Here is a 57671-nt window from a genome sequence, read left to right as displayed (position 1 = left end):
CTTTCCTCAGCATTTTTCTCCTTCACCTATTCCCCCGGAACTTCCTATTCTTGGGCGCCCGTAGCCGATGCCTACTCTAGTTTATACAAAAACCCGCACCGAGCCAAGTGGTTTCGCGAAACCTATCCCGATCGCGCCAACAAACCAATCATACCACTGCAAGACACCGACTTTATCAACGAATACTTAATTTCCCCTCGCAACGTCCCCGCCAAAGACATCGACATCCTCGCAGTCGCCCGTATTTCCGAAGAAAAGAACTTGCCGATGATTGCCAAAGCCTTAAAAATTTACCGCCAAAAGTATCCGCAAAAACCTATAAAATTAACAGTTGTCAGCGGTCACGATTTTGATATCAACAACTTGAAAACTCTCGACGAATACGCCTTAAAAGAATGGCACCAAGTAGAGGAGATTTTAGGCAATCCTTCCGACTACATCAACTTACTACCGCGAGTTGACTACTACCAAGAAATCCCCAACTATTATTCGCGGGCGCAAGCATTCGTCCTCGGTTCCCTCCTCGAAGGCAAAAACCGGGGAATTACCGAAGCAATGAGTTGCAATGTACCAGTAATTTGTTTTGAAGAATTCAACCAATACGCCCGAGGAAACTCGCCAGTTTTCCCAGAATGTGCGGGTCTTTACGCCAAATTTGACCCTGAATCTTTAGCTGATACGATTCATACAGTTTTGGAAAATCAAACGGAATTCAAACCGCGATATCAGTATTTAAAGCATTGCGGTCGGAAAAACTTTTTCAACACTTGCCTTGACAGTTTTCCTTACTACCAGCATAACATTCCCGACTACAAACCGGGAGCAGCATTTAAGAATTTGTGGCTGGATTTGGCGGTGCAGCAAAATTATCAAGTTAGTTTGGATAGTTTTTTGTATGGAGGTTCTCACTTGTCTCACATTCGCGGCACAAATGCGATTGGGCAGAATCTCGCCGAATTAACCAAGTTTTTAGGATAGTTGAAAATTAATATGTAGGGTGTGTGAGTTAGTTTTTTTTCAGGTTCGTAGTACGGACTTTAGTCCGAATCCAAGAAGGACTGAAGTCCTCACTACAAACCTGTTTGTATTACGGGTTCGTAGTACGGACTTTAGTCCGAATCAAAGAAGGACTGAAGTCCTCACTACAAACCAGGTTCGTAGTACGGACTTTAGTCCGAATCCAAGAAGGACTGAAGTCCTCACTACAAACCTGGTTCGTAGTACGGACTTTAGTCCGAATCCAAGAAGGACTGAAGTCCTCACTACAAACCTGGTTCGTAGTACCGACTTTAGTCCGAATCCAAGAAGGACTGAAGTCCTCACTACAAACCTGGTTCGTAGTACGGACTTTAGTCCGAATCAAAGAAGGACTGAAGTCCTCACTACAAACCTGGTTCGTAGTACCGACTTTAGTCCGAATCCAAGAAGGACTGAAGTCCTCACTACAAACCTGGTTCGTAGTACGGACTTTAGTCCGAATCAAAGAAGGACTGAAGTCCTCACTACAAACCTGGTTCGTAGTACCGACTTTAGTCCGAATCCAAGAAGGACTGAAGTCCTCACTACAAACCTGGTTCGTAGTACGGACTTTAGTCCGAATCAAAGAAGGACTGAAGTCCTCACTACAAACCTGGTTCGTAGTACGGACTTTAGTCCGAATCCAAGAAGGACTGAAGTCCTCACTACAAACCTGTTTTTATTACTCGTGATTGACGGGCCCCGATATAAATGCAATCTGATGCACCAGACTTCAGATGTAATTCTCGATACTAAAATCTAAAATCTAAAATATAAAATGGTATTAGGATGTCATTTAGCAGGAGAAACACAGAATGCACGACTTAAAAGTTGTCATCATCGGTGCCGGAATTGGCGGGTTAACTGCGGGTATCGCCCTCCAACAAGCAGGTTATGAAGTTGCAATTTACGATCGCGTAAAAGAACTGCGTCCAGCCGGGGCCGGCATCTCCATGTGGTCGAACGGCGTCAAAGTGCTCAACCGCTTGGGTTTAGGCGAAAACATGGCAAAAATTGGCGGCAAAATGGAGCGCATGGAATACCGCACCAAAATCGGTCAACTGCTAAATGACATCGATTTAATGCCACTAATTCAACAAGTCGGTCAGCGTCCTTATCCGGTGGCACGCCGCGATTTACAACAAATGTTATTAGCAGCTTTTAAGGGAGAAGTCAAGCTCGATCGCAAATGTGTTGCTGTAGAAGAAGATGCCACGGGTGTAACTGCAATCTTTGAAAATGGAGACAAAGCGCGGGGCGATTTGCTGGTGGCTGCTGACGGCGTTCGCTCAATTTTGCGTACCTATGTATTGGGCCGCGAAGTAAAGCCGAAATACGGCGGTTATATCAATTGGAACGGGCTAGTACCGGCGGATGAAGCACTAGCGCCAAAAAATACCTGGGCGATTTATGTCGGTGACTGCAAGCGCGCCTCATTAATGCCCGTAGCGGGCGATCGCTTTTACTTTTTCTTCGATGTTCCCTTAACTACCGGAACTCCCGCAAATCCCGACAATTACAAAGCCGAACTTAAAGAACATTTTACAGGTTGGGCCGCACCAGTGCAATTGTTGATAGAAAGATTAGATCCAGCAACAGTCGCCCGCCCCGAAATTCACGACGTAGGGCCGATCGACTCCTACGTTCGCGGTAGAGTTGCTTTGCTAGGAGATTCTGCCCACGCTACCTGCCCAGATTTGGGCCAGGGAGGCTGTCAAGCCATGGAAGACGGACTCGTACTCAGCAACTACCTCTCGACTACGAATTTGGGGGTAGAATACGCGCTCAAACGTTACGAAACTGAGCGCAAGCAGCGGGCGAATGCAGTTGTAGAAAAAGCGCGCCAACGTGCCGAACAAATTCATGGTAAAGATCCGCAGGTGACACAACAGTGGTACGAACAACTAGCTAAGGAACAGCCAACTGATGTGACAGATGCGATCGCCAAAGTTATCATGGCAGGGCCCTTGCATTAGCACAATCTAGCGGGAAAATCAATCAAAAATCAGCATTTAAGATTACAATAATGTCAGGCAAACTTACTACTCACGTTCTCGACACAGCCCGCGGCTGTCCAGCGGCAAATATGTCGATCGCCCTGCAATCAATTGACCCCAACTCCGGCGCCAAAACCCTGCTAAAAACTGTAACAACAAATGCTGACGGCCGCACCGCTGCTCCGCTATTATCAGAAAGCGAGTTCAAACCGGGAATTTACGAATTAGTATTTGCCGTTGGCGAATACTTCGCCCAATTCGCCGAAAATTTACCCGACCCGCCTTTTTTAAACAGCATTCCGATTCAGTTCGGTATCGCCGATCCAACCTCACACTATCACGTACCGCTGTTAGTTTCGCCTTGGTCGTACAGCACCTATCGCGGTAGTTGACAGTTGACAGTTGACAGTTGACAGTTGACAGCTTTATTCAGTTGACAGTTGACAGTTGACAGTTGACAGTTGAAAGTTGAAAGTTGACCAATTACCATCTTTTAATTAAAGAGGGGAGATGTCAAATAATTATTTTTATATCAAAAAAGTACCATGTTAGTCACAAAACAACCTGTTTTCAAACGCTTTTGGTATCCCGTGATTCCCCTCGCCGAGTTGGGCGACGAACCCAAATCTTTTGTATTGTTAGGTCAGCCGATCGCACTTTGGCTCGATTCCGCAGGAAAACCCGCAGCAGTAGAAGACCGTTGCTGTCACCGCACAGCTAAACTTTCCCTGGGAAAAGTTGTCAGCGGCAACATTTCCTGTGCTTATCACGGCTGGACGTTCAACTCGTCAGGAACTTGCGTCCGCGTTCCCCAACAGCCAAACGGCGCGATTTCTCCTAACTACAAGATAAAATCTTATCAGGCTTGCGATCGCTACGGATACGTTTGGGTTTGTTTGGGCGAACCCATCGCAGATATTCCCGATATTCCCGAAGCCGCAGACCCCAACTACCGCCAAATTCACGAATTTTACGAACCTTGGAATTGTGCGGGATTGCGGGTGATGGAAAACGAATTAGATATGGCTCATCCTACTTTTGTACATACCACAACTTTCGGCAGCGAAGAACATCCCACGCCGGATGTGATGGAGTTTACAGAAACAGAATGGGAACTGCATTACCGCAGCGTTTTGGGTGTCGCCAATCCGGCACAGCAACAGCAGAACTTAAAAATAGAGCAGCAAGAAACCGTGCGGACAATAGACGGAACTTGGTTTCTGCCGTTTACTGTCAAGCTGCGGATTGCTTACCCAAACGGACTCGTTCACATCATCGTCAATACCATGACTCCGATTGACGATTATACTTCTCAAATGGTGCAGTTTTGTCTCCGCAACGATACAGAAAATGAGGTAAAAGCCAGGGATATTATTGCTTTCGATCGCGCTGTTACTTTAGAGGACAAGCGGATTTTAGAAACCACCGATTCGGACGTGCCGCTCGACATCGCGCAAGAGCAGCATATGCTGACAGATAAGCCGGGAATTATCATCCGCCGCAAAATTGCTGCACTGTTGAAAGCTCACGGCGAAGTCGAACAAACTAAAGTCAGTTGACAGTTGACAGTTGACAGTTGACAGTTGACAGTGTGTAGCTGTAGGGTGCGTCGCCCTCGAAAATCTTTAAATGCGATCGACAATCTCATAGCGACGCACCACACGAATACTGTTGCTTGAATGTTAATAATTGGCATTAATTAATTTGAGCGATCGAGTAAATCCACCTAATTCAACATAAAATATGAATAGCTCTCAAACTTGCTGTGTATATCTTCTTCTGTCTTCCTTCTTCCTTCTTCCTTCTTCCTTCTTCCTTCTTCTTAGCAATGCAATACTCCCTAGTTGAACTCAACGGAATGAATCAGGAGGCGTTTACAGAAGCCTTGGGCGAGATTTTTGAACATTCGGCCGCGATCGCCCGTCGCACTTGGGACGATCGCCCTTTTGCCTCCACAGCCGACTTGCACGCTAAAATGGTAGCTGCGGTCAATTCCACAACTGGGCAAGAAAAATTAGCTTTAATTCAAGCACACCCCGACTTGGGAAGCAAAGCAAAAATGGCTGTAGCATCGGTTAACGAACAAGCCGGTGCAGGTTTGGATCGGCTATCTGTCGCAGAGTTCGATCGCTTTCAATTTCTCAACCGAGAATACCGCGAAAAGTTTGGTTTCCCCTTCATTGTGGCGGTGAAAAATCACACAAAAACCACCATTCTCGAAGCATTTGAACGCCGCCTCGACAATTCCCCGGAAGCTGAAATGCAGCAGGCTTTAGCAGAAATTTATCAGATTGCGCGGTTTCGTCTGGACTCGGCTATTAAGAAAGAGGACTGAAGTCCTCACTACGAACCTTGTTTCTTGAGTCGGCGTCGGCGGACATCGTTTGTATAAACCTGGTTTCAACCGCCGAGTCAGCTAACAAAAATGAGATATCACCCGATCGACCGATACATTCCGCCCAAATAGTTGTACAATAGTATCATAAGGCACAGAAAAAGATTCGGACATACCCTCGCTCAGCGCTGCTGATGCCAGGGAGAGTGGTGACAGGTTTCGATGTGCCTCCCAGAAACATCAACATCTTGGAGGCAAATTTATGCAATTCTTCAACCGTCAAGCAACCAAAAAATCCCCCGCGCCGACACCCGTAACAGACATCAAACCGGTGCAGCACGAAGAACCTTTAGGCCATATGCACGGTAATTTCCGGCACTGGATTTGGTTGAATCCATCCCATCACCGCGCCCAATAAATCAGGTATTTCTCGGCGGCGGCAAACAAGGCATACAGTACGGTTCCCATCACTGCCAAAACCATCAATCCTGCAAAACCTAAAGGCACGTCAAAATTAGAACTGGCGGTGACAATTAAGTACCCAATGCCTTTGTTAGAGGCTACTGTTTCAGAAATTACAGTACCGACAAAGGCCAGGGAAATTGCCACTTTCAGCGAGGCAAAGACGTATGGTAAGGTGTGGGGGAATCCAACTTTTTGGAAAATTTCGAGCTGCGATGCACCCAACGATCGCATTACATCTTTCATCTCTGGTTCTACTGTATCTAGTCCCAAGGCTACGTTAACTGCGATCGGGAAAAACGCCAGCAAAAAAGCCGTCAAAATTGCCGGCACCGTACCGATGCCAAACCACAGCGCAAATAGTGGCACTAACGCTACTTTCGGAACAGTATTGAATCCCACTAACAACGGGTAAAGAACCACATAGGCAATGCGCGAATATCCAATGACAAACCCCAGCACTACGCCGGCCACAATTGCCAGCATAAAACCCGCTAAGGTTGTAAACAAGGTTTGTCCTGTGTTTTCAATCAGTGCCTTACTTTGGTTGAAACTTGCAGCAATAATCGCTGAAGGTGCGGGCAAGTTGTACGGGGGAATTTTGAACAAAAATACCAGAATTTCCCACAACACGAACAGCAAGATTGTTGCAGCAAGCGGCATCACAATGCTGGCTGTTTTTGACCGAGCAAATCTCTCTAAATTATCCATTGCTTTCTCAAATGTCTGCTCAAATATTTTAGTTTGGGACGCACTCGCTCCCTAAGAAACCGGGTTTTTTAGATATTGAGGGTTTTCAGCACGTATGCGGGTTAAAAACCCGGTTTCTGACCCCCCGTGCATCTGTCACTCAACGATTAATTACGGTGAATGTGGCGCCTCAACTCTGCAACAATGTGGTTGAATTCATCTGAAACTATCATATCTAAAGTGACAGGACGTGGCAGGTTAACTTTGACTTTATAGACGATCGAACTCGGGCGCGGGCCCATCACATAAATTGTATCTGACAAAAATACAGCCTCCCGCAAGTCGTGAGTGATCAGGATACAAACGCACTTCACTCGCATCCACAAATCTTGCAGCATCACCCACATTTCCTCGCGGGTGAAAGCATCTAACGCGCCAAAAGGTTCATCTAGCAGCAGTATTTCCGGTTGGTGAATTAACCCCCGACACAGCGAAGCCCTTTGTCGCATTCCTCCCGAAAGTTGCCACGGAAACTGTTTCTGAAAGTCTTGCAGTCCGACTGTAGTTAGCAATTCTTGTGCCGATCGAATAAACTTTGCCTTGTGCTGCGGATCTTTGAATTCTCGCTTGTAGGGCTGCACTACTTCCAGCGGTAGCAGAACGTTGTCGAGGGTATTGCGCCAAGGCAAAAGCACGGGATTCTGAAAGGCAATTCCGACATTTTTTAGGGGTTTAGTAATCTTTTTTTCCCGCATCCGTATTTCGCCGAGCGGTGCTGGAGCTAGCCCGGAAACCATCCTCAAAATAGATGTTTTACCGCAGCCACTCGGCCCGACAAATGACACAAATTCTCCTTGGGCGATCGACAACGAAATTTCGTCAATGATGCGTCTGGGTTGACCATCTACTCGGTACTCTAAACCCACGCGATCGAATTCCAAAAGCACGGGTTCTTTCGTTTCTATCGCCTCTGTTGACGTTGTATGCTGTACCATAATTAGTCTACCTCTTTTCTTGAGTAAGCGATTAGCATTGTTCTGTATACAGGACGGCTTTAAAAATCGTATATTCCATATATTGTCGATGGTCTTGAATCTTTCTATATCGCCAAATACAAAAAGTTTTCAATCACACCAACTCACCATTAAGTGCTGTAAGTGCTGGGGAAAATATTAATCGATCCTAACCTATTGTTGTTTGACAAAAGAGAAAAAACTGTATATGTGTATACAGTATTCATTATTCATATAATGTATTGTATGCAAGAATCCCTGGCAAAGCTTAACTTTGAGGCAATACCTCCAAAGATTAGTAAGCATATTTGGCGTGTTCAAGGGGTTTTAGCGTTGGTTTGTTGTTCAAATAGTAAGCTTTTTTGTGATGAAAAATAGTTGGTTAGTACGATCGCTCTCCCTAATATTGATTGCAGCCCCAGTCGTCCTGAGTAGCTGTCAATCTCAACAGCCCAACGCCACAACTACTCCAGCAGCGGGAGGATCAACAGCCACAACGGCGGCTGACACCACGCAGAAACGTGCCATCAAAGTCAATCCCTCTTGGCTGCTCCAAGGCGATAATGCACCGCTGACGATCGCCATTGACAAAGGCTATTTCCCCGCAGAAGGATTGGATGTTAAAATCGAGCGGGGCTATGGTTCCTCAGACACCATCACCAAAGTTGCAGCCGGTCAGTTCGAGATCGGATTTGGCGATATTTACTCGATGATGGAGTTCAACGCCAAGAATCCCAACGATCCAGTAGTAGCAGTTGCAGTGCCTTATAATCGATCGGCTTTTGCGATTGTCAGCCTCAAGTCGAGCAACATAGCAGATCCTAAAGGATTGACAGGCAAAAAGCTAGGAGCTCCCGCAGGAGATGCACCGCGTAAACTGTGGCCGGTATTTGCCGAAAAAGTCGGCGTGCAGCCCGACGCCGTAGAGTGGATTACAATGGAACCAAAGCTGCGGGAAACATTATTAATTAAAGGCGATATCGATGCAGTGAGCGGATTTGCCACAACCATCATCCCTGCACTAGAAAAAGCAGGCAAAAAACCAGAAGATATAAATATCTTCTACTATAACGAGAACGGTCTAGATTTGTACGGAAATGCGATCGTCGTAAAAAAAGTGTTTCTCGACAAAAATCCCGAAGTAGTCAAAGGATTTTTGAGAGCGTATTTTAAAGGACTGCAAGACACATTAAAAGATCCAGCAGCCGGATTGGAATCTGTCGCAAAAGCGGGAGATAGCTTAATGGACAAAAACGCCGAGAAACGCCGCCTGCAAATCGCCTTAGAACGGCTCTACATCTCTCCCGAAGTTGAAAAAGTTGGCTTGGGCGGAGTCGATCCAACCCGTCTGGAAGCAACAGCAAAACAAGTAGCAGGAGCCTTAAAAATAGAAGCTCCCCCAGTCAATAAAATATTTGATGAAAGCTACTTACCTCCTCTAGAGCAGCGAGCGTTACCTCCAGCAGCCGATCGCAAACCCTTGACCTAAAAAATGACTGAAGTCATCAAAAGTTCGTAGTGAGGACTTCAGTCCGCAAGTTCGTAAAGTTCGTAAAGTTCGTAGTGAGGAATGAAGTCCTCTCTTAAGAATGACTAAAGTCATTACTACAAACATTTTAATTGCATTCGCTATATACGGTGTGAGGATCATGTCTAAATTTTTAAATTCCCAAATCCTGCTGACAGCAACGCCAGCACTACTTTGGATTAACCTGCTGCATTCTCCAGCCAGCTCTGCTGCGGAAATACCCGCTACAGAAACTCAAGAAATAATAGCCTCGCCAGCAGAACTACCGCTAGTTGAAGCTTTCGAGTCACCAAGTGCGATCGCCAAAATTGAAACAGCGACAAATCCTGCGGTTGCGCCACAAACAACCGCTGATGTCAAACAAGAAAATAAAGAAAATTCCGATAGTATTTCCCTTGCAACAGACAGGGAAAAAACAGCAGAATTTTCTCCCAAAAATGAAGTCATCCAGACGAATATAGAAACAGAAAAATCCGGCACGTTACCAGTTGCGATAGAGCCAAATCCCACACAGGCAAATCCGGGAACGACGCCAGAACTAACCGCCGATATTTCACCCAAATCACCAACAAATAGAGAAGCGGAAGTCGTCGCAGTTCCTCAACTAAATAATCTCCAACCGACAGATACACCCACTCAAAAATCCAGCGAATCAAACCTCTTATCAGAATCAATTCAAACCCCAGAAAAACCAGCACCGACAAGCATCGCCGAAATCTCACAACCAGACAGCCTAGAAGTAACCGATCCTTCCGCTTTACCGGAGATTGAACAGGTTACTTCAGTGTCCCAGCTCAGCGATGTCAAACCCACAGATTGGGCATTTCAAGCACTGCAATCATTAGTTGAACGCTACGGCTGCATAGCTGGATATCCCGACGGCACCTATCGGGGAAATCGAGCGATGACTCGCTACGAATTCGCCGCCGGTTTGAATGCTTGTCTCGATAAAGTTGCTGAGTTAGTAACAGCAGGAACCTCAAATTTAGTTAAAAAAGAGGATGTACAGAAACTCCAGAGACTGCAAGAAGAATTTGCAGCAGAACTAGCAACGCTGCGCGGTAGAATTGATGTCCTAGAAGCTCGGACGGCGAATCTAGAATCGAATCAATTTTCAACTACAACGAAACTTAATGCTACCGTTTGGTTCAATCTAACATCAGCATTTCCGACAGGTGATATTAGGGCAGAACGCAGCAGCACCGCCCCTGGAAGCCCATTTGCTCCGCCAACTCGCGATGCCAACAATCGACCGACTCGCGTCGAGCGCGGGCAGCCTGAAACTACTTTTAGTTACTACGCTTTCCTGACGCTAAATACTTCGTTTACTGGCAAAGATTCGCTGGTGACTCAGTTGGTTTTTGGCAACGGCAACTCGCCTGCAAACGAATTGGTTTCGGCTGGTTTTTACAACTCGTGGGGAACTCCTTTTTTAGATCAAACGGGCGCGCCGACGGCTAATGTTGTGGGAATTCGCGAGATGTCCTACACGTTTCCTGTCGGAGATAAAGTCCAAGTTGCGATCGGGCCGCGATTGAATTATTATCGATATTTCGATGGCAACCGTTTCACGTTTTTTATGAAAGGGGCAACGAGTTTTAACTCGACCGGCAGTACACTGTTGAATGCGGTCGATCGCGGTTCTGGTGCTGTTGTGAGTTGGCAAGTTGCCAAGCCGCTGAAGTTGACGGCTGCTTATATGGCTGAAAATACAGAATTTTTGAATCCTGCCGTATTTAATACTGCTAGCAATCCCAGGGATGGTTTGTTTAACAGTTCCAACACCATGACAGCGCAGTTGGAATACGCCCCTAGCAACTCTTTCAATCTGCGGCTGATTTACGCGCGATCGAGCCTCAAACCTTATAATGGATTTATTGGCGGTGCTGTGGGCGAACCGCTACCTTACGGTTATGCCGATGACGGTTTTGGGGGAAGAGTTAGAGACTCCGGTGCCGATACTTTTGTGGTTAATTTTGATTGGTTGCTGGGCCGGAATTTTGGTTTATTCGGGCGGTATTCCTACGGACAGCTTGAAATAAATCCGGTAAATCGCGATCGCTCTGGCGGAGACATTAAAGTACAATCTTTTCAAGTTGGGATGGGATTTCCCGATCTTGGAAAAAAGGGCGCGCTGGGTGTACTTTCCTTTGTGATTCCCCACAATTATATATCGGGTCGCAGGTTTTTGCTCTCGGGCGGCGGCAACGGAGGTACTCAGTACGAGCTGGAGGGTTCGTATTACTACCCGATTACTAATAATATTGCGATCGTCCCGGCATTCTACGCTATCTTTAATGCTAACAACTTTGATGGCAATCCCACCGTGTTTGTGGGCAATCTGCGGACTCAGTTCAGCTTTTAAGGTGCGGGTAGGGACACGGCGGGGGACATTCGTGTTAACAACTAGGTCAAACGTACTCATAGACTGCTGTTTGGCGGTTTGGCTCTTGACCCCCCCTAACCCCCCCTTGCTAAGGGGGGGGATAAGAATCTTCTCTTTCGTCCCCCTTAATAAGAGAGATGTGCGGGGGTGATAGGCTTGGCTAAAAACGAGATTTCTCATGACTTTTAGGCGATTGTTGACACGACGAAAGGCAGTCCCGTCTACCTACAGGTGTCGCGTACAATCTACCGAAATTTTGTTTGCGATCGCAGCTTCTTGAGGCTGAGGTATGTCAAACAAGCGTCAAGGTGTTGTATGATTGAGCATGAGACAGCCAAAACCTACAGTTATTTTACAGAAAAAATCTTAGAGATGAGGCTGAATCAACAATCTTTAACAATAGTGACTTCACTTTAGTTTTAACTTAAGGATAACTGATTTTGGCTCTTTCATTTCGCGCGATTCGCCGCACTCAATCGCTTCACGAACAAACTTACCAAGCTCTCCGCACTGCTATCCTGTCGGGGGAATTGGCGGCTGGAGAACGCCTGATCGAAACACAACTGGCAGATATGCTCAACGTCAGCCGGACTCCGGTGAGAGAGGCTTTGTGCCAACTGCAACGAGAGAATTTAGTGACCGCAGATCCGCAGAATAATGGATTGCGCGTGGCCACTTTGTCGATCGCAGATGCAGCGGATCTTTATGATTGTCGGATTGCTTTGGAACAGCTATCGGCGGCCGGGGCCTGCCAAAATGCTACACCCGCTCAAGTACAACAATTAGAAGCGATCGTGCTGCAAGCAGAAAATACGGCACCGGAGCGATCGGGCGAATTGACAAATTATCAATTGCTCTATGCTGACTACCAATTTCACCGCTTGGTAGCACAAAGTTCTGGCAATCATTGGTTAGTAACTCTCCTGGATCAAGTGTTTGACAAAATGATTTTAGTACGGCTGCGGACGATGGCATACAATCCCGGCGTCTTGGAAATTCGCAGCGAACACCGCCGCATTTATCAGGCTGTCAGCGAACAGAATGCAGCCGCAGCCCAGGCAGCGATTAAAGACCATTTAATCGCCAGTAAAGCGCGGGTAATTAAAGAAATTGAGGAGATAGAAAAGCAAGATGGTAAACAGTTGACAGTTGACAGTTGACAGTTGAAAATTGACAACTGACAGCACTGTTTAAAAAAATGCCACCGTTAAAAGCCCGGATGCGAGACCCTTATGTAACCGCTGACAGTTGACAGTTGACAGTTGACAGTTGACAGTTGAAAATTGACAACTGACAGCACTGTTTAAAAAAATGCCACCGTTAAAAGCCCGGATGCGAGACCCTTATGTAACCGCTGACAGTTGACAATTGATAGCACTGCTATGTAACTGTCAACTGTCAACTGCCCATTGTCATCCTAGGATTTGAGATTTGAGATTTGAGATTGAAGAATTGGGAATTGGGAATTGGAAATTGGCAAACTGTCAACTGTCAACTGTCAACTATCAACTGTCAACTGTCAACTGTTATATATGCCAGCAAATTATCCCCGAGAATTAGTCGGTTACGGTCAAAATCCCCCCGATCCTCAGTGGCCAGATCGATCGCGCCTAGCACTGCAATTCGTGATCAACTACGAAGAAGGCGGAGAAACCTGCATCCTCCACGGCGACGGATCTTCGGAAACATTTCTGTCAGAAATTGTCGGCGCCGAACCCCTATCGGGACTGCGCCACATGAATATGGAATCCTGTTATGAATACGGCAGTCGGGCGGGTTTGTGGCGGCTGCACAGGATGTTTACTTCTCGGGGGATGCCGGTCACTGTTTATGGCGTGGCGATGGCATTGGAAAGGCATCCCGAAGCAGTTGCAGCGATGTTGGAAGCCCATTGGGAAATTGCCAGTCACGGCTACCGCTGGATTGATTATAAGTATTTTGGGGAAGAGGCGGAACGGGAACATTTGCACAGGGCGATCGCCATTCACACGCAAGTTACCGGTAGCCGTCCCCTCGGCTGGTATACCGGGCGCACGAGTCCCCACACTCGCAAGCTAGTAGTCGAAGAAGGCGGTTTTCTCTACGATGCCGACAGCTACGCGGATGACTTGCCTTACTGGGTGTACGAGTGCGACAGACCCCACTTAGTAGTTCCTTATACCCTCGACAACAACGATATGCGGTTTGCTACGAGTCAGGGGTTTAATTCTGGCGATCAGTTTTTTGCTTACCTGCGCGATGCTTTTGACCTACTCTACGCTGAGGGCGAGACTGCACCGAAGATGATGAGTGTAGGGCTGCACTGCCGCTTGGCGGGGAGGCCGGGGCGGGCGGCGGCTTTGGCGCGTTTTTTGGATTACGTGCAGCAACACGAGAAGGTGTGGATATGCCGTCGCATTGATATTGCCCGACATTGGCATGAGTATCATAAACCGATGGTTTCTCGGGAGGACTAAAGTCCTTACTACGAACCTTTTCGGACTGAAGTCCTTACTACGAACCTTTTTCGGACTAAAGTCCTTACTACGAACCTGGAAGGACTGAAGTCCTTACTACGAACCTTTTTCGGACTAAAGTCCTTACTACGAACCTGGAAGGACTGAAGTCCTTACTACGAACCTTTTTCGGACTAAAGTCCTTACTACGAACCTGGAAGGACTGAAGTCCTTACTACGAACCTTTTCGGACTGAAGTTCTTACTGCGAATTTGCTTTGTAAGCGGCCCACCCACCGCGATCGGAAATATCTTCCCATTGGTATGTCTCTACTAACTCGCGGGGGTAAAGAAAAGCGGTTAAGACTTCCCCATCTTCCAGAATCACATCGGATGGATACATATGTGGAGGTTCCCCGGCTGCAAGCTGTTCAAAGTCTTCTGGAGTTAGTTCGTACACTTCTCCCGGAATTGATACGCCTCGAGCAGGCACTTCGTAAATTGCAGGATGCCAGCCGTTTTCTGCCGAGTGCAAGCGGTAAATCGGACGTGTTTTGGCTTCTCTGATGAACTTGGCTTCTCCGAGGTTGCTGTTGTCCGGCTGACCCCGCAGGGCGGAACCGCAAATGAATACTCGTTTTCCTGCAATTGCTGTTTGACTCATATCACCCGATCGATAAAAATGTACTTTTTTCTACAGTTAAATCGCTGCGATCGCTCTATGCTGCGTGCTGTGTTTGCCTCCAGCAGTTTAAATACTACAGCCGATCGCCTGTTGTAGGCAAGCCTACATTCTTGTACAGATTTAACTGTTCTTGCATACAGTATACAATAATTAGTTAAATAATTAATCATACCGATCGCGATCGCCTCATCAAATTTCCCAAAATTAGGAGAATGTGACATGACACTTAGGCTAGCACTTTCAGTGAACGGTTCGCGCCTCAACCACAGTATTGCCGAACTCGCCGAAATCGGCAAATTGCCGGGAGGAGGCGTAAGTCGGGTAGCTTTTACCAAAGAAGATTTGCTGGCGCGCAAACTTGTTGAATCTTGGATGATAGAAGCAGGGATGACAGTTCGGATTGACGCGGCCGGTAATACAATTGGCAGGTACGCCGGATTGCGCGAAGGCGCCGCACTAGCAACAGGTTCTCACATTGATACCGTTCCCACGGCGGGCCATTACGACGGAGTTTTGGGAGTTTTAGCAGGAATTGAAGTCGTGCGCGTGTTGCACGAAAATGGGGTACGCTTGGAACACGCCATTGAGACGATCGTATTTACCGACGAAGAAAGCACCGTTATCGGCTGCAAAGCAATGGCGGGAAATACAGTCAGCAACCCGGAATATTACCGTCGCAGTGATGGCACTTCGATTCAAACTTGTCTAGCACAAATTGGCGGAGATTGGTCAACAATTGCCGAAGCAAAACGCCACCCCACAGAAATAGCAGCCTTTGTGGAATTACACGTCGAACAAGGAGGCGTATTGGAAAGTACGGGCGACTGCATCGGAGTAGTCAAAGGAATTGTCGGACAGTACCGCCTGGGAGTGACGGTAACGGGCCGCCCCAATCATGCCGGATCGACACCCATGCACGCCAGAAAAGATGCCTTGGTAGCGGCTTCGCAAATGGTATTAGCAGTCAACAAACTGGGAGTAGAAACACCCGGAGAACAAGTCGCAACGGTAGGTTACTTAACTGTTTGGCCGAATGCTACGAATACTGTGCCGGGAAAAGTCGAGTTTAAAATCGATTTGCGCGATTTGTCTCAAACTAATTTGGAACAGTTGTTAACCAAAATGAAATTGGAGTTTCAAGCAATAGCTTCGGCGACCCAAACCGAAATCGAAATCACTCAATTGCTGCACGTAGATCCGACACTAGCAGCACCAAAAATTCAGAATGCAATTGTCGAAGTTTGTCAAGACTTAGGCTTTAGTTACAGGCATTTAATCAGCCGGGCGGGACACGACGCCCAAGAAATCGGACGCTTTACCGATATGGGGATGATTTTCGTGGCTTCTCGGGGCGGCATCAGCCATGCAGAAGATGAGTATACTTCGCCGGAACAGTGTACTCAGGGGGCTAATGCGCTGCTGCAAACCTTCTTAAAGCTCGATCGACTGTATGCTGCTAATGCTGCTGAGGGCGATCGGATTCATGGAGTTGTAGGGCATCATTAAAACGTGATAATAAGTGACTGCTAAGCATCTAAAAAATACGCCAATATTATCCGTTTCGAGATTTCAAGAAGGGTTGGCGATTGCCTCAAAGGAGATCGCCTTTGAGCAGCCGATACCCTAATAGTCAAGCGGGGTGCGATCCTGCAACGAGTGCTTCGCTAACGTAGTTGTTTCTGCACTACATATAGCGGTTCTCAAAAACATGACGTATGCCAAATTCTGCGAGGGTCAGCTTTTCGCACGGCGGCCGTTTTTACCTCCAGAAACCTCAGAAAGCCTATCGGCACTTGCGATTACCAATTACCAATTACCCATTACCAATTACCAATTACCAATTACCCATTACCCATTACCCATTACCCATTACCCATTACCTCACATTTACGAGAAAGGCTATATATTGTGTCTGCGTAAATCCTGTTAGTTGAAAATTTTCCTGAAAAATTACCGAAAGAATAGTAATCTAGACAATAGTCCTGGCTAAATAATTTTTTGTTATGAAATTAAATCGGTCTGGTATTTCTAAATGGCTGACAATCCTATTTACTGGTATTTTAATCACTTTCGCCTTGCCTTTGCTGGCGAGGGAAATTCAATTGCCTGGGAGTCGCTGGGTAGAAGTACGGCAACTGAAGGGAACCGTAACGTATCAAGGAAGACCAGCAAAAGTGGGCGATCGCCTGACAACAGCCGGCCAGCAAATCTCTACAGGCAAAGAATCTAGCGCGGTTTTAGCGGTAGACACTGGCATCGCCACGATTAGTCTAGCAGAATTAAGCACCGTCCAAGTTAAAGGTCTGTCCGTTGCTGTCAATGGAGGTAGAGTTACCCTGCTGTCAGTCCCCGCAGGATTAGCAAGAGTTTCAGCCCGACGCTTGACTAACCCCAATTCGCGCCTAGAAATTAACAACCCAGCCGGAGTTGTGGGCGTCAGGGGGACTGAGTTCTCCGTGGGTGTTGGTCCAGAGGGAAAAGCAGCAACTGCCTTATTTGAGGGGAAGGTTGACGCTAGCGCTCAAGGGCAAACTGTGAAGATAGAAAAGGGCTATGCTTCCGTCACTTTTCCCGGCAATCCTCCCGCTCCACCCCAGCCATTCAAAGAAAATCTGAAGTATGAATTGATCAGTTTATCAGTCATCAGTCCAAACAAAGTTCGATGTATTTGTAATGTCGATCCGCTGAATTTAGTGTATTTAAATGACCAACCCTTAAAGATGGATCGAACAGGTAAAATCGATGAGGTAGTGCCGAAGCCAGCTAACTCTGACTATTGGCTAGTGGTTCGCAGTCCACTGGGAAATGAGGTATCTTATGAACTCGGTGAAAGTTTAATTAAGAAATAGGTAATGACTAAATTAATAATCCCTCGTTTGCGAGTTTTTTTTGCCCGCAGCCAATCCTTAATGCCGGGGGTTGCTGCTGCTATTCTTTCCTTGGGTGCATTGCATTTGGATGCCTGGAAACCGCTGGAACAACTGAGCTCTAACAGCCTGTTTCAACTTCGCGAAAGTGGAATTTTACCCAAACCTATTTGGGATAAACGAGTGGCGGTGATTGCAATAGACGAAGCAACTTTAAGGAAGTTGGGGAGATTTCCGTTTTCGCGCGATCGCTACAGTCAATTATTACAAGCCCTTTCCCCTGCTAAACCCGCAGTCGTTGGTTTCGACATTATTTTTGCCGAACCCAGTCCCAAAGATGACCAATTTGCAGACGCTATGAGTGCAAGAGGTAATGTAGTGTTAGCCCTGGCTGCGGATAACCAAAAAAAACTGCTACCAATTGTACCAACTTTAGAAGCCGTAGCTGCCGAGCGAGGCCATATTTTGCATAACTCAGACACAGATGGGATCGGTCGTCAAGCCATCCTGTGGGTGCGAGATATTCCCTCATTGGGAATGGCCATGCTGCGCGTTTACAACGCCGACAAGCAACCGCAATCTGGAGGGCTAGAAAAGTTTTTATCACCGCCTAATAACGGTAGTCTAGAATTTCAGAGTGCTGGGATAAATTGGCCTGGAAAAGTGCAAAATTTACCGACTTATTCGTTTGCTGATGTTCTGGAAGCTAAAATTACCAAAGATGCTTTTAAAGACAAATTGGTATTAGTAGGTACGACAGCAACAGGTTTAGATCCTTTGCGGACTCCTATCGATCGAATTCCACCAACCAGCGGGATCTACCTTCATGCCGCAGTTATTGATAACTTGCTAAATAACCGACTGCTGCAAGCTTTACCTGACTGGACAAGTTGGCTGATATTACTTTTAATTGGGCCAATTACTAGCGGGATATTATCGAAAATTGGGCCTAGGGGACGAATTGCGATCGCTATCCTTTTCCCTCTAATCTGGTATGCAGTTTCTTTCTTGTTATTTACGTTGAATTCTCTACTAATGCCCATCGCTGCACCGATTGGTACGATCGTCTTAGCTGGAATTGGACTGCAACTGCGAGAACAACAAGAGAAACAACAATTAATGAGCCTGTTTGAAAAATACATGGCAAAAGAAACTGCTGAACTAATTTGGGAGCGAAAGGACGAAATATTTAAAAATGGCGAAATGCAACCGCAAGAAATGGTCGCCACCGTTTTATTTATGGATATTCGAGGGTTTACTAGCATTTCCGAGCAACTATCTCCCGGTGAATTGATGCCTTGGCTGAATCAATATTTAAATGCTATGAGTGAGTGTATTATGGATCACGGAGGCGTTATCGATAAATATATTGGAGATGCAATTATGGCAATATTTGGCATTCCATTTCCTCATACCAAACCTGAAGAAATTAAACAGGATGCTCAAAATTGTATCGCCGCTTGCTTGGATATGTGTGAACGATTGAAACAATTAAATCAACAATTTGAAAAGGAAGGCAAGCCAAAGATTGAATTTGGAATTGGCATTCATACAGGGTCGATTATTGCTGGAACTGTTGGCGGCGGGAAGCGATTAAATTTTTCGGTTTTAGGAGATACTGTGAATATTGCCGCCAGATTGGAAGCCATGAATAAAGATCTTAAAGAAGGCAATCCTTATCGGGTATTAATAACTGGGGAAACATGGGAATGGGTGAGCGATAGCTACGAAGCAAAGCCAGTTAAAAGTATTCAATTAAGAGGCAGAAAACAAGAAACAACTATTTGCGCGATCGTTGGCAAAAAATGAAACAGGGGGCGAATGCGCTGCTGCAAACCTTCCTAAAGCTCGATCGGCTGTATGCTGCTAATGCTGCACAGGGCGATCGATAATCGACTCTCAAACCGATGTATGGTGCGTGACAGTGACTAGATGGCTCTCCCGAATGCTTGGGATAAAATGTAGCAAACGATCCTAAATATGTTGGAAATGAACGCTGAAACCGTTGATGTTACTAAATTATCAGCTTGCGCGACCGCGACAAGTACGGGATAGCAAGGTTGTTAAGAGTTCCTTAAAAAACGTGCAGTGATGCAGTAAAAGTGGAATAGTAAAAAAATATATATTTGTCGTCTAAAAATTAAAAAGCATCTCCAATATCTGTTGCAGTGTTGGTCTATTGGCGATGGCAAATATCTAGAATTATTGGCATTTTGTAGCCATTTCTTTTATTTGATTACGGTAATCTAATCGGGTATTTTCTAGTTAAAATTCTCATCTATTTGTTGATACTTAGTTAAAATGCTTCGATTGGGTGCAGTAAATAACATTATCTACTAATTCCTTCAACTCCAAACTCTTGTAATCTGGTATGCAATGAACTATTTGATATTGGGATTAATCGCCGCTCCTCTTTTTTCCAGTTCGGCGATCGCACAACCCATCACCCATCCCGCTGCTGTTCCAGTGCAGGTTGCAGTTAGCCAAGCTCCCGAAAAGGCGATCGATGAATTAACAGACTTTATTTTCTACAACCTCTACCCAGGACTGAACCGCCGCAAAATCCGCTCAGATGAAAGGCAATACATCAAGGAATGGGCGGCTATCAAAAAAGTAGTGAGCCAGGATAGTTTGGTGTACCAAGATGTCTGTGGTAGAAACTCGACTAATTACGAGTGGCTGCTGTCTAAGTACGATGGTCAAGGCCCCGGAAGAGATGCGTCGGCTTTATCCAGTCCCGTGCTCGACAAAGTAGCAGATGCAATCTTCTACACCCGCCATCCAGAATTGGTCTACCGCAGAATACAGCCCTCTGAAATGAGGCTAGCGTCGGAATGGTCGGGGATTCGGCGGGCTATCAGTTCGTTGCATCCTTGCTACTGACACGGAATATTGCCTGCCATTTCAATTCTAATAATTCTGTGAGTTTGATATTTTCAGGAGCTGAACCCTCCTCAACTCACAGCGATCGACATAACCCAGCAAGCGATCGCCCGGATTAGCCCTGACTTAGCTACTTTATGTAAACTTTTGTAACAATACTCGATGTTTTGCATAAAAGTAGCGGGCTGTGGCTGATAGGTAGGTGGAGGGTTCAGGGTGTTGCAGCAGTTGCGGTGCAGTAGCGCTGAGAGTTCGTCTAGTAGGGTATTTAAGTAAACAGAGAGGAAAAAGTGTGAAAAGGCGATCGATTTTTGGTGTAGCGGTGGGTTTGACTGTGTTGAGCGTTACTTCAGTATCAGTTTTGGCGCAAGGGCGATCGCCCAGGGCGAACCCACAGATATTGGAAGGGCGATCGTTTCATCAGATTGCTGAACAACCAAAACCTCAGCTTATAACAGTGATCGCACAACCCATCACCCATCCTGCTGCTGTTCCTGTGAAAATTGCAGTTAGCCAAGCTCCCGAAAAGGCGATCGATGAATTGACAGACTTTATTTTCTATAACCTATACCCACGACTGAACCGTCGTAAAATCCGCTCTGACGAAACCCAGTACATCAAGGAATGGGCGGCTATCAAAAAAGTGGTGAGCCAGGATAGCTTGATGTACGAGATGGACTGCGGTAGAAACCTGAATAATAATTATGAGTGGCGGCTTTCTTCCTATGACAGTTCGGGTTTGGCAAGGAATGCGTCTCCTTTATCCAGCCCCGTATTGAATAAAGTAGCAGATGCCGTATTCTACACCCGCCATCCAGAATTGGTCTACCGCAGAATACAACCCTCAGAAACGAGACTAGCGTCAGAGTGGTTGCAAATTCGGAAAGCTGTCAGTTCGTTGCACCCTTGCTACTGACGCAGAATATTGCCTGCCACTTCAACTCTAATAATTCAGTGAGTTTGATATTTTCAGAAGCTGAACCCTCCTCAACTCACAGCAGCTTTAGCTACTTTATGTAAACTTTTGTAACAATACTCGATATTTTGCATAAAAGTAGCGGGTCAAGGCAGATAGATACATAGAGCGTTCTGGGTGTTGCAGCAGTTGCGGTGCAGCAAAGCCCAGAGTTCGCCTAGTAGGGCATTTGAATAAACAAAGAGGAAAAAGTATGAAAGGGCGATCGATTTTTAGTGTAGCGGCGAGTTTGACTGTGTTGAGCATTACTTCAGTATCAGTTTTGGCGATCGGGCGATCGCCCAGGGCGAACCCACAGATATTGGAGGGGCGATCGTTTTATCAGATTGCTCAACAACCAAAACCTCAGCTTATAACTTGGAAACAATTTATAGAACAAGGTGGTCAACGTTTCGTCCAAGTTGATTATGACCTACCTAGTGAGTTTAGAAATGGATATATTTATATCAATGCAGGGGGCGACAATACTATGGGTTATATTCTCAAGCAAGGCTTATCTAACTATCCACCTAGAAGGGTTAATACAGTGTCAGAAATTGATTCCGCTCTGGCAGAGAGGTATGTAAAATCTGGCAAAGCAGTTAGGTTTAACTGGGGAGGTGGTGCCAGTTCTTATCAAACTTATGGAAAAGATACTGAAGTTAGATTTTTGCGAACCCCTGGTTGGGGATGCTTAAGACTTACTTGTTTAGAAGCTCCTTCTATGACCAACGAGCAAATCAGTCGCATTCTGCATTCAGAAAAACGGATTGGAACAACAAAATAAGGCAAGTATGAAAGTAATTGCCATAGATTAAGTTTACTGAACAAATCAGAAGAAACTGAGGGAAGAGTTTTATGAAAACACAATTAATTTTTAATGTAGCGGTTAGTTTAGCAGCTTTTGCTATTGCTTCAGCCTCAGTCTTTGCCCAGGAGAGTTCGCAAAAGCTAACTAAATGTGTGAGTTTTGGTGGCAATGGTTTTTCCCCCATTTACACCGACAAAACATTAAAGCAAGCATTTTTTTCGATGACCTATCAAGATACAGCTTTTGTCGATAAACAAGAAGGAAATTTGCTATTTGTTTCTCAATATGAAGGAGTTAATTTTATAGTTGATGGCAGTCGCGGTCGCAATCAGTCCCCACCAGGCACATCAAATCCCAGACGAGGCTGGGTACGAGCAAGAGGGCTAGAAGACTTATCAGAATACAAATGCCGTAGCCTCTGGGAACTTGCTACCGTTCCCGAACCCGCTGTTTGCCAAAATCTTAAAACTCAAGCTGATATCAGCAATTGTGCTGCTGCTACTTATAAACAAGCAGATCGCCGGCTCAATGAAGTCTACAAGCAAGTAATATCAAAACTCAACCGTCGCGATCGAGAAACACTAATCGACGAACAACTAGCATGGATTCAGCGGCGCGATCCAACTTGTAAAAACAAAGTTCTCTCAACAAATAGGATAGATGAAAGAGGTAGTCTTTATCCAACTTATCTCAATAGCTGTTTGGAAACACTTACCCAACAACGTACAGCAGAACTAGAGAAATACTTACAAAACTAAACCAGAACAATCAATGCCAAAGTTAAACAGTTTCACCAAATTATTCACCTTATTCATCGCCACAGCAGTCATTATTTCTACCTGGGCAACATCAGTCAATGCTCAACGACAGCCTAATTGTAACAATCCTCATCAAAATAACCTAGAGATTAAGGAGTGCATAAGGTTAAGGTATGAAGCAGCCGATCGACGGCTAAATGAGGTTTACCAACAACTAATTTCCAAATTGAGTCGCGAAGAGCGATCGCTACTTTCCGAAGCACAAAAAGGATGGATTCAGTTGAAAGAAAATAACTGCCATTTTGAAGTTTATGGAAGTCGCATGGGCACGGGTTATCGAGGTTTTCTTAATGAATGCAGGGAACGCATGACCAAACAGCGTACTGGTGAATTAGAAAAATATTTACAAAGATAAACGAGGAATATCACTCAATGCCAAAAATAAACAGTTTCACCAAATTATTCACTTTATTCATTGCCACAACAGTAATTGTTTCTATGTGGGCAATATCAGTCAATGCTCAAGTGCAACTCACAGAACGATCGAAACTAGCGCTAGATGGAATCGGGCCGATACGAGTCGGAATGACGGTTGATGAAGCATCGCGGGCGGCTGGGGTTAGATTAGTAAAAAGCTATGCACCTCCAAATGAAGAGTTTTGTTCCTATTTTAAGCTACAAGGACAGCCACAAGGCATTAACTTTATGGTAACAAAAAGTCGCATTGTCAGAGTAGATATTAGCAATCAACAAATCACTACTATTAAAGGAATAAAAGTGGGTGATACTGAAGAGCAAATTATTAAGGCGTATCCGAGACAAATTAGAATCATCAAAAATCCGCTCGGTGGTCGTGGTAATAATTTAATTTTTGTTCCGCAAGATAAAGGAGATAGCCAATACCGTTTAATATTTGAGACAAAAAACAATCGGGTAACAAGTTTCAGGTCGGGTCAGCTTCCTCAAGTTGAGTACATAGAAGGTTGTTCATAATGTGGCAAATAGTTCGTATTTGAGATATCAATTGTACACTAGATAAAAAGATGATAAAAAGAACAAAAGAGTTTGTGATTGCCACCGTGACTTTGACAGTTTTAGGTGTTGGATGTTTGGCAGAATTAAAGCACAGCATGGGGTTGGCAGCGGCATCGCCGAGCGAGTCAATAATGGCTCAGAGACAAGAGCAATGTGAAAGAGGCAAGAGTGTTGCTCCTGCTAAAGAAACCAGAAAGATTAGAGAGGATAAATTTCAGTTTTCCTTCAACATTCCCACTAACTATCGAACTGAAAAGAGGCAGGATGGGAATCGTTTATCGATAATTTCGTACAATCCTGCTGATACAAAATTATTAGAATGCGGGAAAAGAAATCGGCTGCGTGGTTACGGTCATGGAGCTGTACCTGTGTTGGTGACAGTAGAACCAGCCACACCTGCAACTCGTCTCATTCCTGAACTAAATGAAACTACTTTGAGAGTAGAAAATATTAGAGAAATAACTATTGCTAAGCAAAAAGCTTTCGTCTCTATGACTAAGTATAGTATAGTTGGAGAGATAGATAGGGCAGATACTTATTTGCAAGCTAGCTTTCTTACCCCTGATCGGCGAAACAAGATTACTATTTCTATTATTAACGCCCCAGGAGAAAACATTAGTGGTTCTGTTGAAGAGAAAGTGTTTGACATAGTAATTTCATCATTTGCTTTTGTGAGATAATTGGATCGAAGAATAGGAGAAATGATGAAAGGACGATCGATTGTTAGTTTAATAGTCAGCTTCGCAATTTTGGCGACTGGTTCCTTAGCAGTATTTGCAGAATCTTTGCGATATCCCACAGATGTGGAACTTAGGAAACTGAAACTAGATTTTGAAAAGCAAATTCAATCTTCGGGCTCGATTTCACGAAAAAATACTTCAGAAATTGACCAGTTGAGAACTCTCAGAGCTGCTTGGTCGAAAGCAGATCCAGGTGTAGCACCTTTTTTGGGTGCATATAGGGCATTAGAAGAAGGGAAATTCATTTATCCTTCAAATACCAAAGGTCGCGTTTGTATCATTGATACTTTTCTTACTGGTGAAAGGGGAAATACAGCAGAATCTTACGGTGTATTATTTACAGTTGGTTCCGTATCTAATGGAACAATCCGTACCAGTAACAATCATGTATTTATCATAAAAGGAGATTATTTGGGAGATACATATGTTCACCCAGACCAAGCAAGAGTTTATGGTTATGTTTTGACAGGTTCATTGAAAGCTCCTAGTCTTACATATATCCCTGGAATCAATATAACTCTCTTGCCTGATTGGGCAAAGCAGGAGATTATTCAAAAGTTTAATGCGGCTGGCTGTACCGCTTATTTGCCAGACCAACGATAGATTAAGCTTGCTGAACCAATTAACTAAAAAATGAGAGGAAAAATCATGAAAGCGCGATCGATTCTTAGTCTAATGACAACCTTGACCGTCTTGACTGTCAGCTATGCACCAATATGTGCACAACCTCAGCCCAAGCAAGAAGAGAGAACCTCTCAAGTAGCTCAGAACATCAATCAATTTAAACCATTTGAGATTGGAAGACTCAGCACAGGTGAAAAGGTGTTACGAGTTCCCAGAGAAGTTATGTTACAAAGTCCATTTAAAGAAGCTATCCAACGATCTACTCAGAACAGTGATACCCAGATTGATAGACCGATTGATGGTGTTTTTTTATGGGATGGCAGTCAAATGTTATTTGCAGGTTACGATGTCGAATCAATTTTAGATTTCAAAGTTGGGAATCAAAGTTATTGGCTAACTAGAGTTAGAGCGCCAGACGGTGCTGGAAAATTAAAGCTATCCCAACCAAGATTTGTTAATGTCAAAGTAGTAAATATTAATACTTCTCAGTACCAATTCATCGACGACGTTAAAAAAGACAACAAAACCAATGGTTTTTTCTATGTAAGTATCCGAAATGGAAATGGTTTGGGCGTTAGTGTAATCACATATTTAGTAGACCTTCGCATTGCTGCTGCAAATCCAGAGCGAAATGTGGTGGTGTGTGAATCTTCTAGGTACACGCAGCTACGAAGTGGAAATGGGGTATCTCCCACAAAGAACAACCCAAACTGTAAACCAGGCAATAGGTGATATGGGTCGATAGTTCTTTTCAACTCAACAAAGATGGACAGGGCGATTCCATACCGGATAGATCCGCTTCACGGATAAACAAGGTATTTTAGCAAACACAGAGGAAAATATGAAAGGGCGATCGATTCTGAGTTTGATAGTAAGTTTAACAGTAATATCTCAAAGTATTTTCACACAATCACTAGCTGTTGAATCAAAGAAAGATACTGTTAGTCCATCTCAACAAGAGTCAAGAGCAATACTCCAAGCCATTTGCGATAGAGATAAGATATTTGCGAATAGCGATCGCAAAGGTAAATTAGCTTGCAAAGGCTGTCCTTCATTTACTGGAGTGGGAAGTAATAGAGGTTTTTTAAGCCAAGAACCGTTTAGTCTTGAAAAAGTTGTGTATGGCAGTTTTACTCAATCTGGTACTCGCGAGGCTTTAGCTGATTTTTATGGCTGCGAGCCACACTCTAGTAATTATGGAGGTAGCGTATTGCTGCGACGTTCGAGTCAAGGGTGGTCAGCGTTGCGATATGAATCGGGATTGCGATCGAATAACTGCCTCAAATTTCCTAGTAAGAACGGTGGAGACTTACTCGTATGCCAGGGCTACTATGCACAAATGGGACAATCTTATGATTGGCTAGATGCTATACAAATTGGTTCATCTGAAACAAAAAAAACTAAGTTGATCGACCTAATTTCTAACACTGCTGCTTACAAACCTCCATTTTATGAAATGCGGATTGAAGACTGGACAGCACAGGACATTAATAAAGACGGTCGTCCAGATTTGACTATCAGAGTAAGAGAAGCAAAATTAGCTACTAAACCCTCTGGATTACAGCTTAGATATGATTCTAACCTTCCCAATCCTACTTTCAATCAATTGATATTTTTATTTAATGGTGAGTCATTTCGTGCAACGCCAGAAACAGCACAAATTCAACAGCGTATTGAACGTAAATAGATTTTTAGTTAATGAGGAAAACAAATGAAAGGGATCTCGATTCTTAGTTTAATGGCAACCTTGGCAATCTTAGGGATTGGAGCTTTCATAAAACCCCAATCTGCAAATGCTGAACCAGCACCTATGTTTAGACCAATTCTTAGAGAAATCCAAAACCAGCTTCCTAGAGGATGGGTAATGCGCTTGCCTTCAGCCGTTAATCTCAGCGACAATCCACTTTACTCACAAGTTGCGACAACTATTCCCGGAGAGTTTGCCGTCTTCTTAAATTCACAGCCAAACTGCACGGCTAGAGCTTGTCAATTGGGAGTTATTGCGGTCGGTCAAGATTCTGCTTACGCTAATCGTTTGCGTTCCAAACCAATTCTTTCCCTGAAGGAACTGGAAAGACTTAACGTAATTAGACAGCGCGGTTATGAAAATTGGACAGAATCAGATAAACAAGAATTAATCCGCTCAGAGATGGCAGTATTAGAGAGGACACCTATCACTTTAAAGCAAGGAATTAAGGGTCTTTTCATCGTGCAAAATTCGGGAGGCGCTTCTACTCCACCTTCACTGAGTGTAATCTGGAAGCAAGACGGTTTAGATTATCGAGCAACTCAGAAGGGCGGATTCGACAGCATTCGCAATGTTGTATCACAACGCGATAAATCAGCAATGATTGACCTCGCTATTTCAATGGCTAATGAGTCTCCGATTACCAGTGCAAAATAATGAAAAAAGGAAGGAAAAAGTTCATGAGAAATAAATTAATTGTTGGTTTAGTAGCAACTTTGACAATTTTAGGATTTGGAGCATTAACCGAACCTGAATCTGTTGCAATCGCTAATCAATCTCTAGTTTATGATGCCGTTATAGCTAATTCTGATGTGGTAAATGGGCGATCGCAAACAGTTGCTCAACAACCAAAACCTCAGCTTATAACTTGGAAACAATTTGTAGAGAATGGCGGTGGTCGCTATATTCAAGTTGATTACGACCTACCACCTGAGTTTAGGAATGGCTACGTTTACTTCAATCAAGGAGCTAGCGTTATCACAGCTTACATTCTCAAACAAGGTTTATCTAGCTACCCACCTGTCAAAGAAACTGGACTTGGAGAAATTGACGTTACTCAAGGAGATCGGTATGTAAAATCGGGCCGAGCAATTCTGTTTTTCTGGAATCAAGGGAACTCTGGTTTACAATATGCCAATGATACTCAAGTTAGAGTTACTCAAAAGGGAACTGGTTGCTTTAGGGCTAATTGCTTAACAGCTCCTTTTATGACTGACGAGCAAATCAGCCGTATTCTGCGTTCTAAAAGAAGAATTGAACAAAATAAATGAGGTAAATATGAAAAAAACATCGGTAATTAGCTTAATATTTTGCTTGACTATTTTAGGAGTTGAATCCTTACCAATTCAAGCACAAAATCGTCTAGTTTGTAAAAGAGGAGCGTTTGTCAATCCAGCCAGAGAAAGCAAAAAGATTAGAAACCCAGATTTCGGATTTGTGTTTGATATTCCGGCGAATTATACTAGCGAAACAAGTCGCAGCGATAATATAACTCACGTACTTTTGTACAACCCTAACGAACAGGAATTAAATGCTTGCTGTAAAAAATATCGACAAATAGGTTGTGATGGTTATCCCTCATTGGTCTCGGTGAGCATAGAGCAAGCCAAGTCTGACACTCGCCTGCTTCCCGAACTTAGTCGTGCAGATGAGCGATTAGAAAATATCAAACCAACAACCATTGCCAATCAAAAAGCAGTAGTTTACGTCAAAAAAAGCACAACAAACGGCGTAAATACTTTTTTGACAGCGAGTTTCATTGCTCCTAATACTAAGTACAAAATTACTGTTGTTGCATTTAGTTACAAGGATACAATTAACCCAATTGATGAACGAGTTTTCCAAAGAGTAATCTCTTCATTTGCTTTTGTTAAGTAACTGGACTCAAAGATTAGAGAATCGAATTGATCGACTTTGGGTCAATGTTACAACAAGCACAACTTAAGCAATGATTTAAGGCAAGGGTCGAACACATTTTTTATTGCCTGCCACAACACATTATTAGTCAAATTAATGTTAATTATGAACAGAAACCTGAAGATTTTCGCTATTTTATCACCCATTTTAGCAATGGGCATTTTTGTAGCCCCTGGACGTGCAGGGAAAGTTGAGGCAACACCTGTTCCCTGTTGGTTTTTTCGGGAAGACCGCCTAGAACTCAAGCAAACCTGTATCTATGAATCGGTCTTTTGGATGGGAGGAGGAGGAAACACTTTACGCTGGGAAGATGGCGTACAAACAAACATGGCGTGGGGATTGCAAGGACGTGGAGGAAGACCTTGCGTAGATATTGGCATTGATGGTGTTTGTGGTGTAACCTATTATCGCCATCGCACAACCTTGAAACGGATTTCTCAAGAAGAGATGCGGAAGGTGAAGAATGAGTCGTCCATGACCTGCGTCCAATTACAAGATAAATCAATATGCTGGTATAGATGAAATGACAGATGCTACCAAATATCAATCATTCTGTCAAATACTAAAAAAAAATGAGTTATCGCTATGCCCCAATTAAATAGTTTGAGAAAATTCTTGACCTTCTTTATCGGCACTATTGTCATTGTTTCTACGTGGGCAATATCAGCTAGCGGTCAAGCCCAACTAACGGAAGGATCGAAACTAGCGCTTGATGGAATCGGGCCGATTGGAGTGGGTATGACTGTTGATGAAGCATCGCGGTCTGCTGGAGTTAGGTTAGTAAACCGTGGTGGTGGTCGTGATGAGTATTTCTGTTCCTACTTTGATCTGCAAACAGGGCCAAAGGGAATTAGTTTTATGGTGACAAAAGGTCGCATTGCTAGAGTAGATAATTTTAGCAATAAGCGGATTACTACAATCAAAGGGGCTAAAATTGGAGATACTGAAGAGCAGATTATTTCTCTGTATCCAGGGCAAATCCAAGTAACTAGGCATCCTTATAGCAGTCGCCCACCTTACAACGGTAAATATCTAACTTTTGTGCCTAAAGATGCTGCTGATAAAAACTACCGCATTATTTTTGAGACTAGCAAAAATCGGGTAGAACGCTTTCGTTCTGGTAAAATTCCTGAAGTTGAGGCGATTGAAGGCTGTTCCTAAAAGGCTGGGGCGGGCACGGGGCACCGCCCCTACACAAAATATCCGCATAAATCTTTTTCGCCAACATTCTAGCCAAATTAACAGGTACGGCATTACCGACCATTTTGTAGCCGTCAGCAATATACTTGTACTTGAAAATAAAATCATCCGGGAAAGTCTGAACTCTCGCACATTCTCGCACAGAAAGCCGACGGTAAGGCTGAGGCGAATTCGGATCGAAAATTCGCTTGTCTTTGCCAACTAAAATCATTTTACTAGCTTGAGGGTGCAGAGGTGCGTGTCTGCCACTTGCCTGAATTGTAAACGAAGGTTCACACCAACTTCTAACTCGATTTCGCGACATATAAATGCTCGAAAAACCCAAATCTGCACATTCGTGATTCGCGACAGAATTGTGATAATTATCTACTTTACCTTTAACGGCAATAGGGGCGATATCCTGCAAATCCAAAATCGCATCTTGCAGTGTCAAAACCTCGGTTCCAGGTTCGGGAAACTCAAAATCAAAACCCAGATTCTGCCGATAACCGACAACAATCACCCTTTGCCTATCTTGCGGTACACCAAAATTTTTAGCATTCACCAACTGAAACGAAACCCGATACCCAATTTCCTCAAACTGCGATAATATATAAGTGAAAGCATCCTTATTTCTAGGAGCCAAAATACCGCTAACATTCTCAGCCAAAAAGAACAAAGGCTGCTTGTCCCGTACAATTCTGATATACTCCCAAAAAAGCTGACCCCGAGAATCATCAATCCCGCGTTTTGCGCCCGCCGCACTCCAACTTTGACACGGAGGCCCGCCAATAATCCCAACACAGTCAGGAATTTCATCAGAATTAATTTTTATGATATCTCTTTTATTTAAAATAGTGTCAGGATGGTTAAATTGATAAGTATCCCAAATAGACTTATCGTATTCATTCGCCCAAACCGGATTAAACCCAGCCAAGCGAAAACCCAAATCCAACCCGCCACAACCGGAAAACAGAGAAATAATATCCAAACCCACCTTTTTTCACCAACAATCAATACAACAAATCAATTATAAACATCTCTCTTATTAACTTTCTTTCTCTTTATTCTCTCACTCTGCGCCCTCTGCGCCCTCTGCGGTAAAAAATCAATTCAAAAACAAATATAACACTTTATAATCCTCAATGAATGCAAACTCCATCCTGCAATCTTACCAACACTTCGGAGTCCACCTCGGCCTCGAAAGAATTCACCAACTCCTCGCAAAACTAGACAACCCCCACAAACAAGTACCCATTATCCACGTCGCCGGCACAAATGGCAAAGGTTCCGTTTGCGCTTATCTCTCATCCGTACTCACAGAAGCAGGCTATCGAGTCGGGCGCTACACATCCCCGCACTTGATCGATTGGACAGAAAGAATTTGTATCAACCAAAAACCGATTTATACAACTCAATTACAGCAGTGTCTCGAACAAGTTGTTAGCGCTGCTGAAGGTAATACCGAAACTCCGACTCAATTTGAAATCATCACCGCCGCAGCTTGGCTGTATTTCGCTCAACAAAAAGCAGATATTGGAGTCATAGAAACCGGATTGGGCGGTAGATTAGATGCGACTAATGTTTGCGAAACTCCCCTCGTCAGTGTCATTACTTCTATCAGTCTCGAACACTGGCAAATCCTCGGCCCGACTGTTGCTGATATTGCTGGGGAAAAAGCGGGAATTATTAAATCAAAGTGTCCGGTTGTTGTTGGGGAGTTGCCAGAATCTGCTAGATTAGTAGTAGAAAGACGGATAAAAAAATTAGAGTGTCCGGCAGTTTGGGTAAAGCCAGCGATGGATTTAGGAGACAGATTTGCAGAATATCATCCCAATCCAGAAATCAGCGTTAATTCTGGTTCATCTGCGGTTAAAATAAAGTATAAATTGCCATTGCTGGGACAAGTTCAATTAATGAATTCGGCGATCGCACTTGCAACTATCCACACCCTCCAAAACCTAGGCTGGCAAATCTCCCCAACCGCCATCACCAACGGTATCGCTCAAACCCAATGGCCCGGAAGACTTCAGCGCACAACTTGGAACAACCGCAATATCCTGATTGACGGCGCGCACAACCCCGCTGCTGCGATCGCCCTGCGCGAATACATAGATAACCTTACCACTTCCCCGTCACCGATTAACTGGGTCATCGGCATTCTGGCGACGAAAGACTGCGATGATATTTTACAAGCATTACTCAAAAAGGGCGATCGGCTGTACCTAGTACCCGTACCCGATCAAAACTCCGCATCCCCCACAGAATTAGCAGCCATTGCTGAAAATATCTGCCCCGAATTAGCTATTTGTCAAGCCTTCCCAGACTTAGCAACAGCCTTAGATACCGTTGTTACCGACGAAAACCTCACCATCCTCTGCGGTTCACTTTATCTAATCGGGTATTTTCTGCAACAACAACAATCCCAAGCTTAAACGCATCAGCCTTGTGTTTCTTCCTCAGTAAAAATCGGAGGCCACAATTCAGAAACGGGTAATTCCCAACCGGGAAAAAGTTCTGCGACTGTCAAGATATCGCCATTTGCTAAAATAGTTGGTTCACCAGTCGATCGATAAATTGCCACTGTCTCTTCGTCAGGATCGATCAGAATCCCTACTATCGCACCCAGCTCTATAAACTTCAAAACTTTGGTTTCTATAGCCTTAATGCGATCGCTCTGAGACTTAATTTCAACCACCAAATCCGGGACAAGTTCACCAAAATAGCGCGGACTTTGGCGCAAGCGGGCGGCGCGCACAAAGGAAACATCCGGCGCTTTGACATTTGTATTCGGCATAATGAAACCGCCGGCGGAATCGAACACTCTCCCCAAGCGGCGGGGATAAACCCAATTACCGAGTAAGCGAATTAAAATACTGCCGATTTCACTGGATACGATATCTGATGGGCCCATAACTGAAATTATCCCGTCTTCTAGTTCAATTTTGTAATCTAAACCCGCTTCGGTAAAAGCAGTTTGAACTTGATTTAAATCTTTGACTGTCATTGTTGTCATAAAACTTGCTCCTATTCTCAACTAAGGTTTGATTTTTAGATAAGTCAAATATTATAATATTTTAATCATAGCTCATATATTCTGATCGAGCATAAATTAAACTAAATTTAAAATATCGGGCGCACAGCTACGAAAAATAGGAGTTGTGGGAAAGGCGATTTTGTACGGGATAAACTCACTCGCATTTATCTACGCGCAACCGCCTCAAAAATTATGGTGATAGCTACAAAATCGTCAAATAAGTTTCAGTGGGACTGATGGGTAAAGGTTTTAAGATTTGATTTTGCAAGTCTATTTCCAATCCCAATGATTCTAAAGGTATCACACCCAAAAGCGCATCATCTCCTCCCGGTAACTCTAAGCACTCGAAAGTGCCTTCTCTGTCAAACATTGATATTTTAGCATCTTGGAAAATTCGGGCTTTGCCAATACCCATTGCGGTTGCTACATCTACTTCTTTGAGGAGTTTTAGGCCGAGTTTGGCGATCGCATTTTTTGGCAGACACAAGGTAGTGGATCCTGTATCCACCAATACATTTTTAAGAACGATCGACCGAATTTCTTCTGGTGAAATCGTCCCATCTTCTGCCCGAATTTGGTCGGCTCGATTAATGATTGTCAGAGTGGCAAAAACTTTTCCCATTGGATTGCTGTTTTTAATTTGCACCCGTTGCCTCCTGCGGTAGCGTCGGAGTATGGTAGAGTCGATAGGGGCATTTCTACCCCTACCTCTCCTTCAGAACGGAACGTGAAACTTTCGCTTCATTCCGCTCCTTGATATCTTCATCCTTTTTAAGGATACAACTCAAAACGGATTGATATCATAGTTCCTGATTAGGGAACCGTCGTTTTCCGTTTTTGTGTCGTGACAGTGCTTATGTAGAAGTTGAAGGTTTTTATACTCATCCTTACCGCCTAATGAGCGGGGTAGGATATGGTCAACTTCTACAGTGTCCTCCGGTGTAAAGTACAGACCACAGTGGGTACATTTACCTTTTTGTGTCTTAAGCAGTGTTGCCACTCTTGTTGGTGTTTCCGGGTATTCTCCACGTCTAGAACTCCAATAAATCCAGTTACCGTCATAAGGTGTTGAATTGCCCTTTACCTTGACGTGCCTTTTTATTGGCGTTGCTTGGTGTTGTGCTAATTCTAAACCTTCTTCTGTGCTGAAGCACCAATTTCTGTCACCTACTGTTCGCCAGTATTTGTTTTTATTGATGCTACCTTTTCCCCGTCTTTTAGCCCAGGCTCGTAATTTGTCGTAGGTAAGGTCATCAATTTTGCTGAAGATTTTCTTACTTACTACTGTGGAGTAATAGTTTGACCATCCCCAAATTATTGGATTCAGCCGACTAATTAAAGCAGCTTGAGGGGCGGTATTATGCGTGTCTATTACTTTTTCAATTTTCCCAAGATGAGCTTTGACTTTTAGTTTTGATGGGGTGATTATTGTACTAAAGCCAAGTGGTATTCCTTTGGTATTTTTAGCACTTCGGTAGTTACCTACCTTATGTTGTTGTACGTGGAATCCTAAAAACTCAAACCCAACATTCCCATTGTATTCGTTGAGGGTGTGGGTTAATTTTGTTTTACTTGGCTTTAATTCTAAGCCCATATCACTTAACCATTCAGCTATTATCTTCTGACAGGCTATTATTACTTCAATGTCTTTGTGAATAATCACAAAATCATCGGCGTATCTAATAAGGCTTATTGCGTCACGGTTGCTGCTTTTGCTGATTTTATTCTTCAAAGTTTCCGCATACTGCTTAACCCTTTCTTCCATGCCGTGTAAGGCTATGTTAGCCAAAAGTGGAGAAATAACTCCGCCTTGTGGCGTACCTTCTATGGTCGGGAAGATTTCACCTTGGTCTAATACCCCACTTTTAAGCCACGACTTAATTTGATTTCTCAGTCGCGGATAGGTATTGATTTTGTCAAGTAATGCTTTGTGATTAATGCGGTCAAAGCATCTGGCAATATCAGCGTCTAGCACATATTTGGCTTTGTATCTGATACTGTTGAAAATAGCTCCGATTGCATCGTGACACGACCTACCTGGTCTAAAACCATAGGAGTTTGGCTCAAAAAGAGCTTCCCATTCTGGTTCAAGTGCTGCTTTTACAACAGCTTGTAAGGCTCGATCGTACATAGTGGGTATGCCTAATGGTCTTGACTCATTAGTTCCTGGTTTTGGTATCATTACACGACGTGTCGGTTTTGATTTTCCAGTTACCTTGAGTTGACTTACTAGCTTGACTCGCTGCTTCGGGGTTAGTAGTTTAATACCATCCACACCTGCTGTACGTTTGCCAGTATTATCTTGCGTGACCCGTCGTACCGATAAGACCTTATTAGACCATGAATTAATCAAGGTCTTCTGAAGCTTACGAACTGCTTTAACATCGCCACGCTCACTTGAAAGATAGATACGTTTTTGCAACTTAAATGTCAATCTTTCGGCTTTTCGCCAATTGATTTGATTCCATTCCACCGTCGGGTTGTCCCGCGTTTTAGACTTATTCATTGCTACTCAAGTTTCTATCCTTGAAGTTACCATGTATCTGTCTGCATATCTCTGTCATTACAACAGAGCATTGGCTTCTGATACAATCCCTCTTCCATATATTGTTCGTTAGCTACTTACTGGGTAATTGATTCCCAGAAATATATGAAAGTTACTTCGTTCCAAATACACATTGATTGAGTTTTTAGTGTGATGCTATCCACCGGGTTTATGGGCGGTGCTTATAGGTCGATAAGCAAATCGCCTACGCCCTAGCCTTGCCTTTTGGCTTGGTCTTAACCAGTTTTTACCGTGTTTTTCAACGGTTTTATCCTGATTTAGCCGTTAGACCATCTTAAGATAACGATGGTTCAGACACATCTTTGTTTACTACACATGAACTCTTGCTCAACAGTTACCAGTTTCGGCTACCAGTAGTCTGCCTTTTATCCCCGCTTTATCTTGTTAGTTGCTACCTATCAAGATAGGGGATATGCTTTTACCGCTGCACTTGCGGACTGAGACTTGGGATGACCCGCACCCAGATGTGTATCCAGTTATTATGACTCTATAGTCATCCTAGCCATCCCCTAAGTATTGAAACTCAGTTTCGGCTAACGAATCGCACTACTTGTTTTAAGTATAACTCATATGCGGGAGCGATCGCACAGGTTCGTAGTGAGGACTTTAGTCCGCATTAAGAAGGACTAAAGTCCTCCGCACAGGTTTGTAGTGAGGACTTTAGTCCGCATTAAGAAGGACTGAAGTCCTCACAGGTTTGTAGTGAGGACTTTAGTCCGCATTAAGAAGGACTGAAGTCCTCACAGGTTTGTAGTGAGGACTTTAGTCCGCATTAAGAAGGACTGAAGTCCTCACAGGTTTGTAGTGAGGACTTTAGTCCGCATTAAGAAGGACTGAAGTCCTCACTACGAACCTAGGATAATATTTTTAATACTGATACTTATATATATGGCGACACAGATTCCCATTATTTAATGATATGTCAAATCGCAGAAAAAAGCAAGGGGCAGACGAAAAAAAAATCCGCCCCAGCTTCAATCAAAAACTATCTTTGATTCCAAGCAGTCGCCGCATCAGTCACCGCTTGTTCGACAGGTTTTTCCCCCAACATTGCCGCTTGCAAATTGTCATAAATTGCCTTCTGCAACTTCTTAACATCCTTAAGAGGCGGAATCAACAACTCGGCTTTTTCCAAGCCAGAAGCACTGATAATTCGAGCGCGATCGCTCGGAGCAGCATCAGCCGCAACGCTCTTAAAATAAGAGTCCTGCAAAGTCTCAACCGTAGAAGGCAAAACATTAGCAGCCTTGGCAAAAGCCAACTGATTTTGAGAATTAGTTACGTACAAAGCAAACTTGACAGCATCATCAGGGCGCTTGCTGTCGCGAGGTACAACTAAATTCATCACCGCCACAGTCTTCTTGCCGCTTTCCCCGGTAATTTGAGGCGCAGCAGTTGAAGCAGCACCAACACTCGGAGCATTTTCAGCGATCGCCTTCAAAAACTGAGGCCCAGAACCCAACAAAGCAGTTTCCCCAGCTTGATAAAGCTCGATCGCCCTGCGGTGTCCCTGCACCAAAACATCCTGTGGCAAAAGTCCGCCCTTGTACAAATCAACCCAATACTGAAAAACCGCCTTACCTTTATCAGTATTAAAAGCAGCCTTACCTTGAGCGTCCACCAAAGGCACGCCCATCTGCACGAAAGATTGCAAAACTTCCGCCGAATCTTCCGGTACAAAAGTCGCAAAAAAAGCAAACTTACCAGTTTTATCTTTTACCTGTTTCGCCACAGCCGCCAACTCCGTATAGGTAGCGGGAGGCTTGGCAATTCCAGCTTTTTTAAACAACTCTGTATTGTAAATAGTTACCGGAGTTGTCAGATACCAAGGAATGCCAAAAGTCTTACCATCGAGTACGCTAGCTTTCCAGATATTTGGGAGATAGCTCGATCGCACTTGCTGCGAAATCCGAGAGTCTAAATCCAGCCAAGCATTGCGCCCCGCTAACAGCGAAGCAAAATCGGGATTCAGGTTCACCACATCCGGCGCAGTTTTCGCCGATACAGCCCCCAAAATCTTGCTTTCCATCGCCGACCAAGGCACGTCTACCCAGCGCACCTTCACCCCGGGATTTTCGGCTTCAAAACCAGCGATCGTCTTGTTGAAATAATCAGTAAACTGTGGTTGAAGCTGCATAGTCCAGAACTCGATTTCATTGGCATTCTTGGTCTGGGAATTCACCGCCGGCTTGCTGCAACTCACCACCGCAGCTAGCATCAGCCCTACCAGCCCAAACACAGCGAACAGTTGCCAAGATTTACGTTTCATAGAATTTAATTTGAGATTCATGGTTAGCTAAGGAGAAAACAAGCATCGCCCTCTGAAAGCCCTCCTGGGTTCAAGCGCCAGAGTTTTGTGTGCGGGCCCGGGAGAGAGAGTCGGTTTGGTTGCAGAATCAATCGGTTTTTGGTCGATCGAGCTTAAATTTGTTGACATTCGCCGCAGAATAGCTATTGTCAAGTAAATTGGATAGCATAAAATCGGAACTGGCGATCGCGGAACACAGACAGCTCCGTTACGGAGGAATACCGAGATTACAGACCGATAGAGGGCGGTGGGAAACCAATCTCCCAACATCCGGCGGGCTGGATAGAGCTGGCCAATTACAAAATAAAAAAATAGCAATTACAGACGACCCAATCCTATGGTTAATTTTTTCAAAGGTCTACTTTCCCCACGCCAGCCTGGAATCGGGATCGAAATAGCCTCAGACCGCATCAACATCATCCAGCTCGAAAAGAAAGCTCAGGCATTAAAATTAGGCCTCCTCGCCTCCATAGAAGTACCAGAAGACATGGTACAAGAAGGACAAATAGTCGATCCCCCCGGAATGGCAGAACTAATACGCGCCCTCCTGGCTGAAAACAAAATCAAAGCCAAGCGAGTAGCCACAGCCATTCCCGGCCGCGAAGCCGTGATCCGCCTGATTCCTGTTCCAGCAGAACTCAACGAAGAAGAGCTGCGGGATTACATGAATGCAGAAGCAGGACTTTATTTGCCGTTTCCTAGAGAAGACGCCGACGTAGACTATCAAAAAATAGGCTTATTTGTAGATGACGACGGCGTAGAAAAAGTACAAGTGGTATTAGTTGCAACTCGTAGAGAAGTTACCGATACCTACATCGAAACCTTCAGAGAAGCCGGATTGGATATAGATGTGCTAGAAGTAACCAGCTTTGCCCTCATCCGCACTCTCAAAGACCAACTGCAACAATTCTCCTCCCAAGAAGCAGCAGTCCTCACCGATATAGAATTTGACAGTACCGAGTTAGCTATAGTAGTGGACGGCATACCTCAGTTCAACCGTACCATCCCGATCGGCACTTACCAAATCCAGACCGCCCTCAACCAAGCCATGAATCTGCCGCCTACCAGAGACACCAGCGAACTGCAAGGCATGACCCTGCCAGTTACAGATACCATGGGCGCCTCCGGAGACACCAATCCCGGCACAAATGCCATGATTAAAGTATTGGGAGAACTAGCAGACGAACTGCGCCGCTCAGTAGACTTTTACCTCAACCAGAGCGAAGAACTCGAAGTAGCGCAACTGCTGCTAGCAGGCCCAGGAGCTGCGATCGGCAAACTCGACGAATTTTTTATGCAAAGATTAAGTTTGCCCGCATCACAAGTCGATCCCATCGACACCCTCGGACTCGAAATCACCCAAGAAATTACCCCAGAACAGCGAGCAGGTTTAGGAGTCGCCCTAGGTTTAGGACTGAGGGAGGTGCTGTAACCTATGACAGCTCTTTGGGTTGACAGTTGACAGCTTTGACAGTTGACAGTTGACAGTTGACAGTTGACAGCTTTGACAGTTGACAGTTGACAGTTGACAGTTGACAGTTGACAGCTTTGACAGCTTTGACAGTTGACAGTTGACAGTTGACAGTTGACAGTTGACAGTTGACAGTTGACAGTTGACAGTTGACAGCTACCTCTCCCGGTCAGGAAGAGGATTTGAGAAGTGAATAGTCTGCTTTTAATTTCTCCCTAAAACGGAGAGGATTTAAAACCAATTCTTTCTGGTAAAAAAACCGAGGTATAAGCAGTCACTTCCTTGAGTTGAAGGTCGAAAATTGTTTCTTTCTTCCCTAAATAAATCCTTCACTTGTGCCCGTCATCTGGTGCTCTGTCTAAAATCTAAAATTTCCAATTAAAATCTATAGCAACAGCCAAGATGGTTGGGATGTTCTCGCATTGCTGAAACAATGCAGTCAATTGCGCCTTCTTGAATCCTTCTTTTTACCTCGAACTCCGCCTGTGATGCCTTCTTGCTTCTGCCTTCTGCTATAAAATCGAGTGAAGCCATGTACAGCCTAGATATTAATTTTCTCAACGACCGTCCCGACTACAAACCCGCGGCCGCCAAAAGCTCACCTAAAAGAAGTTCCGGCGGCGCCAAAGACCAACTCCCCCTAATCGGAGCGCTGCTGTTTGCCTTCGGCCTCAACGCCGCCGTCATGGGTGCTTGGTGGTGGGCGACAAACGAAAATAGTGGCTTAGTCCAAGAACAAGCAAAAATCGACCAAGAACTGGCAAAGTTAAACACTCAAGCCAACGCCATCAAAGCGATAGACGCCGAAACCAACAAAATTACTGCCGAATACCAAGCATTAGCCGGAGTATTCGACCAAATTAAACCTTGGTCAGCGATGCTGCAAGACGTGAGTGCCCGCACTCCCGCCGGAGTCCAAATTGCCAAAATCGAGCAAATCGACCCCAGTCCCTCCCCTGTTGCAGCAGCACCCCCTCCGCCTGCTGCAACTCCCGCCGCGTCCCCCGGGGCGAGTCCGTCTCCCGGGGCGAGTCCCTCCCCAGCCAGCCCTACCCCAGTCGCTGCTCCCCCCCCTGTCGCGGCGCCCCAAACCGCAAAAGTACAAATTTCCGGCATCGCCAGTACCTTTGCTCAAGTTAACGACTTTATGCTGTTAGTCCAGCGCTCTCCTTTCTTCCTCAACACCGATACCAAACTGGTAGCGGCGACACTAAAAAACAACCCCGCACAATTGCAAGTCCGCAACCAAAATTCCACAGCAGCAGCAGAACTTCCCAAACTGCGGCCGGTAGTGGAATATAAAATTGAAACAACACTCAGCCCGACAGGGGCCTCGGAGCTGCTCCCGGAACTGCGGAGCAAGCAAGCAGACGGGTTGGCCATACGCATAGAAACACTTCAAGAAAAAGGAGTGCTACCAGCAAAAGGAGATGTGAAAAAACCATGACAGCATCAAATCAGTTTATTCCCGGCGGGGGACAAGCAGAAGAGGCAGGGACTCAGGAAATATTTGGCATTAAGCTGACACCCCAAGTCCAAGCCATAGGTATCGCAGTTCTCGGCCTGGGAGTTGCAGGGTACCTCGGCTACCAGTTCGTACTGCCAGAATTTCAAAAAGGCAGCGAAATCAAGCAAAAAATTACCGAAAGCAAGCAAACGCAAGTGCAATTGCAAGCTCAAATTACGAAAAAGGCAGAAGCAGAAGCCAAGCAAGAAGAAGCTAAACAGCGCCGGGCCAACGTGACGGCAATGTTTGCCAGCGACGCCAGCGCTACCACGCTGCTGCTTGACATGAACCAACTGGTGAACAGAATCAACGCCGGCGTGCAAAGTGACGACCTCAAGGCTAAAATTACTAAATTTGAACCGGATGTCGGGCAACAAGGAGCCGCGCCCGTCCCGGGAGCACCCGACCCGGATATTCTCAGCGATTCGTCCTTTGGCCCTTCCCTGGCTGGCAAGCTCAGGCGCAAAAAATTTAAGGTAGAGTTTGAAGGCAATTTCGCTCAAACCCGCAATTTTATGCGGAACTTGGAGTTGATGCAGTCGCTGTTGGTAGTGAGGAATTTGAAATCTGAATTGCTAACACCAAGTCAGTCAATTGAAGTGGATTTTCTGAAAGGGAAAATCATCCCTGTGGAGCAGCCGCAAACGAAAATTAAAACAGCTTTTGAATTGCACGCGCTGCTGCCCTTAAAGCAAGAAGAAAAACTGCCAACTCCGGCTCCAACTCCGGCTCCAACTCCGGCTAAGTAGCAGGGTTGTGGCGGATATTAGCTAGCATTCTAAAGTTGCTGTTTCAGCAGAAGGTGGAAGGGAGCATCTCTTTTTTTGTCAAGAGTCATTGGTCAAGAGTCATTGGGCATTGGGCATTGGGCATTGGGCATTGGGCATTGGGCATTGGGCATTGGGCATTGGTCATTGGGCATTGGGCATTGGGCATTGGGCATTGGGCATTGGTTATTAGTCATTGAGCATTAGTGATTGAGCATTAGTGATTAGTGATTGGTCATTGGGCATTGGTCAGGGAGCATCAAAACTCCCAAAAAAAAGTATGTACGACTTGTGAGCTTCCTTGAAGAGCTCTACAAATGCCAAACAAAGATGTTCCCAGGTGGAAGCTCGAAGATTGAAGATTAAAAGGTAAAGTTCAAAAAAATATGAAAGTCAGAAAAATAATAGTTATTCTGGCTATCTAAGATGAGAATTTGTACCAATTGCTTTATAACTTCTTGATTCAAAAAAAATCTGAATTGGGAATATTTCAGTCAGTAAAAAATGCTGACAAAAAACGCGGAATCACAAATAGAAAAGTGTAATTGAGGAGAGAATGTGAAACAGCATCTACGGTTAAGTGGAGGACTCTTGTGCAGTGTTGCCGGAGTTCTAGTCGCCCAAGGGCCCGTCTGGGCTGCACCGACTCAGGTCACAGGAGTGCAGGTAAGTCAAGCCAATAATGGCGTAAGTATTGTGCTAGCTACCGAAAAGGGCGATCGCCCGCAAGTTTTCGGCATCAACAGCGGCAATACCTACCAAGCCACAATTACTAACACCCAGCTCCGCCTGCGCCAAGGCAGCAGCTTCCGGCAAGACAACCCAGCCCCCGGTATTTCTTCGGTAGAAATCACTCAGGTAGAGGCCAACAGCATCCGCGTTGTGGTGGCAGGCACCAGCGGAGTTCCCAGCGGACAAGTTGTCCCCGGACAAGGCCAAAGCATTGTCCTCAGCGTTGCGGGACAGGGCGGTACAGTGCAGTCAACCCAAGCTGCACAGCCTGGTTTGACTGCGCTCAATCAAGCCCAAGCTGCACCCCCGCCGCCGGGACTGCCGCTGAGCCCATCAACTCCTCGGCCGGCCCCGCAAATCCGCACCTCACAAACTCCGGGGGTACTGCTGCCAAATCCCCAAGTTACTGTTACTAGGGACGATCGCCCGCCCCTCCCCAGCGAAATACAATCTCAGAACAATCAAGCTGCCCCTTTCCAGCCGCGGGCTGTAGCGCCGCCGTTGGGAGATATCGCCGTATCTAACATCGCGCCTGCTGGGGCAAGTATCGAACTGAGCTCGGGAGAACGCATCCCCCGCTTGGTGCTGCGAGATGCTCCAGTCCGCGACGTGTTAGCTCTGCTGGCCCGGGCTGCGGGATTGAACATTGCTTTTACGGGCGGTGGAGCCCCCGGTCAACCGGGCCAGCCGCCGGCTGCTCCTGGAGCAGCAGCAGGCTCTGATGAAGGGCCGAAGATTTCCTTGGACATCGAAAATGAGTCGGTGCAAGATGTTTTTAACTACGTGCTGCGGATTAGCGGATTGCAAGCAAACCGCGTCGGGCGCACGATTTTTGTGGGGACTAATTTGCCTCTGGACTCGCGCAACATCATTGTTCGCACTTTGCGGCTCAATCAAGTGCGATCGACCGATGCAGCTAACTTTTTGAGCGCTCAAGGTGCGGAAACTCAACTGCCGATTACTCGGGTGACTATCCAAACCGTAGGCCAGGGAAATGCCGCGCGGGATGTGGAAATTCGGGAACCTGACATTAAGGCGATCGGTGCCAAGGACGGCAACGGGCCCCTATTGCTGAGGGGACTGTCGGTGCTGGCAGATTCTCGGCTCAATTCCATCACTTTGGTGGGCGACCCCCGCAAAGTTGATATTGCCGTAGCTTTCTTGACTCAGCTAGATTTACGCCGCCGTCAAGTGGCTGTCAACGTCAAGGTGATCGATGTCAACTTGTTGGGAAACAACAGAAGTAGCAGCAGTTTCTCTTTCGGAATTAATAACAATTTCTTTGTCAATGATGGGGGAGTAGCAAGTCTCAATTTCGGCGGCATCAATCCTCCAGCAAGGGGGTTTGGCAGCGACCCCGGCATCACTGGCCGGCCGATCGTCCCCAACCCCATACCAAGTGCCGTGGCTCCTTTCTACGATCCGAGGGGCAATTTAATTAACGTTCCCCTCACAGGAAATGGTGGCGGGTTGTTCGTCCAGCCGATCGCCCCGATTACTAATGACCCCACGCGAGTCGGGATTAGCGATTACACCCCGTTTAACCCTACAACCCCAAATTCTGCGGGAGCTGCGACTTTCGCCTTGTTCCCATTCTTCCAATATCCGAGGAGGTTCCTCTCAGCGTTGCAGGCAACTATTGAAACCCGGAATGCCAAAATCTTGACCGATCCGACTCTGGTGGTTCAAGAAGGAGAAACGGCGAATGTGAATATTACTGATGAGGTAATCAGTAACGTCACGTCGCAAACGCAGACTACCGGAAATACCAGCACCACAACAGTGACTGCTGTTAAGGATCGGGCAGGTTTGCAGTTAGGGGTGGCAGTTGACCGGGTTGACGATAATGGCTTTGTCTCTCTGCGGGTGAACCCGATTATCAGGACACCGGGCAACCCGCAACAATTGTCCACGGGCGCGAACATTAATACGATCACGCTGCTGGGAGAGCGCTCTTTGCAATCCGGGCTAATTCGCCTGCGGGACGGTCAAACTTTGATTGTGTCGGGGATTATCCGCGACGAAGAACGGATTGTAGCCAACAAGATTCCTATTTTGGGAGATTTGCCGATTATCGGTTCGCTGTTCAGGAGAACCGTTAAGGACAACCAGCGGGCGGAGTTGATTGTATTGCTGACTCCGCAGATTTTGGATGATAGCGATCGATCGAACTTCGGCTACCAAAACAGCATCAGTCCCGACGCCCGCCAACTGTTGCAGCGCAGTCAGCCGGTTCAGCCCAGACAGTAGGCCCCGGGCGAAGGAAGAGGGAAGAAGGAAGAAGGAAGAAGGAAGAAGGAAGAAGGAAGAAGGAAGAAGGAAGAAGGAAGAAGTGTCAACTTAATGCCAAAAGTAGTGCCTGTCTGCTGTCTGACGATTTGCTGAGTCTCGATCGCCCCTAACCCCCCTGGTGGGAGGGGGACAAGAGCGTATTTCGTCCCCCGACTATCCGGGGGATGCAAGGGGGATCGGGCCTCGGCTATAAACGACAGATACAAAGGTTTTTAGGCGATCGGTGACACAAATGGTTCGAGGTGCGAGGTGCGAGGGAATTTTTTATTTTACCCTTGACAATTCTGACTTTGTTCGTTTTAATTCACCTTCTTTCTCTCAGAAAGCAGAGGCAAGAAGAAAATAAACTTTTGTTTAACTCTTGACAAATGACATTTTATTCCTTCCATTTCTGCTTGTTTCCCCATTTCAAATCCACTCCCGGCTAAAAATCTTCTCTCCAGGTTGTATTTTTTTAAGAAAATTTGGGTATTAATTCTAAAAAGTTGGCAAGTTCCATATAAATTAAAGGTTCCACCGATCCATAACGACCGGCAAAACTTTAGAATAATGCAGTGAAAATTAGATGCTGTGGGGTTTTCAGCAATTAGAAACAAAAATTCCTTTTCTGACCAATTATCCTAGGGTAATTGGTATTCAGCAGGAGTTCTTAATTGGGAAGCGGGCTGGAGCAATAGGGAACTACCCCAACCTCCAAACCCAAACTCCAATGCAGTTGATAACTCGCAGCTAATAATTGAACTCAGTTTGACGTATTTTGCAAACCCAGAAGGAGTGCGCAATGAACAAAGGTGAATTGGTTGATGTAGTGGCAGAAAAGGCTAGTGTCACGAAAAAACAGGCAGATGCCGTGTTGAGTGCAGCCTTGGAAGCAATCATGGAAGCTGTCTCAGACGGCGATAAGGTGACACTGGTGGGTTTTGGATCGTTTGAGTCGCGGGAACGCAAAGCCCGCGAGGGTCGCAATCCCAAAACAGGCGACAAGATGGAAATCCCGGCAACTAAGGTTCCTGCATTTTCCGCAGGCAAGTTGTTTAAGGACAGAGTTGCACCGCCGAAAAACCCCCAATAACTGGCGAACTGAGTCTTGATTAGACCTGTACACGGTGGGAATTTAGCTTGGGCAGCCACACTGGCGGGCTGTCCTGCCTCTGCTATTCTCGATTTTTCTGCCAGTATCAGTCCTTTGGGCCCTCCTGAGTCGGCCCTGGCTGCGATTCAATCTCACTCGAGCAGTCTGACGGCTTACCCAGATCCGGATTATGGAGAGCTCAGGGCTGCTTTGGGTGAGGCTTTGAATGTTGACCCGGATTGGATTTTGCCGGGGAACGGTTCGGCAGAATTGTTGACTTGGGCGGCTTGGGATTTGTCGGAGCTGGAGGCGACTTATTTGGTAACTCCGGCTTTTGGCGATTACTGGCGGGCTCTGAAGGCTTTCGGCGCACAGGTGCTGGAATGTCCTTTGGAGCTTCAATCTTTGAAGGCGGAGCTTTTAAACGAGTTAGTAACGGATGATTTGTCAGTTTCTAACCGTTTATTGGTCTCTCCTTCCCTGAAAATCCCGGTTCCCCTTACTCTCGGTGCCGATCGAGGTTTGCTGCTCAACAACCCGCACAATCCGACGGGTTTGCTGTTCGCTAGGGAAGCGATTCGCCCTTATTTGGAGCATTTGGCTCTGGTGGTGGTAGATGAGGCCTTTATGGACTTTCTACCGCCTCAACAGCAGCAAAGTTCGATCGCTGCTGTTGAGGAGTTTCCGAATTTGGTGGTTTTACGATCGCTCACCAAATTCTATTCTCTGCCGGGACTGCGGATCGGATGTGCGATCGCCCGTCCCGATATCCTCCGCCGCTGGCAGTTGCGGCGCGATCCTTGGCCTGTAAATGCCTTGGCGGCGGCGGCGGCTGCCGCTGCGCTGCGAGATGCTGCTTTTGAGCGGCAAACTTGGGATTGGCTGCCTGTGGCTCGTCGGGAGCTGTTTGAAGGTTTGGCTGATTTACCGGGTTTGCAACCAATTGCCGGGGCGGCTAATTTCTTGTTAGTTGAGTCGTCGGTGTCGGTGACTGCGATCCAAAAAAGTCTGTTGCAAAAACACCGGATTTTGATTCGGGATTGTTTGAGTTTTCCTGAGTTGGGCGATCGATATTTTCGAGTAGCCGTGCGCGAGAGGGCCGACAATCTGCGGCTGATTTCTGGACTTGCCGATGTCTGCGCTCAGTTGTCAATGGCTTGATGTTGCTGGAGTGCGAGGATTTTGCTTGCATCCCAAGGGAGATGCTCGCACTCTTATAAATTATTTGGAATTAATATATTCTATTGGCACTGTTGAATGATTTTTTGAAGGAACTGCTCTCGTAGCGTTAGGCTTTCGCCGCGCGATAGCCCTAGGATACGAAGAAGGAGAAGAAAGAGAAGCAAGAGAAGAAACAAAATAAAGAAATACAAATATAAAAGTTCGCTGGTATTTTTAAACTGACAACTGTCAACTGTCAACTGTCAACTGTCAACTGTCAACTGTCAACTGTCAACTAACTGCCAACTGTCAACTGTCAACTGTCAACTGTCAACTGTCAACTGTCAACTGTCAACTGTCAACTGTCAACTGACTATTTATGCTTGATTATGATTTAGTAATTATTGGCGGTACAGCGGCTGGGCGCTATGCTGCTTTGACTGCTACTAATTTCCCGGCTCGCGTTGCTTTGGTGGAACCGCTGAGTCATTCGCAAGATTTGCCCGCGGAGGGGAAAGAGCCGATCGACTTTGGTTTGAGATACAGCCAAACTTTGAGGGAGGCTGCTCGTTTTGCTCATCAGCTCGGCCGCCCGCATTTGGGGGTGAGTTGGGGAGCGGGCCCGATCGAATTGCGGTTTGAGGGGGCTCGAAAGTGGGCTGAGGGTGTTGTTTCTAATTTGTCAGAAATTGATGCTCTCGGCGTTTTGGCTGCTCGCGGGGTTGATATTATTTTTGGTAACGGCGAGTTTGTTGTGGAACCGGATTTGGCTGTGATTGCGGGCGACAGGAAATTGCGATCGCGCGCTTATTTGCTAGCTTGTCCAACAATGCCTGCAATTCCCAATATTGAAGGACTTTCGTCTGTCGGCTTTTTTACTTCCGAAACAGTGGGGGAATTAGCAAAACTGCCACAGTTGCCGAAAAGTTTGGCTGTAATTGGTGCAGATCCCAGCGGTGTCGAAGTGGCTCAGACTTTTTCTCGGCTGGGATCTGCTGTGACTTTGGTGGTGAAAAGTTCGCACATTTTGGCGAAAGAAGACCGCGAGGCTGCTGGTTTGGTGCAAGCTGGAATGGAAGCTGAAGGCGTGCGGATTCTGACTGCGACTGAGGTGACTCAAGCTAGGGTGATTGAGGGTAAAAAGTGGATTCAAGCTGGGCCAAGGGCGATCGAAGCTGAGGAGATTTTTTTAGCTGCGGGGCGAGGCTACAATTTTGCAGCGTTAAATCTGGAAGCCGCTGGGGTGAAATTTAGCGATCGCGGGTTGATTTTAAATGAAAAGTTGCAAACAACTAATTCGCGCATTTATGCGATCGGCGATGTGGCTGGCGGCTATCCGTTCCCTCACATCGCTAATTGCGAAGCTGCGGTGGCTGTGAAAAATGCTTTATTTTTGCCGCTGTTTCACATAGATTATCGCGGGATTCCTTGGGCAATTTTTTCCGATCCGCAGTTGGCGAGGGTTGGGTTGACGGAAGCACAAGCAAGGCGCCGTTTTGGAGACGATTTGATTGTGGCTCGGGAACATTTCAAGAATGTTGAAAGAGCTCAAATGTCAGGAGAGACAACGGGTTTTTGTAAGATTGTCGGGCGGCGCAACGGGGACATTTTGGGAGCGACTATTGTGGGCCCGCAAGCTGCGGAGTTGATTCAGGCGATCGCCTTTGCGGTGCGTCACGGGATGAAGGTTGAGGCGATCGCAGAACTTCCTTATATTTGGTCTAGTTTTTCAGCAATTAACGGTCAAACTGCTGCTATTTGGGAGTCGCAGCGCTTCCAAAGCAATATTTTTCTCCAGAATTTATGGGAGAATTTGTTTCACTGGCGCAGGTATTGGAAGTAGAAAATGCGTAATGGGTAATTGGTAATTGGTCATATCGTGTGCGATCGATTAACCGCAGTAAGATAGGTTTGTAGTGCGGACTTTAGTCCGCAGCCGGAAAGCGGACTAAAGTCCGCACTACAAACCGTTTTTGTTATGGTAATAAATCTGACATCATATCATTGGTCATTGGTAATTGGTAAACAGAGATACATCATTTGTTAAAAGTTATAAATCTTAATCAAATTTAATCAAAAAGCCTTGATTTAGTTGCCGCTATGAAAGATAATAATCAAGGTCAAAAACTAAAACTTGTTGATACACGCTACTAACTACCCGAGGTCGGATTCATGGATTGCAAAACTGCTACTTTAGTTTACGAAACAGGAAATCCTCTAGAAAATATTCGCAAGATATTTCCCGAAGCTTGGCAATTTTTGACAGATCAGGCTGCGGCTTTTGTCACCGGGAAAAATGATGCTTTTGATGCGGAAATTAAAAAGTCGATCCTCTCCGTTGGCGTAGCCCCCGTAGGGGCGGGCTGCGCTAACGGCAAAACCCCTTTTCAGTTCAGAATTACTCACCGCGACGATACCGAACAATTGACAAAGGATATCTCTGAACTATTGGGCGATATCACTTCTCGGTTACTTTTAGAACAGCATTTTTCTCAAGTTGTCGGTCGTCCTCTTTATTTCAGCACAATTTGCTGTTCCAGTCACCTAACAGCCGATCGCGAATTGACATTGGATGAAGTTTTGCCAATTCAGCGGGCTGCTGTTAAGTTGCAATAGTTAAGCTGTTGTTCTAATTATTGCGGGCGAGAGTGCAACGCTGGATTTGACGATCGCGGGTACAATGCGATCGCACGCCATTCTCGCCCCTGAAAGGTTTCTCGCGACTGGGCCCACTTGCAGCGCTGCTAAACCACCAGTCAAAAATAATTCGCATCCGGGCCAACGCAGGTGTTTGTCTAATACTGGCAAACCTTTAACTATTTCAATGGGATGGGTTTCTAGCATTTCTTTGAACAAAGGCTCGGCTGCAATATCTAGTTTAGTGCCGGTTGCTAGCCAAATGCGATCGACAAATAACGTCTCCCCACCGCTGCAATCAACAGTCCATCTGTTATTTTCCCACCGCACGCCAACAACTTCGCACTCTTCATGAAATGTCAGCTTTTCGCTGTGGGACAACCTGCGTAACTGTGTCATAATTTCCGGTGTCATCGAGCCGCCATTGCGAGCTTGTTGAATAGCTTCCCAACGCTTGTGACAATCAGCTTCGGCGGCAAATCCTTTGAGATATTTTGGCCCCAACCAACCGGGTTCGGCATCAAATAGTTTTTCTTGGAAATAGCGCCTAGTCATTAACAGGACTTTGGCTCCTCTAGCAATTGCTCCTACTGCTAAATGTCCGCTGGTTAGTCCGCCGCCGACAATTAATATTTGTTCTCCTGACAATTGCAAATTCCGCAAATCTATTTGATGGGAGTGACGAATTCTTTCGGCGGGATGCTGTGTTTGAATTTGATTTACCCAGGCTGGTAAATGCGGTTTCCCACTACCGGCGGCGACAATTACTCGGCGGGCGATCGCACTTTTGCCATCTTCAAACCACAGGCGGAAACTGCCGGATTTGGGCTGAATGCGGGTGACTTTTGCTTTGATAACTCGATCGCCCAAATCCCACCGTTTAACTGTATCAGCGCAAAATTCCTCAAATAACCGACTTCCCGGCAAATCGTAGGGGGGAAACAATTCCGAGGAGCGATTTTCGGCAAATCTCCGCAATTCGTAAGGGTTGGGATCTGGGTGGTGCACTGCGGGCGATCGCAAATGCCCAATTTCTAAAGCTGCAAATTGCCTCCGCCACTCAGTCACCCATTCGCCGCTCGGATCGAATGCTAAAAGTTTATCCCGCAGGCTATTGCGTTTTTGCAATATGTGTGCTACTAGAGTTAGGGCGTGGGGCCCAGCGCCGATTAAAGCTAAATCAATTTGGGGCGGCGTGGCTGCTGATGTCGCTTGCATGGAGAATTGCTCATTTGCGAATGATAACAATTCTCATTATAGGTCTATCGAGTATTTCCGTTGACGGCGCTCCAAAATAGTAGCCGTAGGGTGCGTCGCCGAGCGACAATAATCAACAAAGAGCGACAATCGAGCGACGCACCTGTTCCATCACAGGATTATGTGAACAAACCGAACATTTTTGCTGTAGCAAGGTTTTTTGCCAATGGTATAAGGTGCGTCGCCGCTCGAAAAGTTGATTGAATGCGAGGGATTTTTAATGGCGACACACCCTACGAATACTAACGAACCGCGAAGACGCAAAGCGCGCGAAGGTTGAGAAGAGAAGGGAAAGAATTCAATTTGTCCGAGACTCCCTCTTGTGTCCCCTCATCAAGGCAGCGCCACAAACCTGTAATCGTTGCCTTGGCGCTGAACTTTTACTAAAATCGGTTTGTTCCATCGATCGCCCGTTGGCAAAAATTTCACATCTTCACCCGCACCGGAGGTAACAAAATTCGGATTTCTGAGTGCTTGTTGCAATCCGAATCGCGTATTGCTGCGCTGCAAACCGCTGATAATAGCTTTAGTCGCGTCAAAACTCGTGGCGGTTCGCCAATTCACGACACCTCCCCACCGCTGACTCGCATTCTTAGAAAATGGGTTGTTGGGATTGCTGTCAGGATGCCACGGAACCGACAAAATCAGCCCGTCAACGTCTTTCTGCCCTTCTTTTACCGTTTGAAAGGTGTACAGCGTAGTGCTGCCGTAGAGCGCTAATTGGCTTTTGTTGACGCGGGCTAGGTCGATCGCGCGATCGATGCGATCGATAAAAGGCGCTACCATTAACGCTTGTGCACCTTTGCTAAGAGCATCAGCAACGCTAGTGCTCGAATTAAAAGTCGGCGTTGAAAAGTCACAAACCGTAGGCACTACCTTGCCACCCAAAGCCGAAAACGACGAAACAAATTCATCCTTAAACGATACATTATCAGGAGCTTGAGAGTCATAGCAAATAGCAACATTAGTTTTGCCAGCTTTATTAACCATATATTCTGCTAAAGGAGCCGCCATCGATTGAATAGCGGGGACTGTCCGAAAAATGTAGCTGCCAAAACCTGATAAATTGTTAGCAAAGCTAGTTGGCGTCACCATCACCAGTTTTTTTTCTTGATAGGTGGGAGCAGCAGCTAAAGAAGCATTGCTAGCATTGTGTCCGACTACTGCTAAAATTTTCTGGTCATTTACTAATTCGGTTGCAACTTCTTTGGCAACATCTGGACTATTATCGTCATTCGCAATCAAAACTTGCAAACCCGCACCATTAATTCCTCCCGCAGCATTAACTTCCTCTTGAGCTTGGGCAACTCCTCGGAGCATTTCTTGCGCTACATTCGGGTTCGTTCCAATGGGAACACTGACGGCAATTTTTAGAGGATTATCATTGTTTACTTTGGCATTGTTCAAATAAATTACTGTTTCTGGATCGTTGCGATTTTCTTGCAGCGATGCCTGAAAATTTTTGACAGCTTCTTTGTAATTCCCCTCAGCAAAAGCTTTGACGCCTGCTTTTTTTCCTGTTGTTGTTTGCGATTGCACCAATATTTTATCTCCCAAACTGAGGCGACTATTGCCAGAAGCGGATGTACCTCGATTTGTAGTCTTGAAGATATCTGGAATAAATGTAAATGCACCCCAAGCAATCAAAGGAAGTGCAATAAAAACAATTGGCGGCGGGCGTTTAATTTTTTTAAATTTTTGAGACATGATTAGTTCTCCTAAGTGAAATATTTTGTCAAGGTTTTTATACCTCACCATTCCCAAGTCAAGTATAATAAATTCTTGAACAACCAGGAATGTGCCGTTTTTAACCTGTAGGAACATCTAGATATGTTTGATTGCTCGGAAGCAGGAAGCAGGATATTAGCTGCTATATTTGGGTGACAGTTGCTTTGTGCTGCCGTCAGTTCCTGTATTGATTGTCAATAAAAAATTATTTAAAGTCAATTCATAAATTCATTGAATATAGTCATAAAACTCATATTATTAATTTCATAAAAGTCATCTAGGGCATATTTGTTCCAATGAATAATAGAATAACTGCTATATTACCTTGACACTCCTCGCGAGTCAAGCGACGAGGATTCTTAGATCATAGACCGGACTTAAATTAAGAGTGTTACCACACCTAACCCAGAGATCCAATCTCCCTAAGCGTTTACTGTATCGAGTACAGAGGTTCCGACGTGCCCCGTCGTACCTATCCCGCGATTGAGGATATTAATTGCGGCGTTATGATCTCTATCCATTTCGCATCCACATTTACATGCGTGAGTTCGAGTGGATAAGGACTTTTTAACGACTTCACCGCAATTGCTGCATTCTTGGCTGGTGTAAGCAGCATTTACCGCAATAGTAATCCGACCAAATACTTTGCCGAAATATTCTAAGAACACTCGGAATTGGTACCAAGAAGCATCGCTAATAGACTTGGCTAAACAGTGATTTTTAACCATGTTAGACACTCTCAAATCTTCGTAAACTACTACATCGTTTGATGTGATTACGCACCTTGCCAATTTGATAGCATGGTCTTTACGCTGTCTACTTATTTTGAGATGTCGCTTACCTAAAATCACTCTAGCTTTGCGGCGATTTAGACCACCTTTGACCTTCCGACTTACAAGACGTTGGGCACGCTTTAACCGTGCTTCACCTCTACGCAGAAATCTAGGATTGGGAACCATCTCGCCATTTGAATCGGTGTTAAATTCTTTTAATCCAACATCCAATCCAATCGTTTTTCCTGTAATTGAAATAGTTTCTACTCGGTCTACTTGAACGCAGAACTGAACATAATACCCATCTGCTCTCTTTACCAATCGCACCCGCTTAATCTGGTCTGGTTGATAGAAATTAAGATCCCTCGTACCTTTTAGCTTCAGCCTGCCAATTCCACATTTATCGGTAAAGGTGATTGACTTTCTGTCTTCTTTTAGCTTCCAAGAGTTAGTTTTGTATTCAACAGAGCGACAGTCTTTTTGGAATTTTGGAAACCCAACTCTTTTACCTTTAATGCCTTTTTTGACATGATCGTAAAACCGAGAAATACTAGCCCATGCTCTTTCCGCGCTAGCTTGTCGAGCCATCGCGCCTAACTTATTTGCAAAGTCAAACTCTCTCTTCCCAAATCGCACAGTATTTGGAAAGATCGAACCAAGATTTAGCCCCACCATCCATCCACAGTCGAATTGATTTGTTGCGAATGAATTGACAAATTCTAATCGCTTCATCAATTGCCTGAAACTGGTTTGGTTTTGCGTAAGCCTTGAATTCGAGAACGAGCATTTTTTATTCCTCCCGTTCCTATGATAGCATACTTATCATAGGAATGTTCGACTCTCTTCATAAATATGGAGAAAGTCCCCGTGAACGGGGAGGCTCTAACCCCATTTTTTTGGTAGTTAAACCTGTTTGATGGTTCGGACTGTAGTCCTCGAATTATGGGGGTTAAAGCCTTAACCATCAAACCTATTGTTTGCGATCGTTCTCTTGAGACATGATAAAATTGTTGTGTAACGCTCTATATATGACCTAAAACAGGATTTGGGCGATCGATCTTTCCCAGCATCAATAAGCTGCCCTACAAGCTTGCATAAAGCACGCACCTAAGTTAATCAGGTACGCGCTTGGCATTCAATCCCGCCAAAAAAGCGAAGCAAGCCTCCGACAGGATTCGTAGATATCGATAAATCTTAGACTAAAGTTCAAAATCCCAGATTCATCTGTCGAATAAATCTAAAATCTAAAATCTAAAACCTATTGATGTTTAGATGTACGGAGAGGGTGGGATTTGAACCCACGTTAGAGTCACCCCTAAAGTAAATTTCGAGTTTACCGCATTCAACCGCTCTGCCACCTCTCCAATTGACTTAAGATGCGAGCTAAAAGTATCTTACCGCACGGTGCGCCACATTGTAAATCCTTAGAGAAAAGAAGTTTGATTTTCTTCGGATTCCAGAGTCGTCTTAAATCCCCCTGCTGGCGTCCACTGGAGAGCTCCGTCGCGCCCTGTCCAGAAAATCTGGGTTTTGCTTTGGTGCAGTAGGGCTGCTGTTTCAGGGTCGATTTCGTCGGCAGAGGCGATCGCCACTTGCGGCCCCACTGCGCCCAATAACTCGGCTGTGAGGGTTGTTCCCGACCACCATAGCACTTGAGCCGGCTTCAATGTTCCTGTTGCTGCTAATTTTTTTTGGGCTTCTGGTGTCATTTCACCGAGGAGCAACCAAGTTCGATCGCCCGCAAGCAATTCTACCACCGGCATCTCTGCATTCACCAACTGCAACTGCGCCGAACCCAGATTAACTCTACCGTTTGTTTCTAAAGGAAAGTAAACACCTTGGCGAGATTCCACCGCCGTGATGAATTCCCGATCGCTACCGCGGTGAATTTGTTTGGGAGCTTTGTTATCATAAAATGTTTCAATTGGCAAGCGTTCTAGTAATTTTCCCCAACCACCGCTCAAACCTAAGTGGCCGTGAGTGGCGATCGCAAAATTCACAGAATTAACTCCTTGCTGCTGCAAAAAAGGCAACACCGTAAACCTCACCGTATTTTCATCACCGCTATTAATTAGCGCCACTTTTCCCCGATCTTGAATTACCAAAACAGGTTCGCCAGATGTCGCCAGCAAAGTAACTTGAAACAAAGATGATTGAACGTGCCAAGCAGGCAAAACTATGATACCAATTCCCGCCACAAGTGCCAGCGGTAAAATCCAAGCCGCAGAAATCCGCAGCGCAAAAACTCGACTTTTACCCTGCTTCCCTCTCCCCTTTCCCTGATTTTTCCCTTTTCTTTCTTCCCTCTTCCCTCTTTTTTCTGCCTTTCTTCCATCCGTTACATCCGTTACACAATCCGTTGCCGAACTTCCTTCTTCCCTCTTCCCTCTTCCTTCTTCCTTCTTGCTTCTTCCCAGCCAAACCCAGCAAATTAAACTGTAAAGCGCGATTAGTTGAAACACCGATACTTCGCCGACAGCTACCGAATTACCGGGCAATTGCGAGAAATATTGAGCGATCGCAATTAACCCCTTCGCCGGATAATCCAGCAGTTGCGCTAACATACTGCCAGCCGGCGGAAAAATCAATCCCGCTAAAGCGCTAACCATCCCCCCAATACTCAAAATCCATAGCAAAGGAGCGGCAATAATATTGACTAAAATACTGTAAGGTGATATTACGCTAAAAACATAAAGTAGCAGCGGCAGCACCCAAACAGAAGCGGCGATCGGAACCACCACAATCGAAGCGATCGCCGGAGGCATCCAATCCAACTTTGCCATCAGCGGCGGCACTGTCACCACTAATCCTAAAGTCGCCAAAAAACTCAGTTGAAAACCTAAATCCCAAATCCATAAAGGGTTAACCAGCAGTAAAACAGTTGCAGCAATTAACAGCAATCCCAGCGGCTTAACTTCGCGGCTCAGCAGCAAAGCAAATAGTGTGCCAAATCCCATCAAAGCGGCGCGGCAGATTGAAGCTTCAAAGCCTGTTAATCCCACTAGCAAAAATAAAGCACCGACGCCAAAACCAAATTGTAATTGTTTGGATAAACGCCTGGTTAAAGCTAAAACCAAACCCAAAACCATCGAGACTTGAGTGCCGGAAGCTGCGATCGCGTGGGCGAGTCCAGCTTGCACAAAAGAGTCGCGGATGTTGTAAGGTAAATCAACTGCTTGCTTGCCTAGGGCGATCGCAGCGATCAACGACCCTTCGAGAATATTCAACTGCGATAGTTGCGATCGCACGATCCGCATCCGCATCGCTTGAATTGGCGACGGCTGCATCCCGGTTGACTCCCAAAAAGCAGCCGTGTTGCTGTTAAGTCGGTTGACATCCGCGATCGCATTTTCTCTCTTCCAGTCAATCTGACGCCCTTTGATCCCTGCAAAAGCTCCTTCTCTCGCTAGATATGCTTGAAAATCGAAAGCCCCCGGATTTGAGGGCGGTTGCGGTTTGTACAACGAGCCCACAACTGCGATCGTATTGTCGGCATACAAACCCGTTGCTTGCAAAATGGGTACTGTAACGTAGAGTTTGCCGGATACTGGGCGGTTGACGACTACTCCTCCTTCGCTACCGTTGATTTGGCTAACTACATCTGTGTCTAGCCAAAATTGCGATCGTCCGCTGCGAGTCAATCGGGGCGTACTCGCAAGCCTACCGCGAACTGTCACCGCCACTTCCTGAGTATTTCCGCCAACGGGAATCAGTTTGCTGATGTCATTCATTGCCGGTTGGGGCGATCGTACTGCAAAATACACGCTAGCCAGAAATGCCACCAAACCAGCCACAGCCCACACCCATTTTGCTCTCGGCAGCATTGAGAGCAAACTCAATTCTTCCCTCATCTCTAAGGGTTCTTCCAGAGCATTTTCTTTGGTTCTGCTGCGTCTTTTCTTAGTGGTTTTGAGAAAATTTCTTGTATACTTTAACAACAATTTAGGCATGACGACTGCGATCGCTATTCCTAAAGCAAGTATCCCGTATCTACCCCAAGAAACTCCTGTAGAAAGCAATCCCAAAATGTATGCAATACAGAAAATGACACCCGTTGCTTGATTCATTAATTATAAAATAAGTCATTTGTCATTTGTCATGGGTCATGGGTCATTTGTCATTTGTCATGGGTCATGGGTCATTTGTCATTTGTCATTGTCATTTCTCATTGGTCATTGGTCATTTGTCATTTGTCATTGGTCATTGCTCATTTGTCATTGGTCATTTGTCAGAAGCGTGCTGTCCCCGCGATCGAACGTTCAACCGTCATTTGTCATTTGTCATTTGCCAGAATGAATAA

At 45.5% G+C, this 57671-nt stretch carries 52 protein-coding genes, 1 tRNA gene and 1 pseudogene (1 of these 54 only partly in view); 38 read left to right on the top strand and 16 right to left on the bottom strand.

Annotated elements, in window-relative coordinates; all coding sequences use genetic code 11:
* Positions 1–978: the 3' portion of a glycosyltransferase gene (locus QZW47_RS08685; RefSeq protein WP_293126112.1), read on the top strand. 243 nt of this gene lie to the left of the window's left edge; only the last 978 of its 1221 coding nucleotides appear in the window; its start codon lies beyond the left edge, outside the window; the stop codon is at positions 976–978.
* A gap of 109 nt (positions 979–1087) precedes the next feature.
* Here QZW47_RS08685 and QZW47_RS08680 read toward each other — a convergent pair whose 3' ends face one another.
* The gene (locus QZW47_RS08680; protein WP_293126110.1) at positions 1088–1603 is read right to left on the bottom strand and encodes a hypothetical protein; all 516 of its coding nucleotides are present in this window, start codon (positions 1601–1603) and stop codon (positions 1088–1090) included.
* Between the two features lie 229 nt (positions 1604–1832).
* On the opposite strand from QZW47_RS08680, the gene hpxO reads away from it, so the two are divergent.
* From hpxO to QZW47_RS08665, 3 genes are all read left to right on the top strand, one after another.
* Positions 1833–2993 (top strand): FAD-dependent urate hydroxylase HpxO, encoded by a 1161-nt coding sequence (gene hpxO, locus QZW47_RS08675; RefSeq protein WP_293126108.1) that lies wholly within the window; start codon positions 1833–1835, stop codon positions 2991–2993.
* A gap of 50 nt (positions 2994–3043) precedes the next feature.
* Positions 3044–3406: a hydroxyisourate hydrolase gene (gene uraH, locus QZW47_RS08670; RefSeq protein WP_293126106.1), complete on the top strand. Its 363-nt coding sequence runs from the start codon at positions 3044–3046 to the stop codon at positions 3404–3406.
* 153 nt (positions 3407–3559) lie between these two features.
* Complete coding sequence (locus QZW47_RS08665) at positions 3560–4573, top strand: aromatic ring-hydroxylating dioxygenase subunit alpha (RefSeq protein WP_293126104.1); 1014 nt, start codon at positions 3560–3562, stop codon at positions 4571–4573.
* Between the two features lie 172 nt (positions 4574–4745).
* Here the strand turns inward: QZW47_RS08665 and QZW47_RS08660 are convergent, their stop codons facing one another.
* Entirely contained in the window at positions 4746–4868 is a 123-nt protein-coding gene (locus tag QZW47_RS08660) for a hypothetical protein (protein WP_293126102.1), read from the bottom strand.
* A 4-nt stretch (positions 4869–4872) separates the two neighbouring features.
* Between QZW47_RS08660 and uraD the strand changes: the two genes are divergently transcribed.
* Both uraD and QZW47_RS08650 read left to right on the top strand, forming a co-directional pair.
* Positions 4873–5349: a 2-oxo-4-hydroxy-4-carboxy-5-ureidoimidazoline decarboxylase gene (gene uraD / locus QZW47_RS08655; protein WP_293126100.1), complete on the top strand. Its 477-nt coding sequence runs from the start codon at positions 4873–4875 to the stop codon at positions 5347–5349.
* A 262-nt stretch (positions 5350–5611) separates the two neighbouring features.
* A complete protein-coding gene (locus QZW47_RS08650) occupies positions 5612–5767 on the top strand; it encodes a hypothetical protein (RefSeq protein ID WP_293126098.1) in 156 nt (51 codons plus the stop codon).
* Here the strand turns inward: QZW47_RS08650 and QZW47_RS08645 are convergent.
* Together QZW47_RS08645 and QZW47_RS08640 are read right to left on the bottom strand one after the other, a co-directional pair.
* A complete protein-coding gene (locus QZW47_RS08645) occupies positions 5752–6522 on the bottom strand; it encodes an ABC transporter permease (RefSeq protein ID WP_293126096.1) in 771 nt (256 codons plus the stop codon). The two genes, QZW47_RS08650 and QZW47_RS08645, sit on opposite strands and share 16 nt — an antisense overlap.
* A 146-nt stretch (positions 6523–6668) precedes the next feature.
* Positions 6669–7496, bottom strand: a complete 828-nt coding sequence (locus QZW47_RS08640; protein WP_293126094.1) for an ABC transporter ATP-binding protein — start codon at positions 7494–7496, stop codon at positions 6669–6671.
* Positions 7497–7881: 385 nt separating this feature from the next.
* Between QZW47_RS08640 and QZW47_RS08635 the strand changes: the two genes are divergently transcribed.
* The 4 genes from QZW47_RS08635 (at position 7882) to puuE (ending at position 13884) form a co-directional block, all read left to right on the top strand.
* Positions 7882–9003, top strand: coding sequence for an ABC transporter substrate-binding protein (locus QZW47_RS08635; RefSeq protein WP_293126092.1), 1122 nt, complete (start codon positions 7882–7884; stop codon positions 9001–9003).
* A gap of 160 nt (positions 9004–9163) precedes the next feature.
* A complete protein-coding gene (locus QZW47_RS08630; protein WP_293126090.1) occupies positions 9164–11407 on the top strand; it encodes an iron uptake porin in 2244 nt (747 codons plus the stop codon).
* 461 nt (positions 11408–11868) lie between these two features.
* Positions 11869–12588, top strand: a complete 720-nt coding sequence (locus QZW47_RS08625; protein ID WP_293126088.1) for a GntR family transcriptional regulator — start codon at positions 11869–11871, stop codon at positions 12586–12588.
* Between the two features lie 372 nt (positions 12589–12960).
* On the top strand, positions 12961–13884 hold the full coding sequence (gene puuE / locus QZW47_RS08620) for an allantoinase PuuE (protein ID WP_293126086.1): 924 nt from the start codon (positions 12961–12963) through the stop codon (positions 13882–13884).
* Positions 13885–14124: 240 nt separating this feature from the next.
* Here puuE and QZW47_RS08615 read toward each other — a convergent pair whose 3' ends face one another.
* Entirely contained in the window at positions 14125–14526 is a 402-nt protein-coding gene (locus QZW47_RS08615; protein WP_293126084.1) for a gamma-glutamylcyclotransferase, read from the bottom strand.
* Complete coding sequence (locus QZW47_RS08610; protein WP_293126082.1) at positions 14523–14768, bottom strand: hypothetical protein; 246 nt, start codon at positions 14766–14768, stop codon at positions 14523–14525. Before QZW47_RS08610 ends, QZW47_RS08615 begins: the two co-directional genes overlap by 4 nt.
* Between QZW47_RS08610 and QZW47_RS08605 the strand changes: the two genes are divergently transcribed.
* From QZW47_RS08605 to QZW47_RS08520, 18 genes are all read left to right on the top strand, one after another.
* The gene (locus QZW47_RS08605; protein WP_293126080.1) at positions 14767–16053 is read left to right on the top strand and encodes a Zn-dependent hydrolase; all 1287 of its coding nucleotides are present in this window, start codon (positions 14767–14769) and stop codon (positions 16051–16053) included. The two genes, QZW47_RS08610 and QZW47_RS08605, sit on opposite strands and share 2 nt — an antisense overlap.
* Positions 16054–16550: 497 nt before the next feature.
* Positions 16551–17396 carry a FecR domain-containing protein gene (locus QZW47_RS08600; protein WP_293126078.1) on the top strand — a complete coding sequence of 282 codons (846 nt, stop codon included), beginning with the start codon at positions 16551–16553 and terminating at the stop codon, positions 17394–17396.
* Between the two features lie 3 nt (positions 17397–17399).
* A complete protein-coding gene (locus QZW47_RS08595) occupies positions 17400–19223 on the top strand; it encodes an adenylate/guanylate cyclase domain-containing protein (RefSeq protein ID WP_293126076.1) in 1824 nt (607 codons plus the stop codon).
* Positions 19224–19790: 567 nt separating this feature from the next.
* A complete protein-coding gene (locus tag QZW47_RS08590) occupies positions 19791–20297 on the top strand; it encodes a hypothetical protein (RefSeq protein ID WP_293126074.1) in 507 nt (168 codons plus the stop codon).
* A gap of 292 nt (positions 20298–20589) precedes the next feature.
* Positions 20590–21213, top strand: coding sequence for a hypothetical protein (locus QZW47_RS08585; RefSeq protein ID WP_293126072.1), 624 nt, complete (start codon positions 20590–20592; stop codon positions 21211–21213).
* A gap of 253 nt (positions 21214–21466) precedes the next feature.
* Positions 21467–22039: a hypothetical protein gene (locus QZW47_RS08580; protein ID WP_293126070.1), complete on the top strand. Its 573-nt coding sequence runs from the start codon at positions 21467–21469 to the stop codon at positions 22037–22039.
* Between the two features lie 71 nt (positions 22040–22110).
* Positions 22111–22821: a lysozyme inhibitor LprI family protein gene (locus QZW47_RS08575; RefSeq protein ID WP_293126068.1), complete on the top strand. Its 711-nt coding sequence runs from the start codon at positions 22111–22113 to the stop codon at positions 22819–22821.
* A gap of 13 nt (positions 22822–22834) precedes the next feature.
* Positions 22835–23236, top strand: coding sequence for a lysozyme inhibitor LprI family protein (locus QZW47_RS08570; RefSeq protein WP_293126066.1), 402 nt, complete (start codon positions 22835–22837; stop codon positions 23234–23236).
* Positions 23237–23253: 17 nt separating this feature from the next.
* Positions 23254–23814 carry a hypothetical protein gene (locus tag QZW47_RS08565; RefSeq protein ID WP_293126064.1) on the top strand — a complete coding sequence of 187 codons (561 nt, stop codon included), beginning with the start codon at positions 23254–23256 and terminating at the stop codon, positions 23812–23814.
* A gap of 50 nt (positions 23815–23864) precedes the next feature.
* Entirely contained in the window at positions 23865–24536 is a 672-nt protein-coding gene (locus tag QZW47_RS08560) for a hypothetical protein (RefSeq protein ID WP_293126063.1), read from the top strand.
* A gap of 21 nt (positions 24537–24557) precedes the next feature.
* A complete protein-coding gene (locus tag QZW47_RS08555) occupies positions 24558–25199 on the top strand; it encodes a hypothetical protein (protein ID WP_293126061.1) in 642 nt (213 codons plus the stop codon).
* Between the two features lie 45 nt (positions 25200–25244).
* Positions 25245–25952: a hypothetical protein gene (locus QZW47_RS08550; RefSeq protein WP_293126059.1), complete on the top strand. Its 708-nt coding sequence runs from the start codon at positions 25245–25247 to the stop codon at positions 25950–25952.
* Positions 25953–26061: 109 nt separating this feature from the next.
* The gene (locus QZW47_RS08545) at positions 26062–26907 is read left to right on the top strand and encodes a hypothetical protein (RefSeq protein ID WP_293126057.1); all 846 of its coding nucleotides are present in this window, start codon (positions 26062–26064) and stop codon (positions 26905–26907) included.
* A gap of 24 nt (positions 26908–26931) precedes the next feature.
* Complete coding sequence (locus QZW47_RS08540) at positions 26932–27624, top strand: hypothetical protein (RefSeq protein ID WP_293126055.1); 693 nt, start codon at positions 26932–26934, stop codon at positions 27622–27624.
* Positions 27624–28238, top strand: a complete 615-nt coding sequence (locus QZW47_RS08535) for a hypothetical protein (protein ID WP_293126053.1) — start codon at positions 27624–27626, stop codon at positions 28236–28238. The genes QZW47_RS08540 and QZW47_RS08535 overlap by 1 nt, the downstream gene beginning before the upstream one ends.
* Complete coding sequence (locus tag QZW47_RS08530; protein ID WP_293126051.1) at positions 28222–28845, top strand: hypothetical protein; 624 nt, start codon at positions 28222–28224, stop codon at positions 28843–28845. The genes QZW47_RS08535 and QZW47_RS08530 overlap by 17 nt, the downstream gene beginning before the upstream one ends.
* 144 nt (positions 28846–28989) lie before the next feature.
* A complete protein-coding gene (locus tag QZW47_RS08525; RefSeq protein ID WP_293126049.1) occupies positions 28990–29406 on the top strand; it encodes a hypothetical protein in 417 nt (138 codons plus the stop codon).
* Between the two features lie 63 nt (positions 29407–29469).
* Positions 29470–30045 (top strand): hypothetical protein, encoded by a 576-nt coding sequence (locus tag QZW47_RS08520; protein WP_293126047.1) that lies wholly within the window; start codon positions 29470–29472, stop codon positions 30043–30045.
* Here the strand turns inward: QZW47_RS08520 and QZW47_RS08515 are convergent.
* A complete protein-coding gene (locus tag QZW47_RS08515) occupies positions 29972–31060 on the bottom strand; it encodes a DNA cytosine methyltransferase (RefSeq protein ID WP_293126045.1) in 1089 nt (362 codons plus the stop codon). The genes QZW47_RS08520 and QZW47_RS08515 overlap by 74 nt on opposite strands.
* 148 nt (positions 31061–31208) lie before the next feature.
* Between QZW47_RS08515 and QZW47_RS08510 the strand changes: the two genes are divergently transcribed.
* A complete protein-coding gene (locus tag QZW47_RS08510) occupies positions 31209–32498 on the top strand; it encodes a folylpolyglutamate synthase/dihydrofolate synthase family protein (RefSeq protein ID WP_293126043.1) in 1290 nt (429 codons plus the stop codon).
* A gap of 5 nt (positions 32499–32503) precedes the next feature.
* Here QZW47_RS08510 and QZW47_RS08505 read toward each other — a convergent pair whose 3' ends face one another.
* The 4 genes from QZW47_RS08505 to QZW47_RS08490 all read right to left on the bottom strand — a co-directional run bounded on the left by QZW47_RS08505 (position 32504) and on the right by QZW47_RS08490 (position 37935).
* Entirely contained in the window at positions 32504–33079 is a 576-nt protein-coding gene (locus QZW47_RS08505) for a Uma2 family endonuclease (protein ID WP_293126041.1), read from the bottom strand.
* A 223-nt stretch (positions 33080–33302) separates the two neighbouring features.
* Entirely contained in the window at positions 33303–33722 is a 420-nt protein-coding gene (locus QZW47_RS08500) for an aspartyl protease family protein (protein ID WP_293126149.1), read from the bottom strand.
* A 162-nt stretch (positions 33723–33884) separates the two neighbouring features.
* Positions 33885–35606, bottom strand: a complete 1722-nt coding sequence (gene ltrA, locus QZW47_RS08495; RefSeq protein ID WP_293126039.1) for a group II intron reverse transcriptase/maturase — start codon at positions 35604–35606, stop codon at positions 33885–33887.
* 1045 nt (positions 35607–36651) lie between these two features.
* Complete coding sequence (locus QZW47_RS08490) at positions 36652–37935, bottom strand: sugar ABC transporter substrate-binding protein (protein WP_293126037.1); 1284 nt, start codon at positions 37933–37935, stop codon at positions 36652–36654.
* 376 nt (positions 37936–38311) lie between these two features.
* Here QZW47_RS08490 and pilM point away from each other — a divergent pair, with 376 nt between their 5' ends.
* From pilM to QZW47_RS08445, 9 genes are all read left to right on the top strand, one after another.
* Positions 38312–39406 (top strand): type IV pilus assembly protein PilM, encoded by a 1095-nt coding sequence (gene pilM / locus QZW47_RS08485; protein ID WP_293126035.1) that lies wholly within the window; start codon positions 38312–38314, stop codon positions 39404–39406.
* A 571-nt stretch (positions 39407–39977) separates the two neighbouring features.
* On the top strand, positions 39978–40892 hold the full coding sequence (locus tag QZW47_RS08480) for a PilN domain-containing protein (protein WP_293126033.1): 915 nt from the start codon (positions 39978–39980) through the stop codon (positions 40890–40892).
* The gene (locus QZW47_RS08475) at positions 40889–41701 is read left to right on the top strand and encodes a pilus assembly protein PilO (RefSeq protein ID WP_293126031.1); all 813 of its coding nucleotides are present in this window, start codon (positions 40889–40891) and stop codon (positions 41699–41701) included. Before QZW47_RS08480 ends, QZW47_RS08475 begins: the two co-directional genes overlap by 4 nt.
* 75 nt (positions 41702–41776) lie before the next feature.
* On the top strand, positions 41777–41926 hold the full coding sequence (locus QZW47_RS08470) for a hypothetical protein (RefSeq protein WP_293126029.1): 150 nt from the start codon (positions 41777–41779) through the stop codon (positions 41924–41926).
* A gap of 351 nt (positions 41927–42277) precedes the next feature.
* Positions 42278–44701 (top strand): type IV pilus secretin family protein, encoded by a 2424-nt coding sequence (locus QZW47_RS08465; RefSeq protein ID WP_293126027.1) that lies wholly within the window; start codon positions 42278–42280, stop codon positions 44699–44701.
* Between the two features lie 799 nt (positions 44702–45500).
* The gene (locus QZW47_RS08460) at positions 45501–45815 is read left to right on the top strand and encodes an HU family DNA-binding protein (RefSeq protein WP_293126025.1); all 315 of its coding nucleotides are present in this window, start codon (positions 45501–45503) and stop codon (positions 45813–45815) included.
* A 15-nt stretch (positions 45816–45830) separates the two neighbouring features.
* On the top strand, positions 45831–46976 hold the full coding sequence (gene cobD / locus QZW47_RS08455; protein ID WP_293126023.1) for a threonine-phosphate decarboxylase CobD: 1146 nt from the start codon (positions 45831–45833) through the stop codon (positions 46974–46976).
* 379 nt (positions 46977–47355) lie between these two features.
* The gene (locus QZW47_RS08450) at positions 47356–48819 is read left to right on the top strand and encodes an NAD(P)/FAD-dependent oxidoreductase (RefSeq protein WP_293126021.1); all 1464 of its coding nucleotides are present in this window, start codon (positions 47356–47358) and stop codon (positions 48817–48819) included.
* Positions 48820–49148: 329 nt separating this feature from the next.
* Positions 49149–49592 (top strand): hypothetical protein, encoded by a 444-nt coding sequence (locus tag QZW47_RS08445; RefSeq protein ID WP_293126019.1) that lies wholly within the window; start codon positions 49149–49151, stop codon positions 49590–49592.
* Here QZW47_RS08445 and QZW47_RS08440 read toward each other — a convergent pair whose 3' ends face one another.
* From QZW47_RS08440 to QZW47_RS08420, 5 genes and pseudogenes are all read right to left on the bottom strand, one after another.
* On the bottom strand, positions 49593–50831 hold the full coding sequence (locus QZW47_RS08440; protein WP_293126017.1) for an FAD/NAD(P)-binding domain-containing protein: 1239 nt from the start codon (positions 50829–50831) through the stop codon (positions 49593–49595).
* Between the two features lie 372 nt (positions 50832–51203).
* Entirely contained in the window at positions 51204–52577 is a 1374-nt protein-coding gene (locus QZW47_RS08435; protein WP_293126015.1) for an ABC transporter substrate-binding protein, read from the bottom strand.
* Positions 52578–53020: 443 nt separating this feature from the next.
* Positions 53021–54158 (bottom strand): annotated as a pseudogene (locus QZW47_RS08430) (transposase).
* 490 nt (positions 54159–54648) lie between these two features.
* Positions 54649–54735 (bottom strand) — tRNA-Ser (locus QZW47_RS08425).
* Positions 54736–54795: 60 nt separating this feature from the next.
* On the bottom strand, positions 54796–57438 hold the full coding sequence (locus QZW47_RS08420) for a ComEC/Rec2 family competence protein (protein WP_293126013.1): 2643 nt from the start codon (positions 57436–57438) through the stop codon (positions 54796–54798).
* Positions 57439–57671: the final 233 nt, after the last annotated feature.

This window comes from Microcoleus sp. bin38.metabat.b11b12b14.051 (genome assembly GCF_013299165.1).
In the GTDB taxonomy this organism is placed as follows: Bacteria; Cyanobacteriota; Cyanobacteriia; order Cyanobacteriales; family Microcoleaceae; genus Microcoleus.
Note: the sequence above shows the minus strand (reverse complement) of the source record. Positions and strands in the feature narration are given on the sequence as shown.

Excerpts from the sequence above, each read along its gene's own strand:
- QZW47_RS08540 (WP_293126055.1), top strand. The coding sequence starts at position 26,932 with ATGAAAGGGATCTCGATTCTTAGTTTAATGGCAACCTTGGCAATCTTA.
- puuE (WP_293126086.1), top strand. The coding sequence starts at position 12,961 with ATGCCAGCAAATTATCCCCGAGAATTAGTCGGTTACGGTCAAAATCCC.
- QZW47_RS08475 (WP_293126031.1), top strand. The coding sequence starts at position 40,889 with ATGACAGCATCAAATCAGTTTATTCCCGGCGGGGGACAAGCAGAAGAG.
- QZW47_RS08640 (WP_293126094.1), bottom strand. The coding sequence starts at position 7,496 with ATGGTACAGCATACAACGTCAACAGAGGCGATAGAAACGAAAGAACCC.
- uraH (WP_293126106.1), top strand. The coding sequence starts at position 3,044 with ATGTCAGGCAAACTTACTACTCACGTTCTCGACACAGCCCGCGGCTGT.
- QZW47_RS08565 (WP_293126064.1), top strand. The coding sequence starts at position 23,254 with ATGCCAAAAATAAACAGTTTCACCAAATTATTCACTTTATTCATTGCC.
- QZW47_RS08580 (WP_293126070.1), top strand. The coding sequence starts at position 21,467 with ATGAAAGGGCGATCGATTTTTAGTGTAGCGGCGAGTTTGACTGTGTTG.
- QZW47_RS08535 (WP_293126053.1), top strand. The coding sequence starts at position 27,624 with ATGAAAAAAGGAAGGAAAAAGTTCATGAGAAATAAATTAATTGTTGGT.
- QZW47_RS08440 (WP_293126017.1), bottom strand. The coding sequence starts at position 50,831 with ATGCAAGCGACATCAGCAGCCACGCCGCCCCAAATTGATTTAGCTTTA.
- QZW47_RS08555 (WP_293126061.1), top strand. The coding sequence starts at position 24,558 with ATGATGAAAGGACGATCGATTGTTAGTTTAATAGTCAGCTTCGCAATT.
- QZW47_RS08615 (WP_293126084.1), bottom strand. The coding sequence starts at position 14,526 with ATGAGTCAAACAGCAATTGCAGGAAAACGAGTATTCATTTGCGGTTCC.
- QZW47_RS08525 (WP_293126049.1), top strand. The coding sequence starts at position 28,990 with ATGAACAGAAACCTGAAGATTTTCGCTATTTTATCACCCATTTTAGCA.
- ltrA (WP_293126039.1), bottom strand. The coding sequence starts at position 35,606 with ATGAATAAGTCTAAAACGCGGGACAACCCGACGGTGGAATGGAATCAA.
- QZW47_RS08665 (WP_293126104.1), top strand. The coding sequence starts at position 3,560 with ATGTTAGTCACAAAACAACCTGTTTTCAAACGCTTTTGGTATCCCGTG.
- QZW47_RS08500 (WP_293126149.1), bottom strand. The coding sequence starts at position 33,722 with ATGGGAAAAGTTTTTGCCACTCTGACAATCATTAATCGAGCCGACCAA.
- QZW47_RS08480 (WP_293126033.1), top strand. The coding sequence starts at position 39,978 with ATGTACAGCCTAGATATTAATTTTCTCAACGACCGTCCCGACTACAAA.
- QZW47_RS08595 (WP_293126076.1), top strand. The coding sequence starts at position 17,400 with ATGACTAAATTAATAATCCCTCGTTTGCGAGTTTTTTTTGCCCGCAGC.
- QZW47_RS08435 (WP_293126015.1), bottom strand. The coding sequence starts at position 52,577 with ATGTCTCAAAAATTTAAAAAAATTAAACGCCCGCCGCCAATTGTTTTT.
- QZW47_RS08445 (WP_293126019.1), top strand. The coding sequence starts at position 49,149 with ATGGATTGCAAAACTGCTACTTTAGTTTACGAAACAGGAAATCCTCTA.
- QZW47_RS08490 (WP_293126037.1), bottom strand. The coding sequence starts at position 37,935 with ATGAAACGTAAATCTTGGCAACTGTTCGCTGTGTTTGGGCTGGTAGGG.
- QZW47_RS08635 (WP_293126092.1), top strand. The coding sequence starts at position 7,882 with ATGAAAAATAGTTGGTTAGTACGATCGCTCTCCCTAATATTGATTGCA.
- QZW47_RS08510 (WP_293126043.1), top strand. The coding sequence starts at position 31,209 with ATGAATGCAAACTCCATCCTGCAATCTTACCAACACTTCGGAGTCCAC.
- QZW47_RS08650 (WP_293126098.1), top strand. The coding sequence starts at position 5,612 with ATGCAATTCTTCAACCGTCAAGCAACCAAAAAATCCCCCGCGCCGACA.
- hpxO (WP_293126108.1), top strand. The coding sequence starts at position 1,833 with ATGCACGACTTAAAAGTTGTCATCATCGGTGCCGGAATTGGCGGGTTA.
- QZW47_RS08630 (WP_293126090.1), top strand. The coding sequence starts at position 9,164 with ATGTCTAAATTTTTAAATTCCCAAATCCTGCTGACAGCAACGCCAGCA.
- QZW47_RS08505 (WP_293126041.1), bottom strand. The coding sequence starts at position 33,079 with ATGACAACAATGACAGTCAAAGATTTAAATCAAGTTCAAACTGCTTTT.
- QZW47_RS08590 (WP_293126074.1), top strand. The coding sequence starts at position 19,791 with ATGAACTATTTGATATTGGGATTAATCGCCGCTCCTCTTTTTTCCAGT.
- QZW47_RS08600 (WP_293126078.1), top strand. The coding sequence starts at position 16,551 with ATGAAATTAAATCGGTCTGGTATTTCTAAATGGCTGACAATCCTATTT.
- QZW47_RS08570 (WP_293126066.1), top strand. The coding sequence starts at position 22,835 with ATGCCAAAGTTAAACAGTTTCACCAAATTATTCACCTTATTCATCGCC.
- QZW47_RS08420 (WP_293126013.1), bottom strand. The coding sequence starts at position 57,438 with ATGAATCAAGCAACGGGTGTCATTTTCTGTATTGCATACATTTTGGGA.
- QZW47_RS08545 (WP_293126057.1), top strand. The coding sequence starts at position 26,062 with ATGAAAGGGCGATCGATTCTGAGTTTGATAGTAAGTTTAACAGTAATA.
- QZW47_RS08520 (WP_293126047.1), top strand. The coding sequence starts at position 29,470 with ATGCCCCAATTAAATAGTTTGAGAAAATTCTTGACCTTCTTTATCGGC.
- QZW47_RS08560 (WP_293126063.1), top strand. The coding sequence starts at position 23,865 with ATGATAAAAAGAACAAAAGAGTTTGTGATTGCCACCGTGACTTTGACA.
- QZW47_RS08605 (WP_293126080.1), top strand. The coding sequence starts at position 14,767 with ATGACACTTAGGCTAGCACTTTCAGTGAACGGTTCGCGCCTCAACCAC.
- uraD (WP_293126100.1), top strand. The coding sequence starts at position 4,873 with ATGAATCAGGAGGCGTTTACAGAAGCCTTGGGCGAGATTTTTGAACAT.
- QZW47_RS08645 (WP_293126096.1), bottom strand. The coding sequence starts at position 6,522 with ATGGATAATTTAGAGAGATTTGCTCGGTCAAAAACAGCCAGCATTGTG.
- QZW47_RS08610 (WP_293126082.1), bottom strand. The coding sequence starts at position 14,768 with ATGTCACATTCTCCTAATTTTGGGAAATTTGATGAGGCGATCGCGATC.
- pilM (WP_293126035.1), top strand. The coding sequence starts at position 38,312 with ATGGTTAATTTTTTCAAAGGTCTACTTTCCCCACGCCAGCCTGGAATC.
- QZW47_RS08450 (WP_293126021.1), top strand. The coding sequence starts at position 47,356 with ATGCTTGATTATGATTTAGTAATTATTGGCGGTACAGCGGCTGGGCGC.
- QZW47_RS08550 (WP_293126059.1), top strand. The coding sequence starts at position 25,245 with ATGAAAGCGCGATCGATTCTTAGTCTAATGACAACCTTGACCGTCTTG.
- QZW47_RS08575 (WP_293126068.1), top strand. The coding sequence starts at position 22,111 with ATGAAAACACAATTAATTTTTAATGTAGCGGTTAGTTTAGCAGCTTTT.